The sequence below is a fragment of the Ensifer sp. GW823-FHT05D09 genome (genome assembly GCF_058795755.1).
This window is the reverse complement of the sequence record NZ_JBXAIA010000001.1, coordinates 782348-839452: the sequence shown is the minus strand read 5'-3', so window position 1 is coordinate 839452 and position 57105 is coordinate 782348. Positions and strand designations below refer to the sequence as shown.

The following is a 57105-nucleotide window of genomic DNA, read 5'->3' as shown; positions in this document are numbered from 1 at the left end:
GAGCACACGCTTCTTCTTTTCCTGGGCGAGATCGCGGATGCGCTGGTAGATCAGCCGCGACTGCACCGGCGAACCGCCGGGCGAGTTGATCGAAATAGCAACGGCCGGCGCTTCCTTCACCGCGAAGGCCTTCTCCAGCAAAGGCGCGGCAGAAGCAATATTGAGCGCCGGGCGAAACTGGCCGCCACCGGCCATGATGGCGCCGTGAAGCCGCACGACGGGGATCGCAACGCCATCCCGCCGAAAACGCTTCGGCATCAGCTTCTTGAAGAACCCAGCCATGTCAACTCCTGCAATACCAACACCTGTTCCTGCATGTATGCACTGGTCGCCCAAACGCAATGCCGCATACGGTAAATCAGCGGCGCCGATAGGCATCGCGCCCGTTGTTGAGGTCGTCGACATCTCTGGAAAAGCGATGTGCGCCCTCCTCGTGCACGATCAGCGGCGCCCGCAGCACCAGCCGCTTGCGGCTCTGCTTGATCGCGGTGACGAGGATGCGTACGGCGTTTTCACCGATGCGTGGATGCAGCGGCGTTATCTCGATGCCGCCGAAACGACGCCCGCAGGCGGCGATGATATCGGCGATCGATTCCGGCCGGGCGATCAGCGACAATTGCCCACCCGGCTTCGTGATCGCACCCGCCGTCTTGATCCAGACCTCGAAGAGGTCATCGCTCATCGCGTGCGCCTCAGCCTTCAGGCTATCAGGCGTGCGCCGGTCGGACGCATCGTTGAACGGCGGGTTCATGATCACGTGATCGAAGGCATCATCGGGCAAACCGGCGGCGCGGCGCGCCCGCCCGGCAAGCGAAACGTCGGCCTCGATCACCGAAACCCGCGCGGCGAAACGGCCGTTTTCCGGAAGCGCGAGGCTTCGGCGCGCGAACTCCGCCATGGTCGGGGAGCGCTCCACCAGAACCACGTCGGCCAGATCCAGCCGCGAGGCAACCGCCATGCCGGCGGCACCCGCACCCGCACCAAGATCGGCTACACGGCAGGCACGGTCGGAAGCGACCAACGAGGCGAGCATCATCGCATCCATGCCGGAACGATGGCCCTGCCCCAGCGGCTGCACGACATGAAACCTGCCGCGGTGGAACGCGTCGACGGTCTCGGACTCGACAAGTGTAACAGGTCCTTCACTCATGGCCGGCCATTACCGCCAGGTGTCAACGAACCGGCAATCATGCCCGCAACTCCGCTTCCAACCCCGCTTCGACGAGAATGCGGCGCGCGGCATCGGCATCGTCGTCCGGCACCAGGAAACGGCGCGGCAGCAGGCCCAAGGACCCCTCCAGAATGCTCATGCCCTGATCGGCGATCAGGCTGTTAATACCGGCATCCTTCATCAGGCTCTCGGCAAAAGAGAGCAGAACGACGTCGTTGGTGCGGATCAATTCCTTCATCCAGCGGTTTTTCCTGTCCTATTTCAGCAAGCGGGACAATTCGCCTCTTGCCGCACGTGCCCCCCCTTCCTATTGTCGAAAGCGACAATGAAAACAGGAGTCCCGGTGTTGGGCGTAGTGATACCGCTGGAAGACAGCAAAAACAAACAGGCGTCCGTCAAGCCGCTCGTTGACCTGACATCTCCCGACATGGAACGCGTCAACCAGCTCATCCTGTCGAGGGCCGGCTCCGACGTCCAGATGATTCCCGAGGTTGCCAACCACCTGATCTCGTCGGGTGGCAAGCGCCTGCGACCGATGCTGACGCTCGCCTCCGCCGCCATGTTCGGCTACGAGGGCGACGCTCACGTCAAGCTCGCCACCAGCGTCGAGTTCATGCACACGGCAACACTGCTGCATGACGATGTCGTGGACGAAAGCGATCTGCGCCGCGGCAAGTCCACCGCCCGCACGATCTGGGGCAACCAGGCAAGCGTTCTTGTCGGCGATTTCCTGCTCGGCCAGGCCTTCCGCATGATGGTAGATGTCGGCTCGCTCGATGCGCTCGACGTGCTTTCGACCGCAGCCTCGGTGATCGCCGAGGGCGAAGTGCTGCAGCTTTCGGTCGCCAAGAACATGGAGACGACCGAAGACGACTATCTCCAGGTCATCCGCGCCAAGACCGCAGCGCTCTTTGCTGCGGCCGCCGAAGTCGGCCCGATCGTCGCCCAGACCAGCAAGTCCGACCGCAATGCGCTAAAATCCTACGGCATGAACCTCGGCCTCGCCTTCCAGCTCGTCGATGACGTGCTTGACTATGGCGGCTCGGCCAGCGACCTCGGCAAGAATGTCGGCGACGATTTCCGTGAAGGCAAGATCACCCTGCCGGTGATCCTGTCCTATCGCCGCGGTACGCCGGAGGATCGCGCCTTCTGGCGTGAGGCGATCGAAGGCGGCGACAGCAGCGATTCGAACCTCGAAAGGGCACTCGGCCTGATCAAACGTTATGGCGGCTTGAGCGATACCATCGCCCGCGCCCAGCACTACGGCACGATTGCACGCGATGCCTTGGCACCGCTCCCGGTTTCGCCGTGGAAATCGGCACTGGTCGAGGTCATCGACTTCTGCATCGACCGGGTGAGCTGACGCGACCTTCGGCCGAACCGGGACATACAAGAGGAATTTCTTGCCGCGTTGCGCCAAAAAAGCCATTCTGTTCCTCAAGAGTTGTGCCGGGCAACACGTGGCTGATTCCAGAACAACCCTCAGTCGTGCGCAAGGCCGAGAGATCGGCAATGAAAGGTTTGATATGCGGCAAAAGACGATCCTCCGCCTTCTGAGCGGCGCTGCACTGATGGCTCTTGCCACCGTCGGCGGCAGCTACCAGGCTTTCGCCGAGGAAAAGGCCGCCGTCGAGGAGACCGAGCCTTTCGACATCACGACCGTCAACACCTTTGCCGGCGCATTCCTTGCCGCCCGCACGGCAGATACGGACCGTGACTTTGCCGCGGCCAACGAACTTTACCGCATCGCCCTGCAGTTCGAGCCGAACAATAACGAAGTCAAGCAGCGCCTGATGATCACGCTGCTGATGGCCGGCAAGTTCGACGAGGGCGCCAAGATTGCCGAGCAGCTGAAGTCCGATCCGGCCGTCGAGCGCATCACCACCGTGATCCGGGCGATCGAGGCGATCCGCAAGCGCGAGTACCGCAACGCGCAGAAACTCCTCAACTACGAGGGGCCGAACGATCTCGACCGGCTGATGAACGGCCTGCTTTCCGCCTGGGCCAAATTCGGCCAGGGCAAGCCCAAGGAAGCGCTGGCGCAGGTCAACGGCCTTGAAGGGCCGGAGTGGTTCCGCGTGTTCAAGAACTACCACGCCGGCGCCATTGCGATCGCTTCCGGCGACAAGGACACCGCACGCGCCAAGCTCAACGACGCTATCCTCGATCGCGAAGGCGGCAGTGCGGCGCCCGACACGTTCATGCGTGCAGTCGAGGCCCTGGCGCGTTTCGAGGCGCGTGAAAAAAACAAGCAGAAGGCCCTGGACACGATCGCCGTCGGCGAGAACATGGTCAACAACTACACGCCACTCGAGGCGCTCAGGAAGAATATCGAGGCCGGCATACCGCAGGAGCAGCAGGTCAAGAACGCATCGCAGGGTGCGGCAGCCGTGCTCTTTTCCATCGGCGGCGCGCTCAACCGTGACGGCGCCGAAGACATCGTCTCGCTCTATCTCCAGACGGCCCGTCGTCTCGACCCGGAAAGTGCCGACATCCTGGTGATGCTGGCCGGCATCGCCGAAAACCTGAAGAAGCCGAAGGAAGCAATCGAACTTTACCAGAGCGTGCCCGAAGCCTCGCCGATGCGCAGGCTTTCCGAGCTGCAGCTCGGCCTCAGCCTTGCCAGCATCGGCAAGGTGGATGAAGCCAAAAAGCACCTGAAGGCGCTGATCGACGTCGATCCGAAGAACATCCGCAACTATCTCGCCTATGGCAGCGTGCTTTCCGATGCCAAGGATTACAAGGAGATGGGCGAGCTTTACGACCGGGCCGTTGACCAGATCGGACCCGTGCCGAAGCGCAGCGACTGGACCGTGTTCTTCCAGCGCGGCATCGCCTATGAGCGTCAGAAGCTTTGGGACAAGGCCGAGCCGAGCTTCCGCAAGGCGCTGGAGCTCAACCCGGACCAGCCGCAGGTGCTGAACTACCTCGGCTATTCCTGGGTCGACATGAACATCAACCTGGAAGAAGGGCTCGACATGATCCGCAAGGCGGTCGAGCTGAAGCCGGATGACGGATACATCGTCGATTCGCTCGGCTGGGCCTACTTCCGCATGAACCGCTTCGACGATGCGGTGGTCGAGCTTGAAAAGGCAGCCGAGCTGATGGCCGGCGATCCGACGATCAACGACCATCTCGGCGATGCCTATTGGCGCGTCGGTCGCAAGCTGGAAGCCGTGTTCCAATGGACGCAGACGCTTGAGCTGAAACCCGAGGAAGCCGAGATCCCGAAGATCAAGGCCAAGATCGAAAACGGTCTGCCGGCGCTGAAGGAAGAGGTTCCGGCCTCCGCCGACGCCAAGGAAACCGCGCCGAAGAAGGTCACCCCGGAAGCACCTGCACCGGACAAGAAGTCCTGATACCAGCATGCCTGAAGGCGAGATCGCGGGCTTCGCGTTAACACGGGCGGCGCCCGCCAAGATCAATCTGGCACTGCATGTCGTCGGCCAACGGGCCGACGGCCACCATCTCCTCGAAAGTCTCGTTACCTTTGCCGATCGGGGCGACCGCATCGGCCTCGCGCCGTCGAGCGAGGACCGGTTCACCCTCTCCGGGCCATTTGCCGCCGAACTTTCAGTGACGGGCGATGATCAAGGCGGCAATCTCGTGCTCAGGGCGCGGGACCTGCTGCGCCGGACGCTCGCATTAGAGGGCGTCGACACCACCCCGGTCCATATTCATCTCGAAAAGAACCTGCCGATTGCTTCGGGAATCGGTGGCGGATCCGCCGACGCGGCCGCAACACTGCGCGGATTGCTCGATCTTTGGCACGCCCGGATCGACCATCTGCTGCTCGCCACCTTGGCGCTCAAGCTTGGTGCCGACGTGCCGATGTGTCTCGACGGGCGGCCGCTTGTTGCCCGCGGCATCGGCGAGGAGATCACCCCCGTCCCGCAGCTTCCCGCTTTTCCGATCGTGCTGGTCAATCCCCTGGTCGCCGTCTCGACGCCGGTGATCTTCCGGACATTGGAGAAGAAGACCAACCCGCCGCTTGCCATGCCGGCCGGCCCCTTATCCGCCGCTGCCTGGCTTGCGGCCATGGCCACCATGCGCAACGACCTGGAGCCGCCGGCGCGCCTGTTGCAGCCTGTTATCGCCGACGTTTCCGGCGCGCTGGCAACGGCCGGCGCCGCGCTGGTTCGGATGTCCGGTTCGGGCGCCACCTGCTTCGGCTTGTTCGATAGCGACGAAAGCGCACAGCACGCTGCACACACTCTTTCTGCCGCCCACCCCGAATGGTACGTTCTCGCCGCAAGAACCGTGGGCAGAGGGAATTAGTATGGCCGGGATCAATGACAATCGCCCCTTCGTCCCCGTCGGCATCGCCATTCTGACAGTCTCCGACACGCGCACGCTGGCCGACGATAAATCCGGCGATACGCTTGAGGCGCGCGTCCGCGACGCCGGTCATCGTCTCGAAGCACGCACGATCGTGCCTGACGATCGCCAAAAGATCCGCGACCAGGTGGAAGCCTGGACACTTGACGACACGATCGACGTGGTGATCACGACAGGCGGAACCGGCTTTACCGGCCGCGACGTGACGCCCGAGGCGCTCGAGCCGCTGTTCGAGAAGCGGATGGATGGCTTCTCTGAAGTCTTTCACCGGATCTCCTACGAGAAGATCGGCACATCGACGATCCAGTCGCGCGCGACCGGCGGCGTCGCCAACGCCACCTTCATCTTCGTCCTGCCGGGTTCGCCAGGGGCCTGCAAGGACGCGTGGGACGGCATTCTCAAGCAGCAGCTCGACTATCGGCACATGCCGTGCAATTTCGTCGAGATCATGCCGCGGCTCGACGAGCATCTGAAACGGGGCTGAGCGGCCAAGTAATCGACAGCTGGCATGCTTTGAAAGATTCCGCGAGACGCGCGGCAATCGATGATCCTGGCCGCACCGTGCCCCAAGCCTGTTCCCTGGGGAACTGGCAAGCACCTGCCGGTCTGCTAAAGCTTCATCCGTCAGCCCACTTCGAAGGGTCGCAATGAGACCCGAGCAAATCCTTCGAACGGAGCAAAGACGAGCCCATCGCCGATGTCCCCCCGGCTAGGGGAAATCAAACATACGACGCGCGGCTCGCCCGGTCGCTCGGATACGAATTTGCTAGCAAGGATATTTGGTAGCCGCTTGGAGGTGCCGTCCGCAGGACTGGCACCTTTTTTGTTGGCGCCGAATATGCCCTGGAGCGCGTCGCGCTCTTTCAGATCCGCTTGGCGGACTTTACGATGTTGTTCTTTCGAATGTCGTTGCCGCAAACTTCAGCGCTACAGGCTTCAGGCATCCTGCCTGTTGTCGACGGCAACCCAGGCCGGCACCAACTCGGTTGCCAGCTTTCGAACGCTGCGGACGTTCGCCATCTCGCTCAGCTGCATCTTCCCGCGTGCGACCGCGAGAGCGTCGCCCTTGCGCACGAGGAAACCAGCCTCCAGCGGCTTCACCCGCCGCGCCAGGCGATGCAGCAGCGGCTTGCGATGCATCCGGGACGGCGAGAAACGGGCCGGTCCCTTGTGCAGGGACACGTATTCGACGAGTTCGTCCACCCAGCGCCCGATCGGCCGCGCGCCCGGCTCAAGCAGCATCAGCCATTCGCCACGTGCCGAACGCACGATTTCGCCCAGATCCCAATCGACGCAGAAGCGGCAGCCAGCGGCATCGGCTACACGCACCGAACCATCCTTGGAGCCGTAATCGAGGATGATGACATCGCTGACCAGGCCCTCCACGGCACCCGCCACGAGCACCGATAGCGTCTGCGCCAGTTCCGCCTCGTTGTCGCGTGTTTCCATGATGATCGTCAGCATAGCTGTTCCTACCGCATTGCAGCGTAAAATGCTACAACCCTATGGCATGACCGCTCTCGTCCTGCTCACGTTCCGCCCGATGGCTTTCGCTCCGAATTCAGGGTGCGTGATTTTTTGTTCTTGAATTGTTCCCGCTTTCGCGTTAGGAAAATAATCAGAACAAAACGGGATCAAACATCTGATCCCTCGGAGATTCCGATGAACGAGCTGTCTCAGATCAGGCAGGGTGCGCTTGCACCCGCCAACACGGCAGAGGTTGCCGAAGCTTTGATGAGCGGAACCGGTCTCAGGATCGAGGTTGATCGTCGCCGCGGACGAGGCGCCGGGCTGAACATGTCGGGCCGGTTCGAACAGCAGGCGCGCGAGGCTTTCGACGACGGCTGGGAGAGCCTGGAGGATCTGCCGCCCTTCAAGACAGAAGTGCAGGTGGAAAAGCCGCGTTCGGTCATCAGTCGCAACGATTCTCCCGATATCTCTTTCGACCGCTCGATCAACCCCTATCGCGGCTGCGAGCACGGATGCATCTATTGTTTTGCCCGCCCGACGCACGCCTTTATGGGGCTTTCGGCCGGACTTGATTTCGAGGCGAAGCTCTTCGCCAAGCCGGACGCCCCGCGCCTGCTGGAACGCGAACTCGCCCGCTCGGACTACAAGGTGCGGCCGATCGCGATCGGCACCAATACCGATCCCTATCAGCCAATCGAAAAGGAATGGCGGATCATGCGCCAGATCCTCGAAGTGCTGCAGGCGGCCAACCATCCTGTCATGATCGTGACGAAGTCGGCGATGGTGACGCGCGACATCGACCTGCTTGCCCCCATGGCTGAAAAGGGACTGGCGCGGGTCGGTATTTCGGTAACGACGCTCGACCGGAAGCTGGCGCGCACGATGGAGCCGCGCGCTTCGACGCCGACCAAGCGGCTTGAGGCGATACGCTCGCTCACTGAAGCCGGCATTCCGACCGGTGTCCTGGTCTCCCCGATCATCCCGGCCCTGAACGACCACGAGATAGAGCGAGTGCTGGAAGCTGCGCGGGCAGCAGGTGCGCTGGAGGCGACCTATGTGCTGTTGCGCCTGCCGCTTGAGGTCAGCCCGCTCTTTCGCGACTGGCTGTTGCGCAACTATCCAGACCGCTACCGGCATGTGATGTCGCTCATCCGCTCGATGCGCGGCGGCAAGGATTACGACGCCGAGTTCGGCAAGCGCATGAAGGGGGCCGGGCCCTATGCCTGGCAGATTGGCCGAAGGTTCGAACTTGCGGCCAAACGCCTCGGCCTCAACCTCAACCGCCGACAGCTGCGCGACGACATCTTCGTCCCGCCGCTTGGGACCGGCGTCCAGCTTTCGCTGCTCTAGCGGCAACAGGTCTTGCGTATGTCGCTGGGGACGGAGGTTCTTGGATTGAAGACGTCATGGAGTGGGAGGTGGGCCGGCAGCCCCGATGACCTCATTGGCCGACCGGACAAAGCCGCTGCAACCCCGCGCTTAGGTGTTAGGGCTTGCACCTTTTGATCAATGTCGAGCTGGGTGGCGCAGATGCCACCGACTCGGGCAAAGGCATGCGTGCCGCGTCATTGCCGGCGCGAGATGACTTTAGTGAATTCCGGCGTCTCCTTTGTGCCTCAGGATGACGCTGGCATACCCCCCGGCTGCTGCCGCACTCAGATCGGGGGACTTGAAGAGAATCGGTCGATCATGCGAGTTTCGCCGCATGTCACATCGCAGATCGACCGATTCTCCCCTTTTCCCGGATCTTCTCCTCGGACCTGATTTCAGCTTCGAACTGGCTGCCAGAAAGGAAGGCGCCTGGCCTGTCGCTGGCGCCGACGAAGCGGGACGCGGACCGCTTGCGGGCCCCGTAGTTGCGGCTGCCGTCATCCTGGATCCCGATGCGATCCCCGAAGGTCTGAACGACAGCAAGAAGCTGAGCGCAGCTCAGCGCGAAAAGCTGTTCGACGAGATCCTGGCAACCGCCACGGTTTCCATCGCCTCTTCCTCTGCCGCGACCATCGATACCATCGACATTCGCAAGGCGAGCCTTGAAGCGATGCGCCGCGCCGTCGACGGTCTGTCGCTTGCGGCCCGCTTCGTCCTGGTCGACGGCCGTGATGTGCCGCCCGGCCTTGGCTGTCACGCCAAGGCGGTGGTCAAGGGCGACGCCCGCTCGCTTTCGATCGCGGCAGCATCGATCGTCGCCAAGGTGACGCGCGACCGCATGATGGAACGTGCCGATGTCGCTCACCCCGGCTACGGCTTTGCGGTCCATGCCGGTTATGCAACAGTGGTGCATCGCAAGGCGATCGATGCCAAAGGCCCCTGCCCGCTGCATCGCATGAGCTTCCGCCCGCTGCGCAAGGATTGACGGCCGGCATCGCCGAAGCCCGGCGATCTGGACTGCCGCAGGTACCGGCCTACGGCGCGTAAGCGCTCGAAACCCGCTTGCAACTGTGCCCCAAACAAAGGACCAGACGAGCGTGGGCTACAGCGCCTTGCCCAATTGTCCGCCGGAGATCTGGAGCGCGTCCCCTGCAGCCGGAGCGGCGGAGAGGCGCTAGCGTTCAGCACTTGCGCCTGCTCGGACGAAAAGCCGCTCCCGCACTCTCCTGGAGATTCCTGGAGCGCCGTGCGTTCGGAAGAAGGGCACCACGGATGCTCGAGCGCTTGTTTTTAGAGCATCTTGTCCGCTTCCGTGATGCCACTTGAAACCGGGATACCCCGGAGAAGCCGTTCAGCCGCGCATTTACCTTTAGCTTGTCGGCTGGTCACGCTCCATCGAGCCGACCTCAGGCGAACGCCTTATGCCGGAACCGGGCCCAAACCATAACCCTGGCCCTCCTGCGCCGCCTTCCAGCCCGAACTTTGCTTGCCACAACAATGTGGCCTCGAAAACGAAAAAGCCCCGCACGAGGCGGGGCTTTCAAATCGTAGCTTGCAGCCGAAGCTTAGTTCAGGCGCGACTTGACTTCGCCAAGTGCCTTCTTGAACAGTTCGTTCTGCGCACCAGCGTCGGCCTTGGCAGCAACAACCTTTTCGGCAGCGCTGATGGCCAGATCGACGGCAGCGGAGCGAACGGCGTTGATCGCGTCGCTTTCGGCCTGCTTGATCTTCTGCTCCGACAGCGCGGTCCGGCGGGCGACGAATTCTTCCGTCTTCTGCTTGGCTTCGGCGGTCAGCATTTCCGCTTCGCGCTGAGCGGCGGCAACGATGCCGGCCGCTTCCGCTTCGGCGTCCTTGCGCTTGCGCTGGTATTCGGCAACGAGAGCCTGGGCTTCTTCGCGCAGGCGCTTAGCTTCTGCCAGTTCATTGGTGATCTTGTCGGCGCGGGCGTCAAGCGCCTTGCCCATCATGCCTGGAACCTTGAGATAGGCAATCAGGACGAAGAACAGGATCAAGCCGACGAGGGCATAGAAGGTCGCATCAAGATGCATGGTTCAGTGCTCCTCAGTTACCCGATGCCTTGACGGCAGCGACGATCTCAGCCTTGGTGACGGTGCCACCGATGAGCTGCTTGACGACAGCGGTTGCAGTTTCCTCGGCGATTGCGCCGACGTCTGCAAGTGCCTTGGTCTTGATATCGGCGATACGGTCTTCCGCAGCGGCGATCTTCTTGGAAAGATCGGCCTCGACAGCGTTGCGGTCGGCGACAGCCTTGGACTTGGCGGCTTCACGCGCACCGTCGGCAATCTGATGACCCTTGGCCTTGGCGGTTGCCAATTCCTGCTCATAGGATGCGATGGCAGCGTCAGCTTCGCCCTTAAGGCGCGACGCTTCGTCGAGATCCTGAGCGATCCGGTCGTGACGGGTTTCCAGAATTCCGCCGATGCGCGGAATGATGACCTTCGACATCAGGAGATAGAAGAGGCCAAACGTGATCGCGAGCCAAAGCAGCTGCGATGCGAAATGGGTCGAATCAAAGGGCGGGAACACGCCGGAGCCAGCCTCGCCTTCGTGGGCCACACCCGTTTCGGTGTGCACCTCACCGGCCGCAGCGGCATCGTGTGCTTCGGCGCCTTCAGTGGTGGTTGACTGCTGGGCATAGGCCGCGGTCACAAACATGCTCACCTCCAGGTGCACTCAAGAATATGCGCGGCCGCGACCCTTTACGGGTCGCGGCCGAAACTCCAGCCGTTATTAGACGGCGAAGAGGAGGAGCAGGGCTACGAGCAGCGAGAAGATGCCCAGAGCTTCCGTAACGGCGAAGCCGAATACGAGGCGGCCGAACTGGCCGTCAGCAGCCGACGGGTTGCGCAGCGCGCCAGAGAGGTAGCTGCCGAAGATGTTGCCGAGGCCGAGAGCCGTGCCGGCCATACCGAGGCAAGCCAGACCTGCGCCGATGTACTTTGCTGCTTCCGCTTCCATGATTGAACTCCTTCGAATGGTGTTGCGGCTTAGGATTGCGCTTCCGGCGGAGGACCGGCCGGAAGCAAGCGACTGTATTCCTTAGTGGCTTCCGGGATGGACAGCGTCGTTGAGGTACATGCAGGTCAGTACCGCGAAGACATAGGCCTGGAGGAAGCAGACGAGGAATTCAAGACCGGTGATAGCGACGGTCATGATGAGCGGCAGGATCGCACCACCGATACCGAGCGCACCAAGCGCGCTCAGGGAGGTAACGAAGCCAGCGAAAACCTTCAGCGTGATGTGGCCGGCCAACATATTGGCGAAGAGACGAACCGAGAGGCTGATGGGACGGGAAAGGAACGAGATGATTTCGATCGACACGACCAGCGGCAGAAGCACGCCCGGCACGCCGTGTGGCACGAAGAGCTTCAGGAAGCCAAAACCATGCTTGTAGAAACCATAGAACAGCACCGTGCCGATGACGAAGAGCGCCAAGGCGAAGGTGACGATGATCTGGCTGGTGATGGTGAAGAAGTAAGGGAACATGCCGAGCAGGTTCGCCGTCAGGATGAACATGAACAGCGAGAACACCATCGGGAAGAACTTCATGCCGCCGTTGCCAGCGCCTTCGCGCAGCATGGAAGCGATGAATTCATAGGACATTTCCGAAACCGACTGCAGGCGCGTCGGGACCAGCCCGCGCTGCGATGTCGTCAGGTAGAGGAAACCGGCCGCAGCACCCACGGTCGCAACCATGAACAGCGACGCGTTGGTGAAGGAAAAGTCAATTCCGCCAATTTCGATCGGGACAATCTTGTTGACCAGGAACTGGTGGGTCGGATCGTTTGACACCGCGCTTCTCTTTCGTTCTGCCCGCCTTTAGAGCGGATACCGTGTTTTCCGGGCGACGCCTCAGGCGCCATCTCCGTCCGTCTTGTCATTTCCCGAACTGCGCTTTACCGAGTCGAGTGTTGCCACCATCCCGGCCGAACGCAGTACATTCAACACGCCGGCGCAAAAGCCAAGGAGCAGGAAAATGATCATGCCCCACGGCCCTGTACCCGCAAAGTGGTCCAAAAGATAGCCCAGAAACGCCCCAACCACGATGCCAGCGATGAACTCGCTGGAGAGCTTCATTGCCGCCGCATAGCCTTTGCGGCTTTCGGCGGCTCGGGCCTCGGCACCATCCGGCTGACTGGGTCGCTTGGACTCAATCTTTTCGCCGAGCTGCTTCAGCCGCGCTTCCAGACTTTCCTCGGGTTTCTCCGTCACGTGGCTCTCCCATTGTTGTCCGACACGGTCACGACCGTGATTTCGGTCACACAAAAGGCTGCTGTTCAAGCCACGTTTCAGCCCCATTTGAAGTCGCGCGCAACATAGTTTTAGGCATTCGCATAGTCAAGGCGTGCGCAGCGCTTCGACGTGGACAATATTTCGCAATGATTTCATCATCTTGACCGCATCCCGCGCCCGCGACTGGCAGACAAAGGCAGGAATCGGCAGATCGCGGGCCAGAATCTCCGGCCCGCGATCAATGCTCAAAACGCTGCAGGGTCAAAGCCGGCCCTGCGTCAGCTCCAGCCGCCGCCATAGGTCCGGTAGAAGATGTGCAGGCCGATCTTGCCGACCCGCTTCATCGTCTTCGCCCAGGCGGGGTTGACGTAGGTGGCGTGGTAGTGGGTCGCCGAGCCGACTTCCGGCAACCAGATCTTGCCGGCGGTGACGGCCATCGCGACATCCTTGGCTTCCTTCCAGTGCGACCTCGAATAGACCAGGTCGCGGATCATGTCACAGGCAAAGGAAAATTGGCAGCGGTTGCGCCAGGCCTTGTTCTGATAGACGACGCCGCAGATCGTCTTTGGATAGGTCGGATTGCGGACGCGGTTGAGAATCACCTGCGCGACGGCCGCCTGCCCCTTCAAAGGTTCGCTGCGAGCCTCGAAGTATATGCCTTCGGCAAGGCAGGTCTGCTCTTCCTTGCTGAAGACCTCAGCCGGAAGGGCGGTCGCGGCCCAGGCATGATCTTCCGGGGCGATGTCGGGAATGAAGCGCCCGGCGTTCTTGTCTTCTCTCAGGATCGAATCGAAGGGCGATTCACGCGCATAGTCCGGCTCGGGCCGGACATAGGCAGTCGCAAGAATGTCGGGCTTGTCGTTGGTCACAAGCTTGGCCAGCATCGGCGAGAGGCCGGGCTCGATCTTCGGCGGCTTCTTCTTGTAGAAGGCCGTGGCGATCTCGATCTCCTTGCCTTTGATCTTCGGCTTGGCGAAGACCATCTTTTCGGCGCCCTCGAAACCGGGCTCCATCAGCGAACTCGTGCGCTGCAGGATCGAGCCGGCGGTGAAATCCTTCGGCGGCGTGACGGGGGTGACGGCGACGATACGGCCCTTCTTGCCCCGGCGGTTGACGCGGTCTTCGTCCGGCGTGCCGGCATGCTTGCTTTCCGCGGTCAACGCGACGCGGCTGCCATCGGGAAGTTCGATACCGGCCCCGCCATCGAGCGCGCTCGTGGTGATCGGGTCGGCAAAGACCATCTCGACGTCGTGGATCGATCCCGCCGGCGACGGCGTCATGTACATCCGCCAGCGTTCGCCGCCACGATTTATACCGGAGAGGAAGGTCGCCAGGTCGGAATAGGCGGCGACCGTGGGGAAGCCGATATAGACCGCTAGTCCGATGAGAGCCGGAGCCAGCCAGGCGGAGACGTTCACACGAGATTCGCGACGCAGTTTTTGACTCTTACGCACCAACCCACTCCACGCAACGCTTATCGAAGGCACGGCGCTGCCCTCGCCGGCGATGGGCCAGCGGACAGATTCCGCGCGGGGACGCTAGGACAATGAAGCTGCCGGACGCATGGCCGGCAACGCTTCGTTCGAGCCTTGAAAATGAAGCATTAACCTTGATGTTTGGTTAATGCGTGTTCACTGAAAGACAGTGGTGGCGGACTTTTGGCCCGCCAGCGGCTTTCGCAACCGGTGACGTCAGATGATGACGTGCGAGCCGAGTTCGACAACGCGGTTGGTCGGCAGGCGGAAATAGTCGGAAGGGTCGATCGCCGCGTTGGCAAGCGCGATGAACAGGCGGTCCTGCCAATGCGGCATGCCCGACTGCGCGTCCGGAACCAGCTTGCGCCTTCCGAGATAGAACGACGTCGACATGATGTCGAACTTCAGCCCTGACTTGCGGAACAGGCCAAGCGCCTGCGAGACGTTCTGCGTCTCCATGAAGCCGAAGCGCATTTCGAGCAGGGTGAAGCGCTCCGACAGCGGCTGCACGCTGACGCGTTCGGTCTTGGGAACCTTCGGCGTGTTGGCGGTGCGGATCGTCAGAATGAAGTTCTGCTGATGCAGCACGTGATTGTGCTTGATGTTGTGCAGCAGGGCCGCCGGTGTCGATTCCGGGTCGCTGGTCAGGAACACCGCGGTGCCGGGTACAGAAACCGGGGCGTGCTCGCTCTTGCGCTCGATGGACTTGACGAAGCTTGCGAGCGGAATGTCGATATGGCGGGTCTTGGCATGCAGGATTTCCGTACCGCGCTTCCAGGTCCACATGATGACGATGAAAGTAGCGGCGATCAGCACGGGCACGTAGCCGCCATCATGGATCTTCAGCATGTTGGCACCGAGGAACACGAACTCCAGTGCAAACAGCGGCAAAAGCACGGCGCCGGCCCAGAGCGCCGACCAGTTCCAGCGCGCGCGCAGGAACTCGAAGGAGAGAACCGTCGTCACCACCATCGCGCCGGTCACCGAGATGCCATAGGCAGTAGCAAGCGATTCCGACGAACCGAAGACGAAGACCAGCGCCATGACGCCGAACATCAGCAGGGTGTTGACGTTGGGCAGGTAGATCTGACCGGTATGGGTTTCCGAGGTGTGGAAGATCGCCATGCGCGGCAGGAAGCCGAGGTGGATCGCCTGCCGCGTCAGCGAAAACGCACCGGTTATCACCGCCTGGCTGGCGATGATCGTCGCGAAGGTCGCCAGGATGACGACTGGCAGCAGCGCCCATTTCGGGAACATCAGGAAGAACGGGTCCGACATCGCCTCAGGGTTCTTCAGAACGAAAGCGCCCTGGCCGAGATAGTTGAGCGTCAGCGCGGGAAAGACCACCAGGAACCAGGCCCACTGGATAGGGCGGCGGCCGAAATGGCCAAGGTCCGCATAGAGCGCCTCCGCGCCGGTCACCGTCAGGAAGACGGCGCCGAGCACGATGATGCCGACATAGCCCTCATTGAACATGAAGCTGGCGGCATAATAGGGATTGAAGGCCTTGAAGATCGACAGGTCGTCGGAAATGTGGATGACGCCGATACCGCCCATCACCAGGAACCAGACGAGCGTGATCGGGCCGAAGAAATTGGAAACGGCGGCCGTTCCCTTCGACTGCACCGCAAACATCAAAAGCAGAATGACGACCGCGATGGGGACGACGTAGTCCGACAGCGCCGGGGTCACGAGCTTCAGACCCTCGACGGCCGAAAGCACGGATAGGGCCGGCGTGATCATCGCATCGCCAATAAAGAGTGCGGCACCGGCAATGCCCATGAAGAACAGGATCGCCGTGTGGCCATTCCCGGTCTTCATCAACAGCGCCAGCAGCGAGAGCGTGCCGCCCTCCCCCTGGTTGTCGGCGCGCAGCAGAAACAGCACATATTTGATCGTCACGATGATCGTCAGGGTCCAGATCATCAGTGAGATCAGACCGATGATTTCGACATCGGTCACGCCGTCGTGGGACACCGGGCGGAGTGCTTCGCGAAACGCGTAGAGCGGGCTGGTGCCGATATCGCCGTAGACCACGCCGATAGAGCCGAGGCCGAGGACGAGCAGCCGGCGCAGGTCTTTCGACCCTTGTGTGGAAGGGGCATGCGATTGGGTCATGCGTGTCCTACTGGCTGTTAGAGCCAGCCTTTCCAGCGAAAGAAGAAAAAGGGTATCACGGCGGATATCACCATGGCGGCAAGCGCGAAGGGATAGCCGAGCTGCCATTCAAGTTCCGGCATCGCGCGAAAATTCATACCGTAGACGGAGGCGACCAGCGTTGGCGGCAACAATACCACCGAAGCGATCGAGAAGATCTTGATGATGGCATTCTGCTCGACATTGATGAGGCCGAGCGAGGCGTCGAGCAAAAAGGTGATGTTGCCCGAGATGAAGGAGGCATGCTCCGACAAGGTCTGGATGTCGCGGGAGATCGAGCGGCAGAGTTCGCGGCTGTCCTTGTCCGCCTGGACTTCGGGAACGGTGTAGACGAAGGTCAAAAGGCGTGAGAGCGAGGCAAGACTGTCGCGGGTCTTGGCGACCAGACGGTGATGACCGGCCACGTCGCGCAGGCGCGCCTCGAGGAAGTGCGGCGGCCGGCGCTTGACGACCGCCTTGTCGCCAAAGACCTGCAACGACAGATCGTCGATCTTGCCGACGGCCTGCTCGAGGATTTCGGCGGTGCGGTCGGCGATCGTTTCGAGCAGCCGCGTCAACATCACGACGCCGTTCGGGCAGCCGCCGGGAATCCGGTGCATCGCCGCCTTGAACAGGGCGAAAGCGCGTGGTTCGGCGTAGCGAATGGTCACCAGCCGTCCGCCATGCAGGATGAAGGCAACGTCAGTCAGATCTGGAATATCGGTTTCGGAGCGGTAGACCAGCGACGCCGTCATGAAAACCGCATCAGCCTCGGAATAGAGCCGGCTCGACGGCTCGATGTCCTTCAGGTCCTCGCGTGTCGGGATGGAGATGCCCAGGAGCTTCTCCATCATCAGATCCTCGGATTTGTTCGGCTCGACGAGATCGACCCAGACGATATCGGGACGCAGCGCAACCGGCTCGTCCGCCACCGACAGGGAGACGATCTCTCCGTTGGAGCAATAGCCCGTGATCATTCAGGCGCCCTTCCCGCGGCTGCGGTCCCGGGTGGAGATGCGAGCCCGCGCGAAAGTGAGCAACCGCATTGGCGCCACATTATTCCCACTATCGAAATCCATCGGATGAAGCGTTCCCAGTCAGGACAAAATCCTCAACTCGGTCATCGCGGGAGGACAAGGTCTCCGGCGAGAGGGCGCTAAGTTGGGCACCTTCGCAAGTGCGGCACGGCATATGGCGCAACACAGACGCAAAATCAATGCCCCCTCGATACATGACACAGGCGCCGTCTACCGTTCCGGCGCCACCCTACTGCATGTTTCGCCGAATCGAAATCGGGTTTCGGACAAAATTGTGCCGCTATTCGCAGGGCTTCGGAGCCGACCCGGCCTGTGTCGCGTGACGGGTCGACCCGATCGAACAGGCCGCGGACGACGGCCTATTCGAAGACGATATTCGGCATCGCGCGGCTCTTGTCGTCTCGTGCTGCCGAGACTTCGCGCCAGACCTTCGTTGCGATCTCACGATAGATGCGGGCGATTTCCCCCTCCGGATCGGAAACGACCAGCGGCGTACCGGCATCGGAGGTTTCCCGAATGCCCATGGTCAGCGGCACTTCGCCGAGGAACGGCACGCCGATACGCTCGGCTTCCTTGCGCGCACCGCCATGGCCGAAGATATCGTAGCGTTTTCCGGTGTCCGGGGCGACGAAATAGCTCATGTTCTCGATGATGCCGAGCACCGGTACTTCGACCTTGCGGAACATCGCCAGCCCCTTGCGGGCGTCGATCAGGGCCAGGTCCTGCGGCGTCGAGACGATCACCGCGCCGGCGAGCGGAACCTGCTGCGCCATGGTCAACTGTGCGTCACCGGTGCCCGGCGGCATGTCGACCACCAGAACATCGAGATCGCCCCAGGCGACTTCGCGCAGCATCTGCAGCAATGCCGACTGGATCATCGGGCCGCGCCAGATCATCGCCACTTCCTCGTCGACGAGGAAGCCCATGGACATGACCTTGAGGCCGTAGTTTTCCATCGGGCGGATCATTCGTCCTTCGATCTGCTGCGGCCGACCCGAAATCTTCAGGAGGCGCGGCATGGACGGGCCATAGATGTCGGCGTCGAGCAGGCCGACCTTCAGGCCGTTGGCCTTCAGCGCCAGCGCCAGGTTGACCGATGTGGTGGACTTGCCGACACCGCCCTTGCCGGAGGCGACGGCGATGATGGCGCCGACGCCGGGAATGCCGGCCTTTGCAGGCGCGCCGCCTGCCGGACGCTGACCATGCGCGTGGCCGGCATGAGCGCCGGCCGGTTGCGGGCGCTGCACCGGGGCAGCCGCGGGTGCCGCCTTGCGGTCCGCGGTCAAGGCAACCATTGCGGCGCTGATGCCAGGGATTTCGCGCACCACGCGCTCGGCTGCAGCCCGCATCGGCTCCAGCTCCTTGGCGCGGTCGGCCGGCACGGTGATCGAAAAATAGGCCTTGCCATCCGAAATGAAGACATCCGACACGAGCCCAAGCTCGACGATGTTTCCTTCCATATCCGGACCGCGCACGGTTCGCAGCTTATCAAGTACCACGTCTCTGGTGACTTCCGGCATCGCGTCCTCTCATTCTACTGTCCTCTTAGATAATCGAGGCCGGGCGCTTCGCCAATGCGACATAACGGAAAAAGCAGAGCCGCCACTCATCCCTTGTGTCCGTACATCCGGGATCACAGTGGAATAAGGTGGCGGCCCTTTTTGTCGCGACCTTCTTGGGCGCTGTCTTGTTTTAGTCCCCTCTGGACATGCCAATAGCAATGCAGGATGCGTGCCAGATTCAAACTGAAACTGAACCTATAATGTTTTCAGTAAGATAACGGAATTACCGCACGCCGACGCCCGCGAGAGCATCTGCCCAGTTTATGAGCAATGATCTCAAAATCGCACAGGATGGCAGCAACTGCGTGGGCGCACCACGTTTGACGGCGGCTTCGCGCACGCGCGAATGCGCCGCTCCAGAACTGAAGAATGTCGCGCAAAAGTGTGCCGCAGTTTTGCGATAACGACATGCGCAAAAACAAGAACTTAAAGCGCGCCACGCGAATCTGAAAGATCGCGACGCGCTTTAAGGCTAGCTGATGTAGCCCTTCTTCATCGCCTTGACGACGGCCTGCGTGCGGTTCACCGCATCGAGCTTTTTGGTGACGTGGTTGAGGTAGTGGTTCACGGTGTGCTCGGAGAGGCCGAGGATGCCGGCGATCTCGGCGCTGGTCTTTCCAGCCGCCGTCCAGCTGAGGCACTGGATCTCGCGCTCGGAAAGGGACGCACTGGCGTTCTTCCAGACCGAGCCGATCTCTGCCAGCCGATTGTAGATATGGATTGCGATCATCTGCAATTCCATGGTCACGGTCATCGGCAGTTCGGCTTCCGGCCCCATCAGGATCACCGCGCCGCGACCACCTTCTGCGTCGTGCACCGGGAAATAGCTCGCCTGGAAGATGCCGTTGTCGCGCAGCATGGCAATGTATTCGCTGGCCGAATCGGGTTTGCCACCCTCGCCTTCCCAGGCTTCGAGCGTCACCTGGAAAGGTGTCGTCGTTTCCCGCAGCCGTTTGACGCCGGTGCTGAAGCGCAGCATCGACAGGCTGTCATACTTGTTCAGCAGCTCGGCAGGCATGTTGGATATAACGGTGGTTGCAGCCAGGCGGTCCACGTCGATGGACGGGATCGAGCAGATGAGAAAGGTTTTGAAGCCAAACATCTGCGTGACCCGCCGCATATAGCGGATGATATCGAACTGGGTCTCCAGTTTTGCGATCTCAGACGCGAAATCACCGCCCCGGGGCAGATCTGCGTCAGTCGTCCCGGTGGTCATCGTATCCTGCATTCGCGCGTTCCATGGCATTCATCAATTATCAAATAGACCGACCCGCAGGCCAATGCCAACAGATGATCGAGATTCCCTGCCCTACGCGCACAAAAGCCTGTGTATTTCCCTGCAAGCGAACTGCGCCATGCCGCAGCATCCAGCTTTGATGTGCAGAAAGTGCCAGTTCTCAGTTGATCAAACCGGCGCGCATGGCCTTGGCGACCGTCTGCACGCGGTTGACCGAATCCAGCTTTCGCGTCGCTCGGTTGAGATAGTGGTTCACTGTATACTCCGACAGCGCAAGGATCCGCGCCATCTCGCTCGTGGTCTTGCCGGCAGCGGCCCAGCGCAGGCATTCCACCTCACGGCGCGACAGGCTTCCCGACCCGCGCCGATCGCGCTCGCGCACCTCGACCAGCTTGCTGAAGAGGATGCCGGCCCACAGATTGAGTTCTTGCATCTCATCGTTCGACACGACGGGGCGATCGCCGCCAAAGGCAATGGCAGCGCGATGGCCACCGGTGTCGTGCACCGGAAGGTAAATCCCGCGCGGCATGCCCGCCTGCTCGAAGACGCAGATCGCCGCGTCGCCCTTGCCATCGGCGCGCCGGCGCGCCAGCTGGTGGGCGTCATAGGTGAAGGGTATGGTGCTGCGGCGCAGGCGCTGGATCACAGGGCTGCCATTGATCAGGCCAGCGCTGTCGTAACCTTTCAAGAACTCGACCGGATAGGTCGTCATGATCGCGTTGGCCTCAAGGCTGTTGCAGCCGGTATCCGGAACGGCGAGCACAAGGAAGCCACGGAAGCCGTAGGCGTCCGCAACCTGCCCGATCACCCGTCTGATATCGTCCTCGCAACAGATAGGCCCCCTCACGGACCGCCCGTCGGGGAGCATCAACGACGCCATATTCGCGCTGAAATCGATCATCTTCCGCCCTTCTCCACATCCGGCTCCGGGGAGGAGCACGGCCGCTGACGCCGCATGAAGATTACGTCAAAATTATTCTTAATGACAAAATCAAACCTGGTCGCGGTCAACCGCAAAGCTAACCTGATATATTAACGTTATCGAGGTTGGAACACCACGTCCAGTCGAAGTTTCTAATTTACCGTAAAGTGAACTCAAGGTCCACCGCGGCCCGGACCGAGGCGAATCGCGGCCTCCTCCCCGATCGCCGCCGCCGCCGCCCGCACCGCCCCCGACCAGGCGATCAACTGCTCCATGCTCACCCTGTAGGCCGGCCCCGTAACCGAGATTCCAGCTGTCAGATCGCTGCCCGACACACGGATCGGCGCAGCGACGCAACGGATCTCTATCTCATGTTCTTCCCGATCGAAAGCGTGTCCGTCGCGGCGGATGTCCGCAATCTCCGCCAGCAGCGTTTCGGCTGAGCGATGGGTATGCGGAGTGAAGGCGTGAAAGGCCATTTTCGCCACAAGCCGCTCAAGTTCCGGTTGCGGCAACAGCGACAGCGCTGCCTTGCCAATGCCGGTGCAATAGACGGGCGAGGCCTTGCCGATCTGCGAACTCATACGCACCGTTTGCCGGCTTTCGACCTTGTCGACATAGACGATTTCGGTTTCCCTGAGGATGCCGAGATGCACGGTTTCCCCGGTCAGCTCGTGCAGGCTGCGAAGATGCGGTTCGGCAACATCGCGAAAACGATTGCCGGACCAGGAGCGAGAGGCGAGCGTCAACAGGCGAAGACCGGGCTCATAGGAGAGATCGCGGCGCTGCATAAGCAGCCCTTCCTCGACGAGGTGGCTGAGCAGCCGATGCAAGGTACCGCGCGGCTGGCCGGATCTCGCCAGAATATCGGTGAACCGCTGTGGCCCGTCCGCCATGACCACCGCTTCAAGAACGGCCATGGCCTTGCCAAGCGTACCGGTGCCGGCCGCCTCGCCGTGCGCAATTCCTGTGAGTTCCACACTCATGTCGCCCGTTTCATTCCCACCCGTATGGCCCTGAGTCCGCCAATCCGATCTTGACAAAATAACCGCTGCCGCCCGATAATTCCATATAATAAAATCGCGTTCCACATATCGGAACAATGAGGTCGACAAACGTGCCAAAGAGGCGCGAAGGGGGAGTGCCGATCAGATGCCGTTGCCTGCGGCCCAATTTCACGATCTGAGGGATCGCCGTGTCCTTGTCACCGGCGGTGGCGCCGGCATCGGTGCGGCACTCGTCGAAGGTTTCGTTCGTCAGGGTGCGCAGGTCGCCTTCGTCGACATCGACGCGACGGCAAGCTTGGAGCTCGCCGACAGGCTCTCGGCCGAGACCGGATACAGACCGCTCTTCATTCATGCCGATCTGCGCGATATCGACGCGGTGAGACGGGCCGTCGAAACGGCTGCGGCGACGCTCGGCGCGCTCCACGTGCTCGTCAACAATGCGGCCCGCGACGACCGACAGCCACTCGAAGATGTCACCGAAGAAAGCTGGGACGAAAGCCAGGCGGTCAACCTCAGGCACCTGTTCTTCATGAGTCAGGCGGTGGCGCCGCACATGCGGCAGGCCGGCGGCGGATCGATCATCAATTTCTCGTCGATCGCCTTCCTGCTGAACATGGCGGAAATCCCAGCCTATGCGACGGCCAAGGCCGGCATTGTCGGATTGACGAAGTCGCTCGCCGGCAAGCTCGGCCCCGACAATATCCGCGTCAATGCGATCCTTCCCGGCATGATTGTCACCGAGCGGCAAAAAAAGCTCTGGCTCGACGAAGCGGCGATCATGGCGATGCTGGAGAAGCAGTGCCTGAAACGAAGCCTGACCGCCGACGACCTCGTGGGCCCTTGCCTCTACCTGGCTTCGAACTGTTCCACGGGCATGACGGCCCAAACGATGATCATTGATGGAGGCGCACTTTGATGACCGCAGCCTATTATGCCGCAGTCGACTGGGGAACCACGAGCTTTCGGCTCTGGATCATTGCCGAGGACGGCGCGGTGCTTGCCGAACGACGCAGCGGTGAAGGCATGACCACGGCTGCCAAGACCGGCTTTTCGACCGTCCTGGAGGCGCATCTGGCCGCGGTGGCTGCGCCCGCGCACCTGCCCGTGATCATCTGCGGGATGGCGGGCGCCAAGCAGGGTTGGGTGGAGGCCGGCTATCTCGACACCCCCGCCGCCCTTTCGACGATTGCCGCAGGTGCGGTCGCGGTGCCTGATATCGACCGCGACATTCGCATTCTTCCGGGTCTCGCTCAGCGCGATCCGCAGCATCCCGACGTGATGCGCGGCGAGGAAACGCAACTGCTCGGTGCCGCGACCAGCCTCGGCGACGGCCGGCATCTCGTATGCATGCCCGGAACCCACAGCAAATGGGTGCGCCTCGAGGGCGGCAAGGTCACAGGTTTCTCGACCTTCATGACCGGAGAATTGTTCGATGTGATCTCCAAGCATTCGATCCTCAGCCACTCGATCGCGGATGCGCAGGTCTTTTCTGGCGAGCATCCGGCGTTCCTCGCAGCCGTTGCAGCGGCCTGCGCCAACCCGGCGCTCGCCACCAACCTGACGTTCGGCGTGCGTGCCGGTCAATTGCTTCACGGCGCGACGGCGACCGACGCCAAGGCGACGCTCTCCGGCACGCTGATCGGGCTTGAGATTGCCGGGGCACTCGCAGCAGCCGGTGCGGTCGACAGCGTCTGCCTCGTTGCCTCCGGCTCGCTCGGCGCGCTCTACCGCGCAGCACTAACAAGCCTCAACCTTAGCCCGCGGATCGTCGATGCCGACGAGGCCGTGCGCGCCGGCCTTTCGACTGCCGCTCAGGCAATCTGGCCCCTCTGACCGAAAGACTGCTGAGATGAACCGTATCCCCTTTCCACCGATGAAATACCCGCTGGTCGCCATTCTGCGCGGCTTGAAGCCTGAAGAAACTGAAGGCGTCGTCGGCACGCTGATCGAGGCCGGCTTTACCGCGATCGAGATCCCGCTCAATTCGCCCGACCCGTTCCGCTCGATCGAAACAGCGGTGAAGATGGCGCCGCAAGGCTGCCTGATCGGCGCCGGCACGGTGCTGACGACAGAGCAGGTCGAACAGCTTGCCGATGTCGGCGGAAAGCTGATGGTCAGCCCGAATGTCGAACCGGCGGTCATCCGGCTGGCGGCGGAAAAGGGTATGGTGACCATGCCCGGCGTCTTCACCCCGACGGAAGCACTTGCCGCTGCCGCGGCGGGTGCCACCGGCCTCAAGTTCTTCCCGGCAAGCGTGCTTGGCCCGTCCGGCATCGCCGCGATCCGTACCGTGCTTCCGACCGACGTCGAAGTGGCGGCCGTCGGCGGCGTGTCGGAGGAGAATTTCGCAGACTACGCCAGGATCGGCATCAGAAGCTTCGGGCTCGGATCGAGCCTCTACAAGCCAGGCATGACTGCTGCAGACGTCGGCAAGCGGGCCATCGCGACGATCAAAGCGTACGACGCCGTCTATGGAGCACGCTGATGAGTGATACCCTTCCCTTTTCCGGCAGCATCCTCTGCCAATCGGCCTCGATCCTCGGAGAAGGCCCGACCTATGACCCCGGCACCGGCACAGCCTGGTGGTTCAACATTAAGGGTCAGGAGCTGCATGAGCTGCATCTGGAATCCGGTCGCAAGACCGTGCATGACCTTCCGTTCCTCGGCAGCGTCCTTGCCGTTATCGATCCGTCCCGGCAACTGATCGCCTCCGATCAGGGGCTCTTTATCAGGGATACCCAGACGGGCGCGTTCAGCCTGCTGACGACGCTTGAAGACAAGCCCGGCAACCGCTCGAATGACGGCCGCGTTCACGCCTCCGGTTCACTGTGGATCGGAACCATGGGCCGCAGCCCGGAAAAGGGCGCGGGCGCGATCTATCACGTCGCCGGGACAAAGGTAACCAAGCTCTATGATCGGGTCACCATCCCCAACAGCATCTGCTTTTCGCCTGATGGTACCGTTGCCTATTTCGTCGACACCGACATCAACCACCTGATGCGCGTCGACATCGATGCCGAGACGGGGTTGCCGAAGGGCGAGCCCAGCCTGCTCGTCGACGGCAGCGGCGAGAAAGGCGGCATCGATGGCTCGGTCTGCGATGCCGACGGCCTGATCTGGAACGCCCGCTGGGGAAGCGGCACGGTCGACGTCTACCGCCCAGACGGCTTGCGGATCGCGCGCTACGCGATGCCGACGACGCAGCCGAGCTGCACGGCCTTCATCGGCCCCAAGGCCGACCGCATGCTGGTGACGTCTGCCTGGCAGGATCTCGATGACACCGCGCGCACGGCCGATCCACATGCCGGCAAGACCTTCGAACTCGGCGTCAGCGTCAAGGGTCGTTTCGAACCGTCGTTCCGCCTCTGATCGGAAAGTGTTGGCGGAACGCCAATAAAAAGTCATACAATTCATCCACGCGATCAAACGCATGGTGAGGAGGAAGCTCGCATGAGCGACAAGAAGAAAGAACTGCGCAGTCGCCACTGGTACGGCGGCACCCACAAGGACGGCTTCATCCACCGCTCGTGGATGAAGAACCAGGGTTTCCCGGATCACGTCTTCGACGGGCGTCCGATCATCGGCATCTGCAACACCTGGTCGGAACTGACGCCTTGCAACAGCCATCTGCGCATTCTGGCGGAGGGCGTGAAGCGTGGCGTGTGGGAGGCCGGCGGCTTTCCGGTCGAGTTTCCTGTGTCCTCGCTCGGCGAAACTCAGATGCGGCCGACGGCAATGCTGTTTCGCAATCTGCTCGCCATGGACGTCGAGGAGGCGATCCGTGCCTATGGCATCGACGGCGTCGTGCTGCTCGGCGGCTGCGACAAGACCACCCCCGGCCAGCTGATGGGGGCTGCGTCCGTGGACCTGCCGACCATCGTCGTTTCCTCCGGGCCGATGCTGAACGGCAAGTGGAAGGGCAAGGACATCGGCTCCGGCACCGACGTCTGGAAGTTTTCAGAAGCGGTGCGCGCCGGCGAAATGAGCGTTCAGGAATTCATGGCGGCCGAAAGCGGCATGTCGCGTTCGCCCGGTGTCTGCATGACCATGGGCACCGCCACCACCATGGCTTCGATCGTCGAGGCGATGGGCCTGTCGCTGCCGACCAACGCCGCCCTTCCCGCTGTCGACGCCCGCCGTATGGCGCTGTCGCACATGACCGGCAAGCGCATTGTCGAAATGGTGCATGAGGACCTGCGCCTGTCGAAGATCCTGACCAAGAAGAATTTTGAAAATGGCATCATCGCCAATGCGGCCGTCGGCGGCTCGACCAATGCGGTCGTGCATATGCTGGCGATCGCCGGCCGCGCCGGCGTCGATCTCTGTCTCGAGGACTTCGACCGCGTCGGCGGCCAGGTGCCCTGCATCGTCAATTGCATGCCGTCTGGCAAGTATCTGATCGAGGATCTCGCCTATGCCGGCGGCCTGCCTGCCGTCATGAACCGCATCCAGCATCTGCTGCATCCGGATGCGCCGACCGTTTTCGGCATGCCGATCAGCCGATACTGGGAAGACGCCGAAGTCTTCAACGACGACGTCATCCGTCCGCTCGACAACCCCTTGCGCGCCGCAGCCGGCATTCGCGTGCTCAAGGGCAACCTTGCGCCAAACGGTGCGGTCATCAAGCCGTCTGCCGCCAGTGAGCATCTGCTGGCGCACGAGGGGCCCGCCTATGTGTTCGAGACGATCGAAGACCTGAAGGCCAAGATCGACGATCCGGACCTGCCGGTGACGGAAGATACGATCCTCGTGCTCAAGGGTTGCGGCCCCAAGGGCTATCCCGGCATGGCGGAAGTCGGCAACATGCCGATCCCGCGCCGGCTGGTCGAAAAGGGCGTGCGCGACATGGTGCGCGTGTCAGACGCCCGCATGTCGGGCACGGCCTTTGGCACCGTCGTGCTGCATGTCAGCCCGGAATCGAACGCCGGCGGACCGCTGGCGATCGTCAGAACCGGCGACCGCATCCGCCTCGATGCGCTGAAGGGGGAGCTCAACCTGATGATCAGTGACGAAGAGTTTGCCTCCCGCATGGCCGCCTGGCAGCCGCCGGAGCAGAAATGGACCCGCGGCTACTACAAGCTCTACCAGGACACGGTGCTGCAGGCGGACAAGGGCGCGGACCTCGATTTCCTCGTTGGCGGCAGCGGCAGCGAGGTTCTTCGCGAAAGCCACTGAGACTGCCGTCGCATCAAACGGCACTGCAGTACGAGCCCCGCCGTTTCGGCGGGGTTTTCTTCATCCCGCCATTGGTCGCCGCCCGATCCGCACCTCGCCGGCCGGCGCCGACGAGCGCAGGCGCGACAAGGTCTCGTAGCCATAGATGGCAAGACCGACCGCAATGAAGAGTTCCTTGTATTCGGTCGGATCCCAGATGCGCACGAGGTCGTGTGCCTGCAGCACGAACAGTTCCTGGATCGCGACGATCAAAATGGCGGTTGCGGTCAGCAGGACGAACTCCCGCCACAGTCCACCCCGCAGAGCGAGATCGGCGATCACCAAGAGGATGATCACCGTCATCATCACCATCATCTGCGTCGGCAGCATGCTCCAGTTGTCGCTGTTGAAGGCCGCCATCGGTGCGCTTGCCGCCAGCACCAGCACGCTGGGTACGAAAGCTTCCAGCCGTCCGAGCGCAAAGCCCTTGCGAAGATAGAGCCAGATAAAAGGCATGAGCGTCAGCAACACGAAGCTGCCGGTGTAGTAGAGCAGCTCGGAAAAGCCGGTGGAGATGTTGTGCAGGTTCAGTTCCTGCTGCTTGTTCAGCCCCAGCAATGCGTCAGGCGTGGCAAGGCCGAAAACGCGCTGCATCCAGGATATCTCCTCCATACCGACAACGAAGAAGACAAGGCTGAAAGATGTGGCGGCGCCAGTTGCAAGCCATGCATCGCGGCCGGCCTCCCCGCGCGCCGCACGCAATTGACCTGTCGCCACCAGCGCGAAGAACACACTCGAGGCGAAGATCAACAGAGCAGAAAGCCACTCGAAGATGTTGTCCTCGCGGGCCAGGGCGCTGAAAGTCACGGCATCGACGCTGAAAAGCAGGGCGGCGGCGGCCGCAAGGACCAATGTGGCGATGCAGATCGACAGTGCGCGGCGCGAAGCCGCTCGAAGCATAGGCGCGCCCAGCCAGGAGGCATCACGCGTAAAGCCTTGAATGGCCGCAAGCGAAAGGCTGAGCGCGACCCATGCATGCCATAGATTATAGGGCTCGACCCGCGGCATTCGCTCCGAGAAATAGCGCACGCCGAACAGGCTGCGCTCAATGCCGACAAGGCAGACCATCACCAAAACAGAAAGCAGGGAAACGGAGAGAAATCGCCGCGGCAGAAACATTGGGAACCGTCCAGATCAGCAGGATGGACTATCCACGATATGATCCGTTTCCCGCCTTCGCCAAGTATCGCCAAGAACACTCAAGATTGAGTGAATGTAAAGAAGCAATCAATAAATCACTAAAATACAAAGTTTGAATGATGGCATCAGATATCGGCCGAACGAACGACAACGGTCTCCGGAGATATTGATCTGCGGCCATCGAAAGCTGGCGCAGGACTACCGGAATTCCAATGTGATCAATTCATTTTTTTTGGAACCGTCTCTGCAGCCAAGCGTTGCTTTGATATCACCGGTGCGGTGGAACCCTGGCTCTTTCAGGACCGCGCCTTGATCGACAACGTCAAGGAAAGGCATTTTGACATGACCAAGAAACTTGTATCTTCCGTTGCGGCCGGTGCGCTTATCGCAAGTGTTGCGTTCGCTCCGATGGCCTTCGCCCAGGACGCTGCTCAGCCTAAGCCGGCCGAGCCGCAGGCGATGGAAATCCAGCCGGCTCCGGGCACCGAAACGCCTGCCGACCAGGCGCAGACGACACCGCCCGCGACCACCGAAGCGCCTGCCGACATGGCGCAGTCTGACGGCACCTACATAACCGAGCAGGCCGCCGACCAGATCGCGACCAGCACCTATGTCGGCCAGACCGTTTACAACGCCGGCGATGAAAAGGTCGGCGAGATCAACGACCTGATCATCAAGAAGGACGGCGGTGTCGAAGCCGCGGTGATCGGTGTCGGTGGCTTCCTGGGTCTCGGCGAGAAGAATGTTGCGGTCCCGTTCGATCGCATTCAGATTTCCGAACAGGCCAATACGGATGCCCTGAAGCTGACGACGACGGAAACCGCCGAAACCTTGAAGGCGGCCCCGGAGTTCAAGACCAAGGCGCAGCAGGTCGCCGAGCAGAACGCCAACCAGCCGGTTGACACCTCGACGACCTCCTCGACCACCGGAACGGCACCGGCGACAGCGATTGAGCCGGCACCGGCTGAGGGTACCCAGCAGTAAGCTGGATCAAGAGACGACCAGGAGATGGAGCGGCGGTGCTTTCACCGCCGCTTTTCTTTGTTAGAGCGCTTCATCTTTAAACGGAAACATTCTGCCGGAAGGAATTTCGGCCAGAACCAAGTCGGCTGGCGAAGAGCGCAGCAGAAGCTGCGGTCGAGACGGACGCCGCCGGTAATGGCCGAAATTCATCCGGCCCTTCGGGTTGGCTGAAAACGGCCGTCCACTGTGTCGGATGGCTTGACCGATGGGTCCGCATCGCTCTGCGCCATCCTTCGTGTGGAACGGCCGTTTTGAGCCAACAGAATCGCTTCCGTTTAAAGATGAAACGCTCTAGATCAGAACGCCATAACGCAGTGCATCGTAAATGCCGGCATGGATGTTGCGGCTTGCAACCGCGTCACCAATACGGAACATGTCGAAGCTGCTGTCGGGATTGCGAAGCGCGATCGGATTTTCACCGCGAAGCAGCGCCTTATAGTCGACGGCGCCCAGATTGCGGCAAAGCGGCTTCAATTCGCGATAGAGATCGTCCATCGGCACGGTGCCATGCTCGACCACCACCTGCGCCACCCGCCGCTCGCTTAATGCGGTGTCCGAAAAATCGGACCCGAGCGTCGCGACCAGCCCATTGCCGTCCCGCCGAACCGATTTCAGACGGGTATTGATCGTTACACGCACATTGTGATCCGCGAAGGTCTTGGCATAGGGCACGTGGTTCATGCCGCCGACTTCGGGCGCAAACATCCGCTCGGGCGACATGATCTCCAGCTCGACGCCGGCGCGCGCAATGAGCTCGGCTGCCGTCATGCCGCTATGGGCGCCGTTGTCGTCGTAGAGCAGCACCGGTCCTTCCGGCTTGACCGCACCGGCAATGATATCCCAACTCGAAACGACCAGATCGTCCCCGGCCTCCAGAGCCGGGTTTTGTGCAATGCCGCCGGTGGCGACGACGACGAGATCGGGCGAACGCTCCTGAATGTCGTCGACGCCCGCAAAGACATTGTAGTGGACGGGCACGCCGAGCCGCTCCAGCTCCGACAGCCGCCAGTCGACGATGCCGATCAGCTCCCGGCGCCTCGGATTGCGCTGGGCAAGCAGGATCTGCCCGCCGGCCTGGCCGGTGGCCTCAAGGATCTCGACACTGTGGCCACGCTCGGCAAGCACGCGCGCGACTTCGAGACCGGCTGGCCCGGCGCCAACAACCACAGCCTTCCGCTTCGGCCCGGAGCTCCTGGAAATCACATGCGGCACGATCGCCTCACGGCCAGTCGCCGCATTGTGAATGCACAGCGCGCCGCCGCCCTCATAGATGCGATCGAGACAGTAGGTCGCGCCGACGCAAGGTCGGATCTCGGCCTCCCTGCCTTCCTTGATCTTCCTGACGATGTGCGGGTCGGCGATATGGGCGCGGGTCATCCCGACCATGTCGAGCTTGCCTTCGGCGATCGCGTGGCGGGCAGTCGCGACATCGGCGATGCGGGCCGCATGGAACACTGGAAATTTCGTCGCCGCCCTGACTTCACCGGCAAAATCGAGATGCGGCGAGGCCGCCATGCCCTGGATCGGGATGACCTTGGTGAGTGGCGCATCGTGATCGATATGCCCGCGGATGATGTTAAGAAAATCCACCTTGCCAGAATCCGCCATGCGGCGGGCGATCTCGATGCCTTCTTCTTTGGAAAGCCCCTTGTCCCAATCCTCGTCCGCGACCATGCGCATGCCGACGATGAAATCCGGGCCGACGGATGTGCGGATCGCGTCGAGCACCATGTGGGTAAAACGCAGGCGGTTGTCGAGCGAGCCGCCGAAGTCGTCGTCGCGCTGGTTGGTCGCCGGCGACCAGAAGCCGTCCATCAGGTGGCCGTAGGCCTCGAGCTCGATGCCGTCGAGGCCGGCTGCCTGCATGCGGGCGGCCGCTGCCGCATAGTCGGCGACGATGCGCTCGATATCCCAGTCCTCGATCTCCTTGGGGAAGGAACGGTGCGCGGCTTCGCGAACAGGAGAGGCGGAAAGAACCGGCAGCCAGTCGCCCTTGTTCCAGCCGGTGCGGCGACCGAGATGGGTCAGCTGGATCATCACCGCGCAATCATGCTCATGACAGTCGTCGGCGATCTTCTTCAGCCACGGCACAATCTCGTCGGAATAGGCATGGAGATTGCCGAAGGCCGGCGGTGAATCCTCCGAAACGATGGCGGAGCCGGCCGTCATGGTCAGCGCCATGCCGCCCTTGGCCTTTTCAAGGTGGTAGAGGCGATAGCGATCCTTCGGCATGCCGTCTTCGGAATAGGCCGGCTCATGGGCCGTCGACATGATCCGGTTCTTGAGCGTCAGGTGTTTCAAGCTGTAGGGTTGGAGCAGCGGGTCTTTCGGCAGCGTCATTTCTGTTCCCTTGAGCGCCGCCTGTCCGCTGAGGCGGACCGGGGACACTGCATCATTCTTGTTCTTTGTATTCCGGCAAGCTGACGGCAGCTTAGTACCAGGCGTCCGCCATGTCGTTCTTGCGGCGAGTGACATAGTCGGTCAAAGCGTCATCAATTGCCACGTCCAGCGGCGGCGCTTCGTATTCGGCGAGCGTCTTCTTCCAGCTGCGGTTGGCACGCGTCGCCATGTCAGTGCCGCCCTCCTCCGTCCATTTCTCGAACGGCTCGTTGTCAGACAGGCCTGAATCCCAGAAGGCCGTCTGGTAGTTGCGCATGGTGTGGTCGCAGCCGAGGAAATGGCTGCCGGGCCCGACCTGAAGGAAGGCGTCCATGGCGAGCGTGTTGTCGTCGACGACGACGCCGGCGAGATAGGAATGCAGCGCGCCGCAGAAGTCCGTGTCCATGACAAATTTCTCGTAAGACATCGCCAGCAGCCCGTCGACGAAGCCGGCCGAGTGCAGGATGAAGTTTGCGCCGCAATGAACCGCCGACAGCATCGACATGACGCCTTCCTGCATCGCCTGGGCGTCCGGCAGCTTGGAATTGGAAAAATTACCGGCACAGCGTAGCGGCAGGCCGAGACGGCGTGCCAACTGGCCGATGACCATGCTGCCGATCGCCGGCTCCGGCGTCCCAAAGGTCGGCGAGCCTGAGCGAAGCGACATGGAGGACAGGAAGTTGCCGAAGATGACAGGCGCGCCCTTGCGCTCCAATTGGGTCAAGGCGCAGCCGGCTAGCGTCTCGGCATAGGACTGCGCAATCGCTCCGGCGTTGGTGACCGGCCCCATGGCGCCGCCGAGGATGAAGGGCACGATGACTGCCGCCTGGTTTGCCCGGGCATAGGCGCGCAACGACTTCGTCATCGTGCCGTCCCAGACGAGCGGCGAATTGACGTTAACGTTGCCAAGGATCACGCAATTGGCATCGACGAAATCGCGACCGAAGAGAATGCGCGCCATTTCGATCGAGTCTTCGGCGCGATCCTCCGCGGTGATCGAGCCCATGAAGGCCCGGTCGGAGTATTTGATGTGGCTGTAGACCATGTCCAGGTGGCGTTTGTTTACCGGCACATCGACCGGTTCGCAGATCGTACCGCCCGAATGGTGCAGCCACGGGCTCGACTGCGCCAGCTTGATCAGGTTGCGAAAGTCTTCGATCGTGCCGTAGCGCCGGCCGTTGTCGAGATCCGTGACGAACGGCGAGCCATAGGCCGGCGAGAACACGACGTTGTTGCCGCCGATCTCGACGCTGCGGGCGGGATTGCGGGCATGTTGGGTAAACTCGCGCGGTGCAGAGCGAACGATCTCCTTCAGCATGCCCGGTTCGAACGTCACCCGGAGGCCATCGAGTTTGGCACCGGCACGTTTCCAGTGATCGAGGACCGCGGGATCGTCGCGAAACTCGATGCCGACTTCGGCAAGGATGCGGTCGGCAATCGCCTCGATCCGCAGCAGGTTCTCCTCGCTCAGGATATCATAGGTCGGAATGTTGCGGATGATATAGGGCACGCCAAGGCCTTTGGCGCCAACACCGCCGCGCTGCGGCCTTGACCCTCGCGTCCGTCTCGGCGCTTCACCCGCTGCTACAGCTGCCATTTCCATTGCCGTTCTCCCATCATTTGAGATGATGGTATTGGCGAAAAATTGCGTTGTAACGCTGGAAAAAATTGAGCCATGCGATAAGCCTAAGTTATGGAAAATCTACGCCGCCTGCTTCCGTCGGCAGCCAGCCTCATCGTGTTCGAGGCCGCCGGCCGCCACCAGAACTTCACCCGCGCCGCCAACGAGCTCGGCATGACCCAGGCCGCCGTCTCCTACGCCATTCGCGGGCTGGAGGAACAGCTGGGCGTTCCGCTCTTCCACCGCGTGCACCGCGCCGTCGAGCTGACCGAAGCGGGAGAGAAATTCCATGCCGACGTGTCCGTCGGCCTGTCGCGTATACAGAAATCCGCAGAAGACATCCGCTCCAAGGGGCGCGAGACCAATGTGACGCTTGCGGCCTCGACCGCCTTTGCCTCGATGTGGATGCTGCCGCGGCTCAACCGCATGCGCGAGGATCTGCCGGAGATCGACTTGCGGATCCAGACGAGCGTGCGCGATCTCGACCTCGATGAGGAGCCGATCCCGCTCGGCATACGCGGCGGCGATCCCAGCCACTGGCCGCGCTATCATGCAGCCCTTCTGGCCGACGAGGTCGTCAACGCGGTGGCGACGCCTGCCTATATCGAGCAGCATGGGCTGCCCGCCACGCCGGCCGATCTGCTGCGCCACAACCTCATTCACCTGGAAGAACCGGTGCGCCGCGCCTGCGACTGGACCGAATGGTTTGCCAGCGCCGGCCTCGCCTATCCGCCACAGGCACGACGGCTTGCGATCAACGACTATGTCCTGGTGATCCAGGCGGTGCTATCGGGCGAAGGCGTGGCGCTCGGCTGGGAACATCTGACCGATCCGCAGGTGCGCTCCGGCGCCCTTGTGCCGGTTGGCAATCACGTGCTGAAGACCGGACTGGCGTTCTACGTCGTCTGGCCGCGCTCGCGCGAGCTCAATAACCAGGCGCGACGCGTGAGGGATTGGCTGCTGGCGGAAGGGACACGAAACCGGGGGGAGAGCGCCAAGAACTGAATCCGACATGAAGTCGCTTTGGGTGGTGTCGCAGAAGCGCTCTATCTCTCTGTATTCAAGCATTCCCTGGCAGGAGCCGTTTCACGCTTTTCCCGGAAATGCCCCGAGCAGTACCTAAAGCTGGGCTGCGACGCCGCGATAGCGGTCCGAAAGGTAGCGCATGGTGGCAACGGCATCGGCCGGCTTGCCGTAGAAATAGCCCTGGCCCATGCCGCAGCCGAGCGCCTTCAGTTTCAAGGCTTCGGAAAAATCCTCTATACCTTCGGCGACGACCTGAAGCTCCAGACCTTCGCACATCGAAACAATCGCCTTGATGATATGCTCGGACGCCCGATCAACCGAGATCCGCGACACGAAGGCCCGGTCGATCTTGACCTTGTCGAACGAGAAATCACGAAGGCGCCCAAGGCTCGACTGGCCCGTGCCGAAGTCGTCGAGGGAGACGCGAACGCCCGCCGCCCGCAGCTCGGTCACGATCTTCTGGGCGATTTCCGCGTCGGCCATAACGGCGGTTTCGGTGATCTCCAGTTCCAGCCGTCTCGGGTCGAGGCCGATCTGGTTGATGATCGTCAAAAGCCGCGAGCTGGTGGCCGGATCCATCAACTGTGCCGACGACAGGTTGAACGACAGGAACAGTTCCTTCGGCCAGGAGAGTGCCGCGTGGGCCGCCTTGCGCAACAGCGTCTCGGCCAACGATTCGATGAAGCCGCGCTCTTCCGCCAAGGGCACGAACACGGCTGGCGACACATAGCCGAGATCGGCGTCGCACCACCGGGCCAAGGCTTCGAAGCCAACGACTGCGTCGTTGCGCAGGTCGACGATCGGCTGGAAATGCACATCGACCTCGTTGGCGATGATGGCGTTGCGCAGAGCCTGCTCAAGCTGCGTCGCCCGCTTCATTTCCTGGGCGATTTCCTGGGAATAGACGGTGATCTGGCCGCGACCGCGGCGCTTGGAACGATAGAGGGCCGTGTCCGCGCTCTTCAGCAGATCTTCGAACACTTCGCCGGCAAAGGGATAAACAGCAAAGCCGAACGAGGCCGAGAGGCGGACGTTGCGGTCACCGAGATCGAAGGGCGCCGAAAGCACCTCCTTCAGCATCTGGCCGACTTTCTCGGCGCCCTTGCGCTCGAAGACAAGCGGCAGGACGAAGGCGAACTCGTCGCTCTCCGAGCGGATGATCGTGGCGCCTTCCGGCGCACAGGCTTGCAACCGGTGCGCAACCTGGCAGAGGATCTCGTCTCCAGCTCGCGGGCCGAACAGGTCGTTGATCGGCTTGAAGCCGTCGATATTGGCAAGGCCGATCGTAAAGGGAGCAGGATCGCTGGCGCGCTCTTCAGCCAGGTCGCAAACGGTCTTGCGGAGTTGGCGCGCATTTCCAAGCCCGGTCAATGGATCGACCGAGCTTGCGACAGCCGGTGGCTCCTTGCCGACACGATGATAAGGGGTTTCGCCTGACATCATTTGCCGGCCACCCGAACAGAAAGCGAGCGAGGCGAGCGACCGAACACTTTAGCCGACGCCACGCTCAGACCTGCGGAGCGGAAATGCGCCTCCGGCAGGGTATGGGCTTGGACGGCTGAGGGGCTGCGATGCATTACGGTGGGGCTCTACGCTTTCGGGCAATTCGGTGCAGAAGATCGCAATCGGGAGTTAACAATCCGATATCGCCTTGCTCCAACATCTGCCATCGACATCCCCAATTCTAGCGAGTTGACACGATTTTCGCTCAACCTGTCGTTCGCATGGCCTTTACCGGCATGAATTTTCGCAACACCGCCTCGATCATATCCGGGCTGACCGGCTTCATGATGTGATCGTCCATGCCCGATGCCTTGCATTGCTGCAGGTCGATATCGAGGGCCTGCGCGGTCACCGCGATGATCGGGGTCTTCTGTCCCTTGGTCTTTTCAGCGGCGCGAATGGCCACCGCCGCATCGAAACCGTTCATGACAGGCATGGACACATCCATGAGGATCAGCGACGGCTGCAGCTCGTGCCAGAGTTCGACCGCCTCACGCCCATTGGCGGCGATGCGGTGCGAGACCCCCAGGCCTTCAAGGATCTGGGTGAAGACGAACTGATTGATCTGGTTGTCCTCGGCAACGAGGACATCGACCTGCGACACAGGCACGGTCGCGGCGCCCTCGTCCTCAAACGACAGCGACCAGTCCGGCTGCAACAGCGGCGAAGCTTGCGGGCGCTCGGCGCAAACGCGGAACACTTCGGCCAGCACTGCGGCAGCGTCCTGATCGGCTTCGATCGCAAGTACGGGGCAGTTGCGCCAGGCGGTGGGCACATGCTGACCATCTGGAAAAGCACCGTCGAGAAGCAGAACGTCGAGCTTCAGGCCGGCGCTCTCGGACGCCATGCCGAAGGCGGTCAATTCGTCGAGATTGCGCACAGCGCACGCTTCCAGGCCAGAGCCGCGCAGGCGCGTCACCAGGCGATCTTCCGTCAGCCGATCGGCCGTCGCAAGCAGAACACGCAAGCCCCGCGCGGGAAGCGTCTCGATCATCGAGCCCGCCTCCACCAGCTGCTGCACGTTCAGCGCGCGAAAGGGATCGTAGAAATTCTGAGCGGGCGCGAAAATGCTGTAGTCGCTGATCTGGAGACCGCCCGCGGCAACGGAGCCGTCCTCCGAACCATTGTACCAGCCGGCGATATCGGTCACGTCGTTCATGCAGGTGACGACGAAATGACGGCCGGGCATGCCGACGCGATACTTGCGGGTGAGAACCCAGAGATCGCTGCCATCGGCGCGCACGATATGCTCCGCTTCGGAATGCGGCTTGCCGGTTTCAAGCACGTGCCGATCGGACTGCTCGAACCGTTCGGCAAGATCGCTTTCAACCAGATCCCAGGCCGAACGCCCGAGGATCGCGTCCTGTGAAAGATCGTGGATCAGGCAGAACGCCTTGTTGACGGCGATATAGTTAAGGTTGCGATCCTTGACGCAGATCGGATTGGGCTGAGCGTCGAGGATTTCTTCCGTCAGCTCGACCCTTTCGAGATCGGTCTGCAGCTGCTCGTCGCGCTTCTTCTGATCGGAGACGTCGGTAATCGACAGGATGCCGATACCGCTGGAGAGACGCCGCTTGCGCATCGATACCCAGCGCGTGCGACCGGCCCTCTCGACATTCTCGTAGCGCTCGCGCCAATGCAGCGCCATATGCTCGGCAATCCAATCCTCGCGGTTCGTCCGGCGACGGCTGTTTTCCGGAACGGTGCCGGGGCGAACGCCGGTGTCGTAAACGGCGCCGAGGAAATCGCGCAGTCGCGTTCCCGGCAGCAGCATCTCGGATGGAACGGGAAAATACTGCAGCATCGTGCGGCTGGCAAAAAGGATGGTGTCGTCCCGACCGCAGACAAGCATCGCAAAGCCGAGCGCATCGCAGCTCGACTCGAGAATGATCCTGTTGATGTCCGCGCCGTTCGGCGCCCCATCGTTCATTGCGCTGTCCTCACTCGCCCCTGCGGCGGTTTCAGTTCGGGACATGCTGGGATTGCCTGGGAAGGCAGGCCTTCGAGCGGGGTGACACGACGTCCAGCAACGCCGCAGTGCTTCGAAGACAAAACCCGTGATCATTCAGGTTGTTGTGGAAAATCGCAGCAGAATATTAAGGGGCAATTAAATCCTCACCTCATTTTTGGGTGCACCAAGTGGTTGCACAACCAAAGCCCGGAGATCCGGGCAAGCGGACGGGGACAGACCTTTATTTTCGCTTCCGTTCCGTCGCCGAATCCGGGAAAATAGGCGATGGCCATCAAGCAGCTCTCCGAAACCCTCATCAATCAGATCGCCGCCGGCGAAGTCATCGAACGTCCGGCCAGTGCCGCCAAGGAGCTGATCGAGAACGCGCTCGACGCCGGTGCGACCAGGATCGAGATCGCCACCGCCGGCGGCGGCAAGACGTTGCTGCGCGTGACCGACAATGGCGCCGGCATGCAGCCCGCGGATCTGGAGCTGGCCGTCAAGCGGCACTGCACCTCGAAGCTGGACGACAACCTGTTCGATATCCGCACGCTCGGCTTTCGCGGCGAGGCCCTGCCCTCGATCGGGTCGGTCTCCCGGCTTTCGATCACCACCAGAACGGCCGGTGCGGCCGAGGGCGCCGTCATCACCATCGCCGGCGGCAGGACGGATCCTGTTCGTCCGTCGCCTGCCAATACCGGCACGGTCGTCGAAGTCCGCGACCTGTTCTTTGCGACACCTGCCCGGCTCAAGTTCATGAAGTCGGAAAAGGCCGAGGCATCGGCGATCTCTGACGTCGTGCGGCGCATGGCGATTGCATTTCCGAAGGTGCGCTTCGTGCTGTCCGGGTCGGATCGAACGACGCTGGAGTTTCCGGCAACCGGCGAAGACCGGCTCGCGCGCATGGCGCAAGTGCTCGGCAAGGACTTTCGCGACAACGCCATCGAGATCGACGCCGAGCGCAAGGACATAAAGCTGACAGGCTTTACAGGCGTGCCGACCTACAACCGCGGCAACTCGCTGCAGCAGTATGTCTTCGTCAACGGGCGCCCGGTCCAGGACAAGCAACTGCTGTCTGCCATTCGCGCGGCCTATTCCGAAACGATCCCGCATGGCCGCTATCCCGTGGCGGTTCTGTCGATCACGCTTGACCCGGCGCTCGTCGACGTCAACGTGCATCCGGCAAAATCAGATGTCCGCTTCCGCGATCCGGGCCTCATCCGAGGGCTGATCATCGGCGCGATCCGCCAGGCTCTGGCGCGCGAGGGAGACCGGGCGTCGACGACGGGCGCGAGCGGAATGATGCAAGCGTTCCGCTCCGGGCAGTATCGACCGCAGCAGCCCTGGAGCGCGGAGACCTCTCCTTCCCGGCCGACGCATTTCGATACCATGCTTCGCGGCCTGTCGGAGACGCCGCAGGCGAGCTTTGCCGCCTTCTCCGCCCCGTCGGCCCGCACGGCATCACTTTCACCCGAACCTCAACGGACCGTCGCGGACGCGCCCGCGCCGCAATCGTTTCCGCTTGGTGCCGTGCGCGCCCAGCTTCACGAAAACTACATCGTCGCGCAGACCCAGGACGGCCTTGTCATCGTCGACCAGCATGCCGCGCACGAACGTCTCGTGTTCGAAACCATGCGAACGGCGCTTCATTCAAAGCCGGTTGCCGCCCAGTCGTTGCTGATCCCGGAAATCGTCGATCTTTCGGAAGACGATTGCGACCGGCTGATGACGCATGCAGACGAACTGGGTCGCCTCGGTCTCGGCATTGAGCGCTTCGGGCCAGGGGCTATCGCAGTCAGGGAAACGCCGGCGATGCTGGGCGAGATGGATGCCGCGGGCCTCGTGCGCCAGCTTGCCGACGAGACTGCCGAATGGGACACGGCCAACGGGCTTTCAAGCCGTCTTGAATATCTCGCCGCAACGATGGCCTGCCATGGCTCGGTCCGCTCGGGCCGCCGGATGCGCACCGAGGAAATGAACGCGCTCCTGCGCCAGATGGAAGCAACGCCCGGCTCCGGCCAGTGCAATCACGGCCGACCGACCTATATCGAATTGAAGCTCTCCGACATCGAGCGGCTGTTCGGCAGGAGCTGACCCCGAACGATCGGCAAGTCGAAATACGCTGGCATTTTGCCGAACGCCGGGCTAGATCAGAGACCAGACCAAGCAGACGGAATGGGCATAGACGATGATGAACCGGTTTGAAGGAAGCGCCTCGCGCGAAGCGAAGATCCGTTATCTCGACGGTGACTTCCAGATCGTTCTTGCCGGCTCGCACGTCATCTGCGCGATGACGGGCAAGACCATTCCGGTCGACGAACTGCGCTACTGGAGCGTCGCACGCCAGGAGCCCTACATCGATGCGGAAGCATCGCTCGAAGCCGAGAAGCGCGCCGGCGCCCTGCCGAACCAGCGCCGCTAAGACTTCGCCGGAAAAAACTAGAGCATCCCACTTTCAACAGCGCCAGCATCACAATGCTGGAGCGCCCTTGGTCCATTCTTCTGAAACCGTAGCGGGCGAGGCGACGTTCCATCGGGACATAAGTATCACCCCGGTGATCGAGCCTTGCCGCAACTCTGGTCAAGGCGAAGTTGCCTTGTGCCTCTGTCCCCAGCTTACTTTTGCTCCGCTTCCCGCAGCTTTCGGGCGCGCGCCGCCGAGAGCGCTGACGTGACGATCTTTGCCGGTGCCGTCGGATCGTCGAAGCGCACGTCGATTTCGATCACCCGACTGGCCGCCGCCAGCTCCGCCGCCCGGCCGTGGCCCGGCTCAAGACGAACCATGTCCTTGGCGGTCGTCACGAGGGTGCAGCCGAGTGCTGCGGCGCGGTCGAGCAGGTCCGATATCTCGTCCTCCGAGAAATGATGATGGTCGGGGAAACTTCGGGTTTCCTCGATCACGGCACCGGTTTCGCGCACGGTGCGATAGAATTTCTCCGGGTCGGCGATGCCGGCCCAGGCCAGCACCTTGACGCCGTTCAGCGAGCCGTCGTCGAGGCGCACGACCTCCGCTTCGTAGATCTGCTTGCCTGCACGCGCGGCACGGCGGATCAAGGCGTCGGCTTCGGCGCCGCCTCCGATCTTCAACAGGGCCGTCGCATGGCGCAGCTGGTTGGAGATGGGTGCCCGCACGGGCCCCGACGGGACGAGGTACCCGTTGCCGATGCCGCGGCGGGAATCGATGACCAGAAGGGCAAAGTCGAAGGCGAGACGCGCGCTCTGGAAACCATCGTCCATGATGATGATGTCGACGCCCTCGGCGACCAGCCGGCGGGCGCCATCGACGCGGCGACGGCAGACGACCGTCAACGCCTCACGCGACAGCAGCAGTGGCTCATCGCCGACGTCGCGTGCCCTGTGGTGCTCGGGTTCGACGACCGTCGTCACATCGAGTGAACCGCCATAACCGCGACTGAGGAATCCGGGCTTCAGCCCCTTCACCTTGACGGCGCGCGCAAGTGCGATCGCCGTCGGCGTCTTGCCGGCACCGCCGACCGTGAAGTTGCCGATGCAGATGATCGGCACCGGCACGGAAGCACGGCGGGCACGATCCATGCGCAAGCCGGCAACACGTCCATAGATCCAGGAAAACGGCCACAAAGCCCGGGCACGCCAATCCGCCTTGGTCCACCAGAACGGCGGCGCTTCCGATACCATAGTTCTTTCCGTAACCCCGTCTGGTCCTTCCGGGAAGGACGATGCACATCTTGACTGTCGCTGCCCAAAAAAACGGCGACGGCATTGTTGGCCGACAAAAAACGTCAGAACGCGGAAAAAGGCAAGCGGCACAAGACAATGTGCAGTTCCGTCAGACGTCTCGCCTAACTCAGGGTGCTGTTCTCCACGGCAAGGCCCGCCGCCTTCCAATCCGGAAATCCGCTCTCGAGCCGGCGGGCAGCAAAGCCCCTGCCCTGCAGGACCGTCACCGCATCAAACGACAGGGCGCAATAGGGGCCGCGGCAATAGGCGACGATTTCGCCTCCGGCAGGCAGTTCGGCAAGGCGTCGTTCAAGCTCTTCGATCGGAATATTGATCGCACCGGGAAGATGACCGGAGGCGAACTCCTCCTCAGGCCGCACGTCGAGTAACGTAACGCCTCCTCCGCGCAGCCGCAGCAGCAGTTCTTCGCGCGAAATCGCTTCGAGGCGGCCAGGTCGATGCAGACGATCGGCAACCAGGCCCTGGATCTGGGCGCGATTGTGCTCGGCATATTGGCGTAGCGCCGACAGCAGCCCGATCACCGGACCTGTCCCCAGCCGATAGAGCACGCGCTTGCCGTCCCGTCTGGTTTCGACGAAACCGGCGCGCCGCAACTGCTGCAGATGCTGCGACGCATTGGCAATGCTGAGGCCGGACAGCTCGGCGAGGCGCTCCACCGAGCGCTCGCCCTGAGCGATATGCTCGAGCAAGAGCAGGCGATGAGCGCTCGCCAGCGTGCGGGCGAGGTCGGCGAATTCTTCGAAGACATGAAGCTGAACATCGGTCATTGACAGGAGCCTAGCATTTCTCCATCAATCATTCAATGAATCAATTGAATGATATTTTGACCTGCCGATGGCGGATCGAATGCCCGCAACTGTGCAATCTGCCAACGTGCGGCCATGAACATGATGTGAAGGGATAAGAACATGGAAACGACTTTGGTATTGCGAGCCGTCCTCATCGGGATCGGCGCGACCATAGCCATGGATCTCTGGGCCGTGGCGCTGAAACGCTTTCTCGGCATACCCTCGCTGGACTACGCCATGGTCGGACGCTGGATCGGCCATTTTCCGCAAGGCCGCTTCCGGCACCAGCGGATCGCAGCGGCGGCGCCGGTTTCGGGCGAACGCTTGATCGGCTGGAGTGCCCACTATGCGATCGGGATTGTCTTCGCCGGTCTTCTTCTGTCGATCTGGGGCCAGGACTGGGCGATGCTGCCGACGCTTGCCCCGGCACTGATTGTCGGTCTCGCGACGGTGGCCGCGCCGTTCTTCCTGATGCAGCCGGGCATGGGTGCCGGCATCGCCGCCTCGAAAACGCCGACCCCGAACATTGCACGGCTGCGCAGCCTGGCTACGCATGCCGTCTTCGGTTTGGGTCTCTATCTGTCGGCCTTGTTACTAGCGGCCGTCTGGCATCCGTGATTGCCCCCGTGACGGCTGCAATGGACGAATTGCGGCTCGGCGGGAAACCTAAAGGACGGCTTCGAGCTCGGTGATATCCGCCAGGCAATGGTCGGAGGCAGCGGCAAGCGACTGGCGCGAGCCGGTGCCCGTCAGCACCGCGACCGTCATGCCGACGCCGGCGTTGCGGCCCATGTGCATGTCGTGATTGTTGTCGCCGACGACGACGACCTGCCGCGGATCGAGCCCGGTGGCGGCGCAGAAGCCGAGCACCATGCCGGGCTCCGGCTTGACGCCATAGCCGCTGTCGTAGCCGGCGACGTAATGCAGATAACCGTCGAAGCCGAAGCGCCGAGCTGTCTCGCGGATCGAGCGCTCGTTGTCGCTGGAGGCGACACCAAGGCGGTAGCCCTTGGCATGCAGGTCTGCGAAGAACGAGCCGAGGTCGGTGACCGGTACCGCATATTCGGCGGAGCGGGCAAACAACCCATCAAACAGCGTCGTCAACGCTTCCACGGAAAAGGGCGCACCGGCGGCAACGAACCCGGTTGCGATCTCGACCGTGTTACCGGCGGCAAGCAGGCTGTCGGGCAGCACATGGCCGGTATCCGCATCCATGCCGCCTGCCCTGAGCAGCGTGCGGGCCAGAGCCTCGTCACCCTTGGCGGCGATCTTTGCCAGCTCATAGTTCACCGGCACCCAGCTCTTGGCATAGTCGAGCAGCGTCCCGTCCTTGTCGAACAGGATGCCGGCGATGGCTGTCGGTGCGCTCATGGTGATCTCAAGTCTCCCGGTGCGGTCAGAGGTCGTTGCGCGGCTCGAGCCGTGCCTTGACGACGAGCGGATTGATATAAGGCTCGAGCCCCTTCATCGTCGCCGAAAGCGCTCCGCGCATCTCTTGCACGGTTTCAAGGCCGGCATCGATCATCGAGCGACGCATGTCGTCGTTGGCGAGCAGATAGTTGACGCCCTTGGCCAGCATCTCGACATCGCGGACGATCTTGGCGCTGCCGTTCTTGGCCAGCATCTGATAGGTCTCGCGAAAGTTCTGGACGTTGCCGCCCGAAAGAACGGCACAGCCGAGCATGGCCGGCTCGAGCGGGTTCTGGCCGCCTTCGGCAAACAGCGAACGGCCGACAAAGGCAACCTCGGTCAGGCGCAGATAGAGCCCCATCTCGCCGATCGTATCGCCGAGGAAGATATCGACATCCGGTGTCAGCGGATCGCGGCGGGTCCGGCGCGCGACTTTCAGCCCCTTGGCCGTCAGCGCCGCCTCGATCGCATCGCTGCGCTCGGGGTGCCGCGGCACGATGATCGTCAAAAGGCCGGTGCGCTCCTTCAGCGCCCGATGCACGACGCCGGCAGCCGCTTCCTCGCCGTCGAAGGTCGAGATCGCCGCCCAGGTTTTGCGCGTGCCGATCTGCTGGCGATATTCCTTCAACGCTTGCGGATCGTGCGGCGGTGCGTCGGTATCGACCTTCAGGTTGCCCGAAACCATCACCGGCAGGGCGCCCAGCGTGCGAAAGCGCTCGGCATCGACATCGGATTGAGCGATGACCAGCGCGAGGTTCTCAAACAGCGCGTCGGCAAGCGCCGGCCGCTTCTTCCAGCGGGCGAATGTCCGGTCGGAAAGCCGTCCGTTGACCAGAACCTGCGGGATGTGGCGCCGCCCGAGTTCGAGGATCGTCATCGGCCAGATCTCGGACTCGGCGATGATTGCCAGATCCGGTTGCCAGTATTCGAGGAAGCGGTTGACCGCCGGCTTGAAATCGAGCGGCACGTACTGGTGAATGACCGCCGAACCCAGACGTCCGGCCGCGACCCGTGCCGAGGTCGTCGTGCCGGTCGTCAGGACGACGTTGATGCCGCGGCGATGGATTTCCTTGATCAGTGGGATGACCGCATTCGTCTCGCCGACGCTTGCGGCATGGAACCAGACGAGAGGCCCCTGCGGCCGCGGCACGCTGGCATAACCGTAGCGCTCACGGCGACGGGCCGGATCCTCCTTGCCCTTCGCGGCGCGCAGGGCAAGATAGGACCACACGAACGGATAGATCGCCGAACCGATCCAGCGATAGCTCGAAAGCGCCAGCCGGGCGCGAAAGCTGCTCATGGCTTCAGTCCCCCGCCCGATGCAAAGCTCGGGCGAAGGTCAGACGCAGCGAGCGCGCGGAAACGCGCCACGCATGCCCTCGGCATCGGCATCAATCGTTTTCCGGATCGAGCAGGCGATGCATATGAACGATGAAATACCGCATATGCGCGTTGTCGACGGTCATCTGCGCCTTCGACTTCCAGGCAATGTGCGCGCTTTCGTAGTCAGGAAAAATGCCGACGATATCGAGCTTGTCCAGGTCACGGAAATGAACATCGGTGAGCGTGGTCAGTTCACCACCAAAGACCAAATGCAGACGTTGTTTCTTCTCGGAGTCGTGAGCCATTGGAGTTCCATTTTCTTATAGGATATGGGCGTTGGTTTGCGGCATTCGGCCTGAAAGGTCAATGGCCCTCAAGGGTCCTGGACGCGGCAAGCAATCCCGGCAACGCCGCCTTCGACGCCGCGCAAAGTAGGCCATGAACCACATTGGGGCGATTGTAGGACAGAGCTTGGGATTGAAGTGTATTGAGCCCTCCGCCCGCCCTCTCAAGGATGAGATCGGCAGCGGCGAGATCCCAATCATGGGAGTTCTTCTTGACCACGGTGCCGTCGATCCGCCCATCGGCAACCATTGCCAGCCGGTAGGCGAGCGACGGCACATGCGGCACCCGAACGATACCGTTGCGGTAGGAAGGCGCCAGGCTCGAAACGATGTCTTCTGCGACCGCCACGTGCAGGGCGTCGCCGTCCTGGGCGTCACGCACACGGATGCTCGCACCGTTTTTCAGCGCCGGGCCATCCACCGTTGCCTCGTAGATCTCGTCGAGCGCCGGCGCATAGAGCACGCCGGCGACAGGCAGACCTCGGTGGACGACCGCGACACTCACACACCAGAGATCCTTGCCGGCGATGAAGGCGCGCGTGCCGTCGATAGGATCCACGACGAAGACCGTCTCGCAGGACAGGCGGCTCTGATCGTCGTCGGTCTCTTCCGAAAGCCAGCCATAGTTCGGACGGGCGAGAAGCAGACGCTCCTTCAGAATGTCGTTGGCGGCGATATCGGCCTCGCTGACCGGCGAGCGTCCTTCGTTCTTCCAGCGCACATCGGGCTTGTTGCGAAAGTAGCGGAGTGCGGTTTCGCCCGCGGCAATCGCGGCGGAAAGGATCAAGTCCAGATCCTCCCTCCACGTCGCGATCGATGGTGCTTTGTGTGACATTCCAATCCTTACGCGACGGCATATCGCCGAACGCCTTTTCGTCCCGTGTTGACGTCGGCGGCCTAAAGGCCCGCGAGCGTCATGCCTTCGATGGCGAGCGTCGGCGCGGCAACGCCGAACTTCCGGTCGATATCGTCGGCCGGCGTGATGGCCATGAACATCTGCTTGAGGTTCGACGCGATCGTGACTTCGGACACGGCAAAAGACAATTCGCCGTTTTCGATCCAGAAGCCCGAGGCGCCGCGGCTATATTCACCCGTCACCATGTTGACGCCTTGGCCAATGAGTTCGGTCACGTAGAAGCCGGTTCCCACACCACGGATCAGATCTTCGCGCGAAATGGAGCCCGGCTCGAGCGCGAGATTGGTCGAGGCGGGATTGACCGTCGGGCCACCGCGCACACCGCGACCGTTGGTCTCAAGGCCAAGTTCGCGCGCAGCCGAGGTCGACAGGAACCAATGGTTCAGCACGCCATCCTCGACCATCGTCAGTTTGGACCCGCTGACACCCTCGCCATCGAACGGACGCGAAGACGAGCCGCGCACGATCAGGGGATCGTCGGTCACCGACAGACCGGCCTTCATGATCTGCTTGCCCATCATGTCGCGCAGAAAGCTGGTCTTGCGCGCGACGGAAGCACCGTTGATCGCACCGGCGAGATGGCCGACGAAGCCGCGCGCCATGCGCGGATCGAAAACGACGGTGACGTTCTTGGCGGTCGGCACCTGGCGAGGGTTGATGCGCGCAACCGCGCGTTCGCCGGCAACCCGGCCGATATCATCGGCCGCCCGCAACTCGTCGAAATAGATGCGGCTGTCGTAATCGTAGTCGCGCTCCATCTTGGTGCCCTCGCCGGCAATCGCACTGACGGAGCGGCCGAAGCGGGTGGCCATGTAGGAACCGGAGAAGCCCTGCGAGGTGACGAGCACCAGCCCACCCATGCCCGCCGACGCACCCGCGCCGCTGGAATTGGTGACGCCAGACACCGCCAGCGCCGCTTCTTCGGCGGCCAGCGCCGCTTCCGTCAGGGCGTCCGTCGAAACCTCGCGATCATCGAAGAGTTCGAGATCCGGGTAGGATTTCGCCAGCCGATCCGGATCGGCGAGCGAAGCGAAGGGGTCTTCCGGCGAGGCCTTTGCCATCGCCACGGCCCGCTCCGCGAGTACCTTCAGGTCGAAACCGGGATTGGCCGATACGCTGGCGACACGGTTGCCGACGAAGACGCGCAGCGAGAAATCGTCGCTTTCGGATGCTTCGGTCGCCTCGACCTTTCCGAGGCGAACCGAGACAGAGCGGGAGCGGCCGCGAACGACGACGGCGTCAGCCGCATCGGCGCCTGCCTTGCGGGCAAGATCCACCAGTTCGGCGGCGCGTTTTTCGAGGGAGGCGGAATCGATCGTTTCTGACATGATGTGGCCTTTCATTCCTGCCCCATTTATTGTGCACTGAAGCATGCATCAAGGGCATTGGCATGATTCCCGCCCAGACACCGTAATGTTACTCCCGCCGAAACCCTCGTCTGCCCCCGGGCAGGACGAGGCGATATCGAAAGCCGCACGCATGACGACGACCCCGATCCTCTACACCCAGGCGCTGATGCTGCTCGGTGGCGCCGTGCTGGCGGCACCGATTTTCAAGCGCCTCGGGCTCGGCACGATCCTCGGCTATCTCGCAGCCGGCATCCTTATCGGCCCCGTTGCCCAGAGGATCACCGAGGGGGAAGAGATCCTGCATGTGTCGGAACTGGGCGTCGTCTTCCTGCTGTTCATCATCGGATTGGAACTGAAACCGTCACGGCTCTGGCAGATGCGGCGCGACATCTTCGGTCTCGGCACCGCACAGGTCATGCTGACCGGCATCATCCTTTCCTACGTGATCGCCTTTTCCGGCCTGCTCGACTGGGGCGGGAGCATCGTCGCCGGATTCGGCCTCGCCCTTTCCTCTACCGCCTTCGCCATGCAGATCCTCGACGAAGGCAACGACCGCAACACGCGCTTCGGCCAGCGCGCTTTCTCGATCCTCTTGCTGCAGGACCTGGCGATCGTGCCGCTGCTCGCCCTGATCCCACTTCTGGCAGCGCAGGCACCGGAAGATACAACGCCACCGCTCGAAGATTTCGCCATCGCAATTGCCGCGATCGCCGTCCTCTTCGCCGCGGGCCGCTATCTGCTGAACCCGCTGTTTCAGATCATCGCACGCACCGGTGCGCGCGATGTGATGATTGCCGCGGCCCTTCTGGTGGTCATGGGAGCGGCAACGCTGATGCAGCTGGCCGGCCTTTCCATGGCGATGGGCGCTTTTCTCGCCGGCGTGCTCCTGGCGGAATCCTCCTATCGCCACGAGCTCGAGGCCGATATCGAGCCTTTTCGCGGTATCCTGCAGGCGCTGTTCTTCATGGCCGTCGGCCTGTCGCTGCAGCTCGACGTGATCATCGACAAATACCTTGTCATCATCATCGCAGTGCCGCTGTTGATGCTGGTGAAGAGCTTCGTGCTCTACTGGCTCTGCCGGCTGGCAGGCTCCCATCACAACGATGCTGTGCGCGTCTGCCTGCTCTTGCCGCAGGGCGGCGAGTTCGGCTTCGTGCTGTTCACGGCGGCGGCCACCGCAGGCGTCTTCTCCCAGGGCAACGCCTCGCTGCTCGTTGCCATCGTCACGCTGTCGATGGCGCTGACGCCGATCGCCTCCATGCTTGCGCCGCGGCTGATGCGCGAACAGGACGAAATGGTCGACGAAATGGAAGAAGATTTCGAAGGTGCCGACGCCGACGTTCTGATGATCGGCTTTTCGCGCTTCGGCCAGATCGCAGCCCAGATCCTGCTGGCCGGCGGTCGTGACGTGACGATCATCGATCACTCCGCCGCCCGTGTTCGCCAGGCGGCGACCTTCGGCTTCCGGATCTACTTCGGTGACGGCCACCGGCTCGACGTGCTGCGCGCCGCCGGCATCGAGCGGGCAAAACTCATCGCCATCTGCACCCAGAAGAAGGAAACGACCGACCGGATCGTCGATCTGGTGCAGGCTGAATATCCGGACGCCCGTATCTTCGCCCGTTCCTATGACCGGCTGCACACCCTTGAACTGCGGGCAAAGGGCGTCGACTACGAACTGCGCGAGACCTTCGAGTCCGGCCTGCTGTTCGGCCGAAAGACGCTGGAGGCACTGGGCGTCGGCAACGACGAAGCGCTCGCCATCATGGACGATATCCGCAGGCGCGACGAAGCGCGTCTCGTTCTGCAGGAGGCCGAAGGCATTACCGCCGGCCGCGACATGCTGCATTCGCAGCCCGTGCGTCCCGAACCGCTGGTCAAGCCCAAGCGCGATGTCGATCATTCCTCGGAAACCGGCGAGAGCATCCTGCCGGGGCTGCCTGCCGATCTGCGGGAAAGTGCATAGGAGCATTTCCAGGAAAAGCGAGACGCGGTTCACGGTCCGGAACCGTGCGTGTCAGTACTGAAGCGGTGCAGCGGCCTCAGCCGGAGACGCTCACCACCTTCATTCGCTCTTCAAGCGTGCGCTTGAACTGGTCCTTGATGCCAGCGGTCGCCGCCAGGATCTCTTTTGCGCGCAGAAAATCCATCACCCGGTAGCGGCCGACATCGGGCCGCAGCAGGATATCCGGCGCGCCCTCCTTCAGCTTCATCGCAATGATCGACTGCATCATCAGCTGGCTCGCCCCGAACAGGCTGTCGATACGGCTCGGGATCGTCTTGCCGTCACCGTCCGGGCCGCCGACGACGTCGACGCCGACGACGATCTCGGCAAGGCCGCGCAGATGATCGAAGGGAATGGGGTTGTAGATACCGCCATCGATCATCACCCGTCCTTCGATCTTCACCGGCATGAAGACCGCAGGCAGCGCCGCCGATGCGGCCAGAGCCTTCTGCAGATCGCCCGTCTCGCAAACGTGCTCCGTCTGGCCGTAATAGTCGGTGACGACGACCTTGAGCGGCACGTCCAATTCCGAAAACGTCGCCGGGATGGCTTCAGGCAGGAACGCCTTCAAGACACGCTCGACGTTGAACTGTCCGAAACGGAAACCGTTGGTCATCGCTTCCGACCAAGTTGCCGGTCGCAACTGCCACAAGCGATTGACGATTTCGCGGCGGTGGCCAACCGTCGCCAGCGTGTGCTCGCGGATTTCTTTGCCGCTAACGCCCGCCGCCATGCCGGCACCCATGATGGCGCCGATCGACGAACCGGCGATAACAACAGGGCGGATGCCCAACTCGTCGAAAGCCTCGATAACATGGATATGGGCGAGCCCGCGGGCACCGCCGCCACCGAGCGCCAGCGCGACCGACGGCTCGCTCGCGCTGGCCGGCGAAACATTCACGGTGGATACGTCCTGCTTCATCGACGTGCGCCTCAGTTCAATCGGCAGTCTAACTGTGCAAGCGAATCAAAAGTGTGACGTCAGACGCCACGGAAGCGGTAGAAGTGCATGCGTGTGTCGCCGAATACCCTGACGTCCAGCCGCTCGAAAACGGCTGTTGGCGCCGGCTGAACGTCTGCACGTTCCTCCAGCACCACCAAAGCATCCGGAACCAGCCAGTTGCCGAGAGCCGCCGATTCCAGCGCCTTTTCTCCCAGCCCCTTTGCATAGGGCGGATCGGCAAAAACCAGGTGGAACGGCTCCATCGTGCCGACGGAACCGAGGCTGGTCGCATCCCTGCGGAAGACCTTGGCACGACCCTGAAGGCCGAACGCCTCGATATTGTTCTGCAGGAGGCCTCTTCCCTCGACGCCCTGCTCGACGAAGAGCGCCTGGCGGCACCCCCGCGACAGGGCTTCGAGCCCGACGGCGCCGGTGCCGGCAAAGAGGTCCAGCACACGGGTGCCATCGAGAGCCTCCGGATGGGAATGGCTCAGGATGTTGAACAGGCTCTCGCGCGTCCGATCGGTCGTCGGGCGGATATCATTCGACTTGGGCGTGGCCAGACTGCGGCCACGGAACTCTCCGCCGACAATGCGCACGACCGCTTAGTTTCCTCTGCCACGCGGCTTGCCACCAGCCGGACGTCCACCGCCACCAGGACGGCCGCCGCCAGCCGGCTTGCCGCCACCGGGCTTACCGCCACGCGGACCGCCGGAGCGTTCGCCAAAAGACTTGCCGCCGGACGGTTTGCCACCGAAGGACTTGCCGCGGGGCTTGTCGCCGAACGGCCGGTCACCGCCTTCGCGGCGCGGCGGACGATCGCCCTCGGCGCGCGGGGCTCTCGGCTTGTCGGAATAGCTGCGCGGGCCACCTTCGGCGCGGGCCGGCCGATCACCAAACGGGCGGTCGCCCCCCTCGCGGCGCGGCGGACGGTCGCCCTCGGCGCGCGGAGCCCTCGGCTTGTCGGAATAACTGCGCGGGCCGCCTTCGGCGCGAGCCGGCCGATCGCCACGCGGGCGGTCGCCACCTTCGCGACGCGCTGGGCGGTCGCCGTCGGCGCGTGGGAACCGCGGCTTGTCGGAGAAGTTGCGCGGGCCGCCTTCGGAACGGGCCGGCCGGTCTCCGCCTTCGCGGCGGGCAGGACGGTCACCGTGGTCGCGCGACCTGCGGTCGCCGGCGTCGCCCGACTTGCGTCGGCCGAAACCGCCATCGCGGCCTTCATCCTTGCCGCGACGTGCGGGTTCGCTGGCGCTGATCCACTCGCCCTCTTCGTCCCGGCGTTTGACCGGTGCGGAGGACGCAGGACGGTCAAAGTCCCTGGGCGCACCGCCCTTGCGGTCGGGGTCGAACTTGCCTGACGACTTCGTTGCAAAGCCGTCCTTGGTCCGGCCATAGCGCTTGGTGTTCGGGGCGCCTTCGGGGCGCTCGCGACGGGCCGGCTTTGCCGAAGCATCGCCTTCCGCCGATTTCGGCTTCTTCTCGGCCAGCGGACGCGCGCCGGGCGCCATCCAGACATTGGCCGTGCGGGCGCGCTGCGCCGGGGTACGCTTCGGCCGGTCTTCGAACTTGGGGTCGCTACGGTCGTCGCGCGGGCCACCCTTGCCACGGGGCGCATCCTTGCCGCGGCCACCGTCGCGGCGGTCGTCACGACGGGTGTCGAGCTTCGAAAGCGCGCGCTCACGCTTGTCTTCCGGCTTTTCCCAGCGATTGGCACGTTCGGGCTTGCGCGTGTCGGAGGCTTCGCTTTCCGACGCTTCGTTCGCAACGGTTGCGGACGGATCATTATAGAGCGGCGCGTCGAAGTTCGCCTTGGCGTCTTCGATCAGGCGAGGTCCGAGCTGGTCACGCAGCGTCCGACCACGGATTTCCTGCACGTGTCCTTCGGGCAATTCGCCGAGCTGGAACGGGCCGTAGGAGATGCGAATGAGGCGATTGACGTCGAGGCCGAGCGCGCCGAGCACGTTCTTGATTTCGCGGTTCTTGCCTTCGCGCAGGCCCATCGTGATCCAGACATTGGAACCCTGCACACGGTCGAGGGTCGCTTCGATGCCGCCGTAAAGCACGCCGTCGACGGCAATGCCGTCCTTCAGCTTGTCCAGTTCGTCCTGGTCGATTTCGCCATGGGCGCGCACGCGATAGCGGCGCAGCCAACCGGTCGAGGGAAGTTCGAGCACGCGGGCAAGTCCGCCGTCATTCGTCAGCAGCAACAGGCCTTCGGTATTGATGTCGAGGCGGCCGATCGACAGCACGCGCGGCAACTCGTCCGGCAAATTGTCAAAGACCGTCGGGCGGCCTTCCGGATCGGCATTGGTGGTCACCAGTCCGGCCGGCTTGTGGTAGAGCCACAGGCGTGTACGCTCGATGCCGCGGATCGGATTGCCGTCGACTTCGATATGGTCGGCAAGCGTCGCATTGACGACGGGTGTGTCGAGGACAACCCCGTTGAGACTGACCCGACCTTCCATGATCATGCGCTCGATATCGCGGCGGGACGCTACGCCGGCGCGCGCCAGGATCTTGGAGATGCGCTGCGGTTCGTCGGCGCTTGCGGCGGCGGTCTTCGGAGCAGCCTTGGGCGGACGCGAAGCTCCGGCCTGAGGCGCTGCCGCCTTCTTGCCAGCGAAGTGAGGTTTCTTGTCCCGGCCGGCGGGCTTGCCGCCAGGCCGTGTGGGCTTGTCTTTGGATGTCATTTGTGTTGCCTGCCTTTTGCGGCTGTCCTATCAGGTCAAAGCCCGTGGGTTAAGAGAAATTATTGTTTGAGCGATGGCTGATACGACACGCTTCATGGATGCGGCCCTCGAAGAGGCCAAAAAAGCGGGCCAGCGCGGCGAAGTGCCGATCGGCGCCGTCATCGTTTTCGATGGCGAGATCATCGCGCGCGCCGGAAATCGGACCCGGGAACTCAACGATGTAACCGCCCATGCCGAGGTCGTTGCCATCCGCGAAGCATCCATCGTGCTCGACGATGAGCGGCTGTCCGGCGCCGACCTCTATGTCACCCTGGAGCCATGTACGATGTGCGCGGCGGCAATCTCCTTTGCCCGCATCCGTCGCCTCTATTATGGCGCCGAAGACCCCAAGGGCGGTGCTGTCGACAGCGGCGTGCGCTTTTATGGCTCGCCGACATGCCATCACGTCCCCGACGTCTATTCCGGGCTGGCAGAGCGCGAAGCCGCGGACATTCTCAGGGATTTCTTTGCAGGGAAACGCTGAGGCGAGCGAACCTCTCAGCCGGCTGCAAAGGACTCCAGTGCCGGGCCTGCGAGCCGATAACGCGTCCACTCCGACATCGGCTCGGCGCCAACAGCCTCGTAAACGCGGATTGCCGGCTCGTTCCAATCGAGAACGCTCCACTCGAAGCGGCCACACCCTTCCTCGACGGCGATCTTGGCGAGATGCTTCAAAAGCATCTTGCCGGCGCCGGAGCCGCGGCAATCCGGTGTGACATACAGGTCTTCGAGATAGAGCCCCTTGCGGGCCTGCCAGGTGGAATAGTTGTAGAACCACATGGCGAAACCGGCCGGCTTACCGTCCTTCTCGCAGATCACTGCGCGGGTGAGCGCACCTGGACCAAAAAGCGAGGCCTGTATCAATTCGACCGTCGCTTCGACCGCGTCCGGTTCCTTCTCGTAGATGGCAAGTTCGGTGATGAAGCGCAGAATGGTTTCGGCGTCTTCCGGGCGGGCGTCGCGAATGCTGATCGTCATGGCTTAGAAGGGCCAGTACCACTTGCTGCCGGAATCCTTGACCTGGGCTTCCTTCTTGCGACGGCGTTCCTTGGTCTTCTCCGGCTCACCCAGATCGGTCTCCGCGCCTTCCGGCAGACGCCGGTAATCAAGCGGCGGGTCGCTCAGGAATCGGCGCTTGTCGGAATAGGCGCCCATCTCGATCTTGCGGGCCTCGCGATAAGCTTCCTGCTGCTCCTTGGCCGAAAGACGGCGACCATTGGCGCTGGCCTTGGCGAGCGGCGAAACATAGTTCGGGTTATTCTTGTTGGCGTCGGCTTCTTCGCGCAGGCGGTTGCGTGCTTCTTCTGGAGACTCGACCCACTCCGGGTTAGCTTCGCGGGTGGCAAGCGATTTCTGCGGCTCCACGAGGGCCGTCTGCTGGCCGGACGGCGGCAGCACCAAGCCAGGGCGGGGCTGATACTTGACCGGAGCACCGCTCTTGGGAGCAATGCTCACAGCGCTTCCGAGATCGTCCATCAGCTGCTCGCCGGCGGTCTTGTCGGTGCCGTAGGTCGGGCCGCCGATGCAGCCGGAAAGCACCAGGCCGCTCGCCATGATGGCGGCAACGCTAGCAAACAGTCGCAACTCTCGCGTCATTTCCATGAGATTCCTTCCAGCCGGCCACCGTCACCTGCGCGGCCACTCAGCGCCCATGGCGGAGAAATCCGCCAAATTTCGGGCAGGTTTTACCGGATGAATGCAGTAAGCGCAATTCATCCGGTAAATGATCCCTTAAGCCTTGAAGCCAAGTTCCCGAAGTGCGGCAGCATCACGGGCAGACACCTCAGGGTAGAGTGCGTCCGAACCGACATCGGTCGTGATCCGCCAGGAGCGGGCGCACTTGCGGCCGACGGCCGACTTCGGCAGGACGCTGACCTTGGCGACCTCAGGCAGACGGAAGGCGTCGGCAGGGCCCTCGCCCACTTCCACCGTGATTGACGAGGTGATGCAGATCTCGGCGAAATCTTCGCCTTCGAGCGCCTTCAACAGCTCCGGGTCGGCGATGTAGACGACGGGAGCCGCCTCAAGCGACGAACCGATGCGCTTTTCGCGACGTTCGATTTCCAGCGCACCCGTGACGACGGTGCGGACAGCGCGGATCTTTTCCCACTTCGCCTCGAGAGCGTCGTTCTTCCATTCCGCCGGGATCGCCGGGAACTGCTCGAGATGAACCGAAACCGCATCGGGCTTGCGCGACAGCCAGGCTTCTTCGCAGGTGAATGGCAGCATCGGCGCCAGCCACAGCACGAGGCTATCGAACAGCTTGCGGATGACGGCGAGCGCCGAGCGGCGGCGAAGGCTCGAGGGTGCGTCGCAATAGAGCGCGTCCTTGCGCACGTCGAAATAGAAGGCGGAAAGCTCGACGTTCGAGAAATCGATCAGCGAGCGGGCGATCCGCTTGAAGTCGAAAGCATCGTAGCCTTCGCGAACGACCCGATCGAGCTCGGCCAGGCGGTGCAGCATCAGCTTTTCCAGCTCGGGCAGTTCGGCGTAGGCGATCTCCTCGCCCTGGTCGTGCGCCAGCGTGCCCAGCATCCAGCGGATGGTGTTGCGCAGCTTGCGATAGGCGTCGATGTTGGTCTGAATGATCGTCTTGCCGAGACGCTGGTCTTCCCAGTAGTCCGTGGTCATCACCCAGAGACGCAGGATGTCGGCGCCGGCATCCTTCATCACCTCTTGCGGTGTGACCGTGTTGCCCTTCGACTTCGACATCTTCTCGCCCTTCTCGTCCATGGTGAAGCCATGGGTGACAACGGCGTTGTAGGGCGCACGACCACGCGTCGCGCAGGATTCGAGCAGCGACGAGTGGAACCAGCCGCGATGCTGGTCGGAGCCTTCGAGGTAGACGTCGGCCGGCCACTTCAGATCCGGACGATCTTCGAGCGTGAAGGTGTGGGTCGAGCCCGAGTCAAACCAGACGTCGAGAATGTCCATGACCTGGTGCCACTTTTCGTGGTCATGGTCGTTGCCGAGGAAGCGGTCCTTGGCACCATCAGCGAACCAGGCGTCCGCACCTTCCTGCTCGAAGGCTTCGAGGATGCGGGCGTTGACCGCTTCGTCGACGAGGATTTCGCCCTGGTCGTCGGCAAAGATCGCGATCGGCACGCCCCAGGCGCGCTGGCGCGACAGCACCCAGTCCGGACGTCCCTCGATCATCGCCCGCAGGCGGTTCTGGCCGGCACCCGGCACGAAGCGGGTGTCATCGATGGCAGACAGCGCGCGCGAACGCAGCGTCGTGCCGTCGCCGAAGCCCTTGTCCATGTAGACGAACCATTGCGGCGTGTTGCGGAAGATCACCGGCTTCTTGGAGCGCCAGGAATGCGGGTAGGAGTGCTTCAGGCGGCCACGCGCAAACAGAGCGTGACGGCCGATGAGCGCCTTGATGACGCGATCATTGGCGTCGCCCTTCTTGCCCTTGTCGTCGAGCACGCGACCGGCACCGCCTTCGGCGTCCGGGCCGAAGCCGTGGGCGTCGGCGGTGAAGTAGCCGGCGTCGTCGACGGTGAAGGGGATTGCCGAGGAGATGCCGCGTGCTTCGAGCGCGCGAGCGTTATCCATCCAGGCGTCAAAGTCCTCGCGGCCGTGGCTGGGTGCCGTGTGCACGAAGCCGGTGCCGGCATCGTCGGTGACATGGTCGCCGTCGAGCAGCGGCACCTTGAATGCGTAACCGCCACCCAGGCCATGCAGCGGATGCGCGCAGGTGACAGCCGCCAGTTCGACGCCTTCGATATCACGGAC

Annotated in this window: 52 protein-coding genes (2 of these 52 only partly in view); 18 read left to right on the top strand and 34 right to left on the bottom strand. The window is 62.5% G+C overall.

Going from position 1 to position 57105, the window contains the following annotated elements; genetic code table 11:
- From AC1Q80_RS04120 to AC1Q80_RS04110, 3 genes are all read right to left on the bottom strand, one after another.
- Nucleotides 1-282, bottom strand: the 5' end (the start) of a protein-coding gene (locus tag AC1Q80_RS04120; RefSeq protein ID WP_492359687.1) for a S49 family peptidase. Its footprint begins 585 nt before the window's first position; 282 of the gene's 867 nt are visible here — the first part of the coding sequence; its start codon is at nt 280-282; its stop codon lies off the left edge, out of view.
- 76 nt (nt 283-358) lie between these two features.
- On the bottom strand, nt 359-1150 hold the full coding sequence (locus AC1Q80_RS04115; RefSeq protein WP_492359686.1) for a tRNA1(Val) (adenine(37)-N6)-methyltransferase: 792 nt from the start codon (nt 1148-1150) through the stop codon (nt 359-361).
- A gap of 37 nt (nt 1151-1187) precedes the next feature.
- On the bottom strand, nt 1188-1409 hold the full coding sequence (locus tag AC1Q80_RS04110; RefSeq protein WP_025426110.1) for a putative signal transducing protein: 222 nt from the start codon (nt 1407-1409) through the stop codon (nt 1188-1190).
- Between the two features lie 108 nt (nt 1410-1517).
- On the opposite strand from AC1Q80_RS04110, the gene AC1Q80_RS04105 reads away from it, so the two are divergent.
- The 4 genes from AC1Q80_RS04105 to moaB all read left to right on the top strand — a co-directional run bounded on the left by AC1Q80_RS04105 (nt 1518) and on the right by moaB (nt 5993).
- Nucleotides 1518-2534 carry a polyprenyl synthetase family protein gene (locus AC1Q80_RS04105; protein ID WP_492359863.1) on the top strand — a complete coding sequence of 339 codons (1017 nt, stop codon included), beginning with the start codon at nt 1518-1520 and terminating at the stop codon, nt 2532-2534.
- Between the two features lie 163 nt (nt 2535-2697).
- Nucleotides 2698-4530, top strand: coding sequence for a tetratricopeptide repeat protein (locus AC1Q80_RS04100; protein ID WP_492359685.1), 1833 nt, complete (start codon nt 2698-2700; stop codon nt 4528-4530).
- A 7-nt stretch (nt 4531-4537) separates the two neighbouring features.
- Nucleotides 4538-5449, top strand: a complete 912-nt coding sequence (locus AC1Q80_RS04095; RefSeq protein WP_492359684.1) for a 4-(cytidine 5'-diphospho)-2-C-methyl-D-erythritol kinase — start codon at nt 4538-4540, stop codon at nt 5447-5449.
- Between the two features lies 1 nt (nt 5450).
- On the top strand, nt 5451-5993 hold the full coding sequence (moaB, locus tag AC1Q80_RS04090) for a molybdenum cofactor biosynthesis protein B (RefSeq protein WP_173419169.1): 543 nt from the start codon (nt 5451-5453) through the stop codon (nt 5991-5993).
- Between the two features lie 452 nt (nt 5994-6445).
- Here moaB and AC1Q80_RS04085 read toward each other — a convergent pair whose 3' ends face one another.
- Entirely contained in the window at nt 6446-6973 is a 528-nt protein-coding gene (locus tag AC1Q80_RS04085; protein ID WP_173419168.1) for a glycosyltransferase family protein, read from the bottom strand.
- A 198-nt stretch (nt 6974-7171) separates the two neighbouring features.
- Between AC1Q80_RS04085 and AC1Q80_RS04080 the strand changes: the two genes are divergently transcribed.
- Entirely contained in the window at nt 7172-8329 is a 1158-nt protein-coding gene (locus tag AC1Q80_RS04080; RefSeq protein WP_173419167.1) for a PA0069 family radical SAM protein, read from the top strand.
- Between the two features lie 355 nt (nt 8330-8684).
- A complete protein-coding gene (gene rnhB, locus AC1Q80_RS04075; RefSeq protein ID WP_173419166.1) occupies nt 8685-9335 on the top strand; it encodes a ribonuclease HII in 651 nt (216 codons plus the stop codon).
- 580 nt (nt 9336-9915) lie between these two features.
- Here the strand turns inward: rnhB and AC1Q80_RS04070 are convergent.
- From AC1Q80_RS04070 to AC1Q80_RS04015, 12 genes are all read right to left on the bottom strand, one after another.
- Nucleotides 9916-10401, bottom strand: a complete 486-nt coding sequence (locus AC1Q80_RS04070) for a F0F1 ATP synthase subunit B (RefSeq protein ID WP_112808705.1) — start codon at nt 10399-10401, stop codon at nt 9916-9918.
- 13 nt (nt 10402-10414) lie between these two features.
- Nucleotides 10415-11029, bottom strand: a complete 615-nt coding sequence (locus tag AC1Q80_RS04065; protein WP_173419165.1) for a F0F1 ATP synthase subunit B — start codon at nt 11027-11029, stop codon at nt 10415-10417.
- 75 nt (nt 11030-11104) lie between these two features.
- On the bottom strand, nt 11105-11332 hold the full coding sequence (locus tag AC1Q80_RS04060; protein WP_025426100.1) for a F0F1 ATP synthase subunit C: 228 nt from the start codon (nt 11330-11332) through the stop codon (nt 11105-11107).
- A gap of 81 nt (nt 11333-11413) precedes the next feature.
- Nucleotides 11414-12166, bottom strand: coding sequence for a F0F1 ATP synthase subunit A (locus tag AC1Q80_RS04055; RefSeq protein ID WP_173419164.1), 753 nt, complete (start codon nt 12164-12166; stop codon nt 11414-11416).
- 60 nt (nt 12167-12226) lie between these two features.
- A complete protein-coding gene (locus tag AC1Q80_RS04050) occupies nt 12227-12586 on the bottom strand; it encodes an AtpZ/AtpI family protein (protein WP_077504188.1) in 360 nt (119 codons plus the stop codon).
- A gap of 299 nt (nt 12587-12885) precedes the next feature.
- On the bottom strand, nt 12886-14061 hold the full coding sequence (locus tag AC1Q80_RS04045; RefSeq protein WP_492359683.1) for a cell wall hydrolase: 1176 nt from the start codon (nt 14059-14061) through the stop codon (nt 12886-12888).
- Between the two features lie 237 nt (nt 14062-14298).
- Nucleotides 14299-16200, bottom strand: a complete 1902-nt coding sequence (locus AC1Q80_RS04040) for a potassium transporter Kup (RefSeq protein ID WP_173419162.1) — start codon at nt 16198-16200, stop codon at nt 14299-14301.
- Nucleotides 16201-16217: 17 nt separating this feature from the next.
- Complete coding sequence (locus tag AC1Q80_RS04035) at nt 16218-17195, bottom strand: magnesium transporter CorA family protein (RefSeq protein ID WP_492359682.1); 978 nt, start codon at nt 17193-17195, stop codon at nt 16218-16220.
- A gap of 419 nt (nt 17196-17614) precedes the next feature.
- Complete coding sequence (gene apbC / locus AC1Q80_RS04030; protein ID WP_173419160.1) at nt 17615-18775, bottom strand: iron-sulfur cluster carrier protein ApbC; 1161 nt, start codon at nt 18773-18775, stop codon at nt 17615-17617.
- 514 nt (nt 18776-19289) lie between these two features.
- Nucleotides 19290-20045: a LuxR family transcriptional regulator gene (locus tag AC1Q80_RS04025; RefSeq protein ID WP_077504193.1), complete on the bottom strand. Its 756-nt coding sequence runs from the start codon at nt 20043-20045 to the stop codon at nt 19290-19292.
- Nucleotides 20046-20214: 169 nt separating this feature from the next.
- The gene (locus AC1Q80_RS04020) at nt 20215-20955 is read right to left on the bottom strand and encodes a helix-turn-helix transcriptional regulator (RefSeq protein ID WP_492359681.1); all 741 of its coding nucleotides are present in this window, start codon (nt 20953-20955) and stop codon (nt 20215-20217) included.
- 194 nt (nt 20956-21149) lie between these two features.
- Complete coding sequence (locus AC1Q80_RS04015) at nt 21150-21962, bottom strand: IclR family transcriptional regulator (protein ID WP_492359680.1); 813 nt, start codon at nt 21960-21962, stop codon at nt 21150-21152.
- Between the two features lie 166 nt (nt 21963-22128).
- Between AC1Q80_RS04015 and AC1Q80_RS04010 the strand changes: the two genes are divergently transcribed.
- The 5 genes from AC1Q80_RS04010 (at nt 22129) to AC1Q80_RS03990 (ending at nt 27158) form a co-directional block, all read left to right on the top strand.
- Nucleotides 22129-22899, top strand: a complete 771-nt coding sequence (locus AC1Q80_RS04010) for an SDR family NAD(P)-dependent oxidoreductase (protein ID WP_492359679.1) — start codon at nt 22129-22131, stop codon at nt 22897-22899.
- Nucleotides 22896-23816 carry a 2-dehydro-3-deoxygalactonokinase gene (locus AC1Q80_RS04005; protein WP_234902773.1) on the top strand — a complete coding sequence of 307 codons (921 nt, stop codon included), beginning with the start codon at nt 22896-22898 and terminating at the stop codon, nt 23814-23816. Before AC1Q80_RS04010 ends, AC1Q80_RS04005 begins: the two co-directional genes overlap by 4 nt.
- Nucleotides 23817-23832: 16 nt before the next feature.
- Nucleotides 23833-24468, top strand: coding sequence for a 2-dehydro-3-deoxy-6-phosphogalactonate aldolase (locus AC1Q80_RS04000; RefSeq protein WP_492359678.1), 636 nt, complete (start codon nt 23833-23835; stop codon nt 24466-24468).
- Nucleotides 24468-25352 (top strand): SMP-30/gluconolactonase/LRE family protein, encoded by an 885-nt coding sequence (locus tag AC1Q80_RS03995; RefSeq protein WP_492359677.1) that lies wholly within the window; start codon nt 24468-24470, stop codon nt 25350-25352. Before AC1Q80_RS04000 ends, AC1Q80_RS03995 begins: the two co-directional genes overlap by 1 nt.
- Before the next feature lie 81 nt (nt 25353-25433).
- Nucleotides 25434-27158 (top strand): IlvD/Edd family dehydratase, encoded by a 1725-nt coding sequence (locus AC1Q80_RS03990; protein ID WP_209787309.1) that lies wholly within the window; start codon nt 25434-25436, stop codon nt 27156-27158.
- Between the two features lie 60 nt (nt 27159-27218).
- On the opposite strand, the gene AC1Q80_RS03985 is transcribed toward AC1Q80_RS03990, so the two are convergent.
- Nucleotides 27219-28316, bottom strand: a complete 1098-nt coding sequence (locus tag AC1Q80_RS03985; protein ID WP_492359676.1) for a hypothetical protein — start codon at nt 28314-28316, stop codon at nt 27219-27221.
- A 363-nt stretch (nt 28317-28679) separates the two neighbouring features.
- Between AC1Q80_RS03985 and AC1Q80_RS03980 the strand changes: the two genes are divergently transcribed.
- On the top strand, nt 28680-29321 hold the full coding sequence (locus AC1Q80_RS03980) for a PRC-barrel domain-containing protein (protein ID WP_173419152.1): 642 nt from the start codon (nt 28680-28682) through the stop codon (nt 29319-29321).
- Nucleotides 29322-29651: 330 nt separating this feature from the next.
- Here AC1Q80_RS03980 and AC1Q80_RS03975 read toward each other — a convergent pair whose 3' ends face one another.
- Both AC1Q80_RS03975 and AC1Q80_RS03970 read right to left on the bottom strand, forming a co-directional pair.
- Nucleotides 29652-31700, bottom strand: a complete 2049-nt coding sequence (locus AC1Q80_RS03975) for an oxidoreductase (protein ID WP_492359675.1) — start codon at nt 31698-31700, stop codon at nt 29652-29654.
- Nucleotides 31701-31791: 91 nt separating this feature from the next.
- A complete protein-coding gene (locus AC1Q80_RS03970; RefSeq protein ID WP_492359674.1) occupies nt 31792-33342 on the bottom strand; it encodes a trimethylamine methyltransferase family protein in 1551 nt (516 codons plus the stop codon).
- A gap of 90 nt (nt 33343-33432) precedes the next feature.
- Between AC1Q80_RS03970 and AC1Q80_RS03965 the strand changes: the two genes are divergently transcribed.
- On the top strand, nt 33433-34365 hold the full coding sequence (locus AC1Q80_RS03965; RefSeq protein ID WP_492359673.1) for a LysR substrate-binding domain-containing protein: 933 nt from the start codon (nt 33433-33435) through the stop codon (nt 34363-34365).
- Nucleotides 34366-34479: 114 nt separating this feature from the next.
- On the opposite strand, the gene AC1Q80_RS03960 is transcribed toward AC1Q80_RS03965, so the two are convergent.
- Complete coding sequence (locus tag AC1Q80_RS03960) at nt 34480-35826, bottom strand: putative bifunctional diguanylate cyclase/phosphodiesterase (RefSeq protein WP_234902852.1); 1347 nt, start codon at nt 35824-35826, stop codon at nt 34480-34482.
- A gap of 268 nt (nt 35827-36094) precedes the next feature.
- Nucleotides 36095-37819, bottom strand: coding sequence for a response regulator (locus AC1Q80_RS03955; protein ID WP_173419148.1), 1725 nt, complete (start codon nt 37817-37819; stop codon nt 36095-36097).
- 306 nt (nt 37820-38125) lie between these two features.
- On the opposite strand from AC1Q80_RS03955, the gene mutL reads away from it, so the two are divergent.
- Together mutL and AC1Q80_RS03945 are read left to right on the top strand one after the other, a co-directional pair.
- Nucleotides 38126-39934, top strand: a complete 1809-nt coding sequence (mutL, locus tag AC1Q80_RS03950) for a DNA mismatch repair endonuclease MutL (protein WP_492359672.1) — start codon at nt 38126-38128, stop codon at nt 39932-39934.
- A gap of 94 nt (nt 39935-40028) precedes the next feature.
- Complete coding sequence (locus AC1Q80_RS03945; RefSeq protein WP_077504207.1) at nt 40029-40262, top strand: DUF2093 domain-containing protein; 234 nt, start codon at nt 40029-40031, stop codon at nt 40260-40262.
- A 194-nt stretch (nt 40263-40456) separates the two neighbouring features.
- On the opposite strand, the gene lpxK is transcribed toward AC1Q80_RS03945, so the two are convergent.
- Nucleotides 40457-41497: a tetraacyldisaccharide 4'-kinase gene (lpxK, locus tag AC1Q80_RS03940; protein ID WP_492359671.1), complete on the bottom strand. Its 1041-nt coding sequence runs from the start codon at nt 41495-41497 to the stop codon at nt 40457-40459.
- A gap of 164 nt (nt 41498-41661) precedes the next feature.
- Entirely contained in the window at nt 41662-42327 is a 666-nt protein-coding gene (locus AC1Q80_RS03935; RefSeq protein WP_492359670.1) for an ArsR/SmtB family transcription factor, read from the bottom strand.
- Between the two features lie 141 nt (nt 42328-42468).
- Here AC1Q80_RS03935 and AC1Q80_RS03930 point away from each other — a divergent pair, with 141 nt between their 5' ends.
- Entirely contained in the window at nt 42469-42966 is a 498-nt protein-coding gene (locus AC1Q80_RS03930; RefSeq protein ID WP_492359669.1) for a DUF2938 domain-containing protein, read from the top strand.
- Nucleotides 42967-43014: 48 nt separating this feature from the next.
- Here AC1Q80_RS03930 and AC1Q80_RS03925 read toward each other — a convergent pair whose 3' ends face one another.
- From AC1Q80_RS03925 to AC1Q80_RS03905, 5 genes are all read right to left on the bottom strand, one after another.
- Nucleotides 43015-43719: an HAD family hydrolase gene (locus AC1Q80_RS03925; RefSeq protein ID WP_492359668.1), complete on the bottom strand. Its 705-nt coding sequence runs from the start codon at nt 43717-43719 to the stop codon at nt 43015-43017.
- 25 nt (nt 43720-43744) lie between these two features.
- The gene (waaA, locus tag AC1Q80_RS03920; protein WP_173419142.1) at nt 43745-45058 is read right to left on the bottom strand and encodes a lipid IV(A) 3-deoxy-D-manno-octulosonic acid transferase; all 1314 of its coding nucleotides are present in this window, start codon (nt 45056-45058) and stop codon (nt 43745-43747) included.
- Nucleotides 45059-45149: 91 nt separating this feature from the next.
- Nucleotides 45150-45386 (bottom strand): DUF4170 domain-containing protein, encoded by a 237-nt coding sequence (locus AC1Q80_RS03915; protein ID WP_077504213.1) that lies wholly within the window; start codon nt 45384-45386, stop codon nt 45150-45152.
- A 58-nt stretch (nt 45387-45444) separates the two neighbouring features.
- Complete coding sequence (locus AC1Q80_RS03910; RefSeq protein ID WP_173419141.1) at nt 45445-46260, bottom strand: 3'(2'),5'-bisphosphate nucleotidase CysQ; 816 nt, start codon at nt 46258-46260, stop codon at nt 45445-45447.
- 62 nt (nt 46261-46322) lie between these two features.
- Nucleotides 46323-47669, bottom strand: coding sequence for a TldD/PmbA family protein (locus AC1Q80_RS03905; protein WP_173419140.1), 1347 nt, complete (start codon nt 47667-47669; stop codon nt 46323-46325).
- Between the two features lie 151 nt (nt 47670-47820).
- Between AC1Q80_RS03905 and AC1Q80_RS03900 the strand changes: the two genes are divergently transcribed.
- Complete coding sequence (locus AC1Q80_RS03900) at nt 47821-49656, top strand: monovalent cation:proton antiporter-2 (CPA2) family protein (protein ID WP_173419139.1); 1836 nt, start codon at nt 47821-47823, stop codon at nt 49654-49656.
- Between the two features lie 76 nt (nt 49657-49732).
- Here the strand turns inward: AC1Q80_RS03900 and AC1Q80_RS03895 are convergent, their stop codons facing one another.
- From AC1Q80_RS03895 to AC1Q80_RS03885, 3 genes are read right to left on the bottom strand one after another with little or no spacing between them, the layout of a single operon-like run.
- A complete protein-coding gene (locus AC1Q80_RS03895; RefSeq protein ID WP_173419138.1) occupies nt 49733-50617 on the bottom strand; it encodes a patatin-like phospholipase family protein in 885 nt (294 codons plus the stop codon).
- A gap of 59 nt (nt 50618-50676) precedes the next feature.
- A complete protein-coding gene (gene rsmD / locus AC1Q80_RS03890; protein WP_209787327.1) occupies nt 50677-51237 on the bottom strand; it encodes a 16S rRNA (guanine(966)-N(2))-methyltransferase RsmD in 561 nt (186 codons plus the stop codon).
- A 6-nt stretch (nt 51238-51243) separates the two neighbouring features.
- A complete protein-coding gene (locus tag AC1Q80_RS03885) occupies nt 51244-53328 on the bottom strand; it encodes a pseudouridine synthase (protein WP_492359667.1) in 2085 nt (694 codons plus the stop codon).
- A 73-nt stretch (nt 53329-53401) separates the two neighbouring features.
- On the opposite strand from AC1Q80_RS03885, the gene AC1Q80_RS03880 reads away from it, so the two are divergent.
- The gene (locus AC1Q80_RS03880; RefSeq protein WP_492359666.1) at nt 53402-53851 is read left to right on the top strand and encodes a nucleoside deaminase; all 450 of its coding nucleotides are present in this window, start codon (nt 53402-53404) and stop codon (nt 53849-53851) included.
- A gap of 14 nt (nt 53852-53865) precedes the next feature.
- Here AC1Q80_RS03880 and AC1Q80_RS03875 read toward each other — a convergent pair whose 3' ends face one another.
- The 3 genes from AC1Q80_RS03875 to ileS form a co-directional block, all read right to left on the bottom strand.
- The gene (locus AC1Q80_RS03875) at nt 53866-54345 is read right to left on the bottom strand and encodes a GNAT family N-acetyltransferase (RefSeq protein WP_492359665.1); all 480 of its coding nucleotides are present in this window, start codon (nt 54343-54345) and stop codon (nt 53866-53868) included.
- A 3-nt stretch (nt 54346-54348) separates the two neighbouring features.
- Nucleotides 54349-54969 carry a hypothetical protein gene (locus AC1Q80_RS03870; protein WP_492359664.1) on the bottom strand — a complete coding sequence of 207 codons (621 nt, stop codon included), beginning with the start codon at nt 54967-54969 and terminating at the stop codon, nt 54349-54351.
- Nucleotides 54970-55098: 129 nt separating this feature from the next.
- Nucleotides 55099-57105: the 3' portion of an isoleucine--tRNA ligase gene (ileS, locus tag AC1Q80_RS03865; protein ID WP_492359663.1), read on the bottom strand. 903 nt of this gene lie beyond the right edge of the window; only the last 2007 of its 2910 coding nucleotides appear in the window; the start codon falls outside the window, past its right edge — the gene reads right to left on this strand; its stop codon occupies nt 55099-55101.

Excerpts from the sequence above, each read along its gene's own strand:
- AC1Q80_RS04095 (WP_492359684.1), top strand. The coding sequence starts at position 4,538 with ATGCCTGAAGGCGAGATCGCGGGCTTCGCGTTAACACGGGCGGCGCCC.
- AC1Q80_RS04015 (WP_492359680.1), bottom strand. The coding sequence starts at position 21,962 with ATGAGTGTGGAACTCACAGGAATTGCGCACGGCGAGGCGGCCGGCACC.
- AC1Q80_RS03925 (WP_492359668.1), bottom strand. The coding sequence starts at position 43,719 with ATGAGCGCACCGACAGCCATCGCCGGCATCCTGTTCGACAAGGACGGG.
- AC1Q80_RS03930 (WP_492359669.1), top strand. The coding sequence starts at position 42,469 with ATGGAAACGACTTTGGTATTGCGAGCCGTCCTCATCGGGATCGGCGCG.
- apbC (WP_173419160.1), bottom strand. The coding sequence starts at position 18,775 with ATGCCGGAAGTCACCAGAGACGTGGTACTTGATAAGCTGCGAACCGTG.
- waaA (WP_173419142.1), bottom strand. The coding sequence starts at position 45,058 with ATGAGCAGCTTTCGCGCCCGGCTGGCGCTTTCGAGCTATCGCTGGATC.
- AC1Q80_RS04115 (WP_492359686.1), bottom strand. The coding sequence starts at position 1,150 with ATGAGTGAAGGACCTGTTACACTTGTCGAGTCCGAGACCGTCGACGCG.
- AC1Q80_RS04060 (WP_025426100.1), bottom strand. The coding sequence starts at position 11,332 with ATGGAAGCGGAAGCAGCAAAGTACATCGGCGCAGGTCTGGCTTGCCTC.
- AC1Q80_RS04020 (WP_492359681.1), bottom strand. The coding sequence starts at position 20,955 with ATGATCGATTTCAGCGCGAATATGGCGTCGTTGATGCTCCCCGACGGG.
- AC1Q80_RS04085 (WP_173419168.1), bottom strand. The coding sequence starts at position 6,973 with ATGCTGACGATCATCATGGAAACACGCGACAACGAGGCGGAACTGGCG.
- lpxK (WP_492359671.1), bottom strand. The coding sequence starts at position 41,497 with ATGGTATCGGAAGCGCCGCCGTTCTGGTGGACCAAGGCGGATTGGCGT.
- AC1Q80_RS03915 (WP_077504213.1), bottom strand. The coding sequence starts at position 45,386 with ATGGCTCACGACTCCGAGAAGAAACAACGTCTGCATTTGGTCTTTGGT.
- AC1Q80_RS03895 (WP_173419138.1), bottom strand. The coding sequence starts at position 50,617 with ATGAAGCAGGACGTATCCACCGTGAATGTTTCGCCGGCCAGCGCGAGC.
- AC1Q80_RS03875 (WP_492359665.1), bottom strand. The coding sequence starts at position 54,345 with ATGACGATCAGCATTCGCGACGCCCGCCCGGAAGACGCCGAAACCATT.
- rnhB (WP_173419166.1), top strand. The coding sequence starts at position 8,685 with ATGTCACATCGCAGATCGACCGATTCTCCCCTTTTCCCGGATCTTCTC.
- AC1Q80_RS04065 (WP_173419165.1), bottom strand. The coding sequence starts at position 11,029 with ATGTTTGTGACCGCGGCCTATGCCCAGCAGTCAACCACCACTGAAGGC.
- AC1Q80_RS03945 (WP_077504207.1), top strand. The coding sequence starts at position 40,029 with ATGATGAACCGGTTTGAAGGAAGCGCCTCGCGCGAAGCGAAGATCCGT.
- AC1Q80_RS03900 (WP_173419139.1), top strand. The coding sequence starts at position 47,821 with ATGACGACGACCCCGATCCTCTACACCCAGGCGCTGATGCTGCTCGGT.
- AC1Q80_RS04010 (WP_492359679.1), top strand. The coding sequence starts at position 22,129 with ATGCCGTTGCCTGCGGCCCAATTTCACGATCTGAGGGATCGCCGTGTC.
- AC1Q80_RS03955 (WP_173419148.1), bottom strand. The coding sequence starts at position 37,819 with ATGAACGATGGGGCGCCGAACGGCGCGGACATCAACAGGATCATTCTC.
- AC1Q80_RS03935 (WP_492359670.1), bottom strand. The coding sequence starts at position 42,327 with ATGACCGATGTTCAGCTTCATGTCTTCGAAGAATTCGCCGACCTCGCC.
- AC1Q80_RS04040 (WP_173419162.1), bottom strand. The coding sequence starts at position 16,200 with ATGACCCAATCGCATGCCCCTTCCACACAAGGGTCGAAAGACCTGCGC.
- AC1Q80_RS03880 (WP_492359666.1), top strand. The coding sequence starts at position 53,402 with ATGGCTGATACGACACGCTTCATGGATGCGGCCCTCGAAGAGGCCAAA.
- AC1Q80_RS04080 (WP_173419167.1), top strand. The coding sequence starts at position 7,172 with ATGAACGAGCTGTCTCAGATCAGGCAGGGTGCGCTTGCACCCGCCAAC.
- AC1Q80_RS03965 (WP_492359673.1), top strand. The coding sequence starts at position 33,433 with ATGGAAAATCTACGCCGCCTGCTTCCGTCGGCAGCCAGCCTCATCGTG.
- AC1Q80_RS03905 (WP_173419140.1), bottom strand. The coding sequence starts at position 47,669 with ATGTCAGAAACGATCGATTCCGCCTCCCTCGAAAAACGCGCCGCCGAA.
- AC1Q80_RS03870 (WP_492359664.1), bottom strand. The coding sequence starts at position 54,969 with ATGGAAATGACGCGAGAGTTGCGACTGTTTGCTAGCGTTGCCGCCATC.
- AC1Q80_RS04025 (WP_077504193.1), bottom strand. The coding sequence starts at position 20,045 with ATGCAGGATACGATGACCACCGGGACGACTGACGCAGATCTGCCCCGG.
- AC1Q80_RS03960 (WP_234902852.1), bottom strand. The coding sequence starts at position 35,826 with ATGTCAGGCGAAACCCCTTATCATCGTGTCGGCAAGGAGCCACCGGCT.
- AC1Q80_RS03970 (WP_492359674.1), bottom strand. The coding sequence starts at position 33,342 with ATGGAAATGGCAGCTGTAGCAGCGGGTGAAGCGCCGAGACGGACGCGA.
- mutL (WP_492359672.1), top strand. The coding sequence starts at position 38,126 with ATGGCCATCAAGCAGCTCTCCGAAACCCTCATCAATCAGATCGCCGCC.
- AC1Q80_RS04000 (WP_492359678.1), top strand. The coding sequence starts at position 23,833 with ATGAACCGTATCCCCTTTCCACCGATGAAATACCCGCTGGTCGCCATT.
- AC1Q80_RS03995 (WP_492359677.1), top strand. The coding sequence starts at position 24,468 with ATGAGTGATACCCTTCCCTTTTCCGGCAGCATCCTCTGCCAATCGGCC.
- AC1Q80_RS03885 (WP_492359667.1), bottom strand. The coding sequence starts at position 53,328 with ATGACATCCAAAGACAAGCCCACACGGCCTGGCGGCAAGCCCGCCGGC.
- AC1Q80_RS03990 (WP_209787309.1), top strand. The coding sequence starts at position 25,434 with ATGAGCGACAAGAAGAAAGAACTGCGCAGTCGCCACTGGTACGGCGGC.
- AC1Q80_RS04035 (WP_492359682.1), bottom strand. The coding sequence starts at position 17,195 with ATGATCACGGGCTATTGCTCCAACGGAGAGATCGTCTCCCTGTCGGTG.
- AC1Q80_RS03985 (WP_492359676.1), bottom strand. The coding sequence starts at position 28,316 with ATGTTTCTGCCGCGGCGATTTCTCTCCGTTTCCCTGCTTTCTGTTTTG.
- AC1Q80_RS04100 (WP_492359685.1), top strand. The coding sequence starts at position 2,698 with ATGCGGCAAAAGACGATCCTCCGCCTTCTGAGCGGCGCTGCACTGATG.
- AC1Q80_RS03980 (WP_173419152.1), top strand. The coding sequence starts at position 28,680 with ATGACCAAGAAACTTGTATCTTCCGTTGCGGCCGGTGCGCTTATCGCA.
- moaB (WP_173419169.1), top strand. The coding sequence starts at position 5,451 with ATGGCCGGGATCAATGACAATCGCCCCTTCGTCCCCGTCGGCATCGCC.
- AC1Q80_RS04070 (WP_112808705.1), bottom strand. The coding sequence starts at position 10,401 with ATGCATCTTGATGCGACCTTCTATGCCCTCGTCGGCTTGATCCTGTTC.
- AC1Q80_RS04110 (WP_025426110.1), bottom strand. The coding sequence starts at position 1,409 with ATGAAGGAATTGATCCGCACCAACGACGTCGTTCTGCTCTCTTTTGCC.
- AC1Q80_RS03975 (WP_492359675.1), bottom strand. The coding sequence starts at position 31,700 with ATGACGCTGCCGAAAGACCCGCTGCTCCAACCCTACAGCTTGAAACAC.
- AC1Q80_RS03910 (WP_173419141.1), bottom strand. The coding sequence starts at position 46,260 with ATGTCACACAAAGCACCATCGATCGCGACGTGGAGGGAGGATCTGGAC.